The organism is Nonomuraea salmonea (assembly GCF_042428605.1).
In the GTDB taxonomy this organism is placed as follows: Bacteria; Actinomycetota; Actinomycetes; order Streptosporangiales; family Streptosporangiaceae; genus Nonomuraea; species Nonomuraea salmonea.
The window spans coordinates 342178-399848 of sequence record NZ_JBHMCF010000011.1 but is presented as its reverse complement, the minus strand read 5'-3'; the positions used below and the strand labels follow the sequence as shown (position 1 = coordinate 399848).

General features: G+C 72.9%; 45 protein-coding genes and 1 pseudogene (2 of these 46 only partly in view). 22 read left to right on the top strand and 24 right to left on the bottom strand.

What is annotated here, in order from left to right; all coding sequences use genetic code 11:
* From ACFFR3_RS50310 to ACFFR3_RS12220, 5 genes are all read left to right on the top strand, one after another.
* Positions 1–119: the final stretch of a DUF8832 domain-containing protein gene (locus ACFFR3_RS50310; protein ID WP_512699777.1), read on the top strand. The gene continues 181 nt to the left of window position 1, outside the view; only the last 119 of its 300 coding nucleotides appear in the window; its start codon lies off the left edge, out of view; the stop codon is at positions 117–119.
* A complete protein-coding gene (locus ACFFR3_RS12235) occupies positions 116–502 on the top strand; it encodes a hypothetical protein (RefSeq protein ID WP_379483124.1) in 387 nt (128 codons plus the stop codon). Before ACFFR3_RS50310 ends, ACFFR3_RS12235 begins: the two co-directional genes overlap by 4 nt.
* 106 nt (positions 503–608) lie before the next feature.
* Positions 609–1550: a sulfite exporter TauE/SafE family protein gene (locus ACFFR3_RS12230; protein WP_364376951.1), complete on the top strand. Its 942-nt coding sequence runs from the start codon at positions 609–611 to the stop codon at positions 1548–1550.
* Between the two features lie 18 nt (positions 1551–1568).
* Complete coding sequence (locus ACFFR3_RS12225) at positions 1569–1976, top strand: RrF2 family transcriptional regulator (protein WP_379483123.1); 408 nt, start codon at positions 1569–1571, stop codon at positions 1974–1976.
* A gap of 21 nt (positions 1977–1997) precedes the next feature.
* The gene (locus ACFFR3_RS12220) at positions 1998–2540 is read left to right on the top strand and encodes a hypothetical protein (RefSeq protein WP_345410026.1); all 543 of its coding nucleotides are present in this window, start codon (positions 1998–2000) and stop codon (positions 2538–2540) included.
* Between the two features lie 132 nt (positions 2541–2672).
* Here the strand turns inward: ACFFR3_RS12220 and ACFFR3_RS12215 are convergent, their stop codons facing one another.
* From ACFFR3_RS12215 to ACFFR3_RS12205, 3 genes are all read right to left on the bottom strand, one after another.
* Positions 2673–3734 carry an endo-1,4-beta-xylanase gene (locus tag ACFFR3_RS12215; protein WP_379483122.1) on the bottom strand — a complete coding sequence of 354 codons (1062 nt, stop codon included), beginning with the start codon at positions 3732–3734 and terminating at the stop codon, positions 2673–2675.
* A gap of 126 nt (positions 3735–3860) precedes the next feature.
* A complete protein-coding gene (locus ACFFR3_RS12210) occupies positions 3861–4967 on the bottom strand; it encodes a DUF418 domain-containing protein (RefSeq protein ID WP_379483121.1) in 1107 nt (368 codons plus the stop codon).
* 89 nt (positions 4968–5056) lie between these two features.
* Positions 5057–6031, bottom strand: coding sequence for an aldo/keto reductase (locus ACFFR3_RS12205; protein WP_345402639.1), 975 nt, complete (start codon positions 6029–6031; stop codon positions 5057–5059).
* A gap of 164 nt (positions 6032–6195) precedes the next feature.
* Between ACFFR3_RS12205 and ACFFR3_RS12200 the strand changes: the two genes are divergently transcribed.
* The 5 genes from ACFFR3_RS12200 to ACFFR3_RS12180 all read left to right on the top strand — a co-directional run bounded on the left by ACFFR3_RS12200 (position 6196) and on the right by ACFFR3_RS12180 (position 13342).
* A complete protein-coding gene (locus ACFFR3_RS12200; RefSeq protein ID WP_345402642.1) occupies positions 6196–7803 on the top strand; it encodes a S8 family peptidase in 1608 nt (535 codons plus the stop codon).
* Entirely contained in the window at positions 7803–8408 is a 606-nt protein-coding gene (locus tag ACFFR3_RS12195) for an RNA polymerase sigma factor (protein WP_364376963.1), read from the top strand. Before ACFFR3_RS12200 ends, ACFFR3_RS12195 begins: the two co-directional genes overlap by 1 nt.
* Positions 8408–8905: a hypothetical protein gene (locus ACFFR3_RS12190; protein WP_364376965.1), complete on the top strand. Its 498-nt coding sequence runs from the start codon at positions 8408–8410 to the stop codon at positions 8903–8905. Before ACFFR3_RS12195 ends, ACFFR3_RS12190 begins: the two co-directional genes overlap by 1 nt.
* Positions 8906–8949: 44 nt before the next feature.
* Entirely contained in the window at positions 8950–11547 is a 2598-nt protein-coding gene (locus tag ACFFR3_RS12185) for a CHAT domain-containing protein (protein ID WP_364376967.1), read from the top strand.
* 91 nt (positions 11548–11638) lie between these two features.
* Positions 11639–13342, top strand: a complete 1704-nt coding sequence (locus tag ACFFR3_RS12180; RefSeq protein ID WP_364376969.1) for a RyR domain-containing protein — start codon at positions 11639–11641, stop codon at positions 13340–13342.
* A 140-nt stretch (positions 13343–13482) separates the two neighbouring features.
* Here ACFFR3_RS12180 and ACFFR3_RS12175 read toward each other — a convergent pair whose 3' ends face one another.
* The 11 genes and pseudogenes from ACFFR3_RS12175 to ACFFR3_RS12125 form a co-directional block, all read right to left on the bottom strand.
* The gene (locus ACFFR3_RS12175; RefSeq protein ID WP_379483120.1) at positions 13483–15555 is read right to left on the bottom strand and encodes a GAF domain-containing SpoIIE family protein phosphatase; all 2073 of its coding nucleotides are present in this window, start codon (positions 15553–15555) and stop codon (positions 13483–13485) included.
* A gap of 110 nt (positions 15556–15665) precedes the next feature.
* Positions 15666–15881: pseudogene (locus ACFFR3_RS12170) on the bottom strand (ANTAR domain-containing protein); the annotation flags it as partial.
* A gap of 386 nt (positions 15882–16267) precedes the next feature.
* Positions 16268–19129, bottom strand: coding sequence for a response regulator (locus ACFFR3_RS12165; RefSeq protein WP_379483119.1), 2862 nt, complete (start codon positions 19127–19129; stop codon positions 16268–16270).
* Between the two features lie 124 nt (positions 19130–19253).
* Positions 19254–19616: an STAS domain-containing protein gene (locus tag ACFFR3_RS12160; protein ID WP_345402669.1), complete on the bottom strand. Its 363-nt coding sequence runs from the start codon at positions 19614–19616 to the stop codon at positions 19254–19256.
* Between the two features lie 138 nt (positions 19617–19754).
* Complete coding sequence (locus ACFFR3_RS12155; RefSeq protein ID WP_345402672.1) at positions 19755–20588, bottom strand: class I SAM-dependent methyltransferase; 834 nt, start codon at positions 20586–20588, stop codon at positions 19755–19757.
* Positions 20589–20629: 41 nt separating this feature from the next.
* On the bottom strand, positions 20630–21226 hold the full coding sequence (locus ACFFR3_RS12150) for a TetR/AcrR family transcriptional regulator (RefSeq protein ID WP_379483118.1): 597 nt from the start codon (positions 21224–21226) through the stop codon (positions 20630–20632).
* A gap of 59 nt (positions 21227–21285) precedes the next feature.
* Positions 21286–21729 carry a CBS domain-containing protein gene (locus ACFFR3_RS12145; protein WP_345402678.1) on the bottom strand — a complete coding sequence of 148 codons (444 nt, stop codon included), beginning with the start codon at positions 21727–21729 and terminating at the stop codon, positions 21286–21288.
* Positions 21730–21809: 80 nt separating this feature from the next.
* Positions 21810–22472: a potassium channel family protein gene (locus ACFFR3_RS12140; RefSeq protein WP_345402681.1), complete on the bottom strand. Its 663-nt coding sequence runs from the start codon at positions 22470–22472 to the stop codon at positions 21810–21812.
* The gene (locus ACFFR3_RS12135) at positions 22465–23817 is read right to left on the bottom strand and encodes a TrkH family potassium uptake protein (RefSeq protein ID WP_364376981.1); all 1353 of its coding nucleotides are present in this window, start codon (positions 23815–23817) and stop codon (positions 22465–22467) included. Before ACFFR3_RS12135 ends, ACFFR3_RS12140 begins: the two co-directional genes overlap by 8 nt.
* A gap of 162 nt (positions 23818–23979) precedes the next feature.
* Positions 23980–26112 (bottom strand): SF1B family DNA helicase RecD2, encoded by a 2133-nt coding sequence (gene recD2, locus ACFFR3_RS12130; protein WP_364376983.1) that lies wholly within the window; start codon positions 26110–26112, stop codon positions 23980–23982.
* A gap of 35 nt (positions 26113–26147) precedes the next feature.
* Entirely contained in the window at positions 26148–27530 is a 1383-nt protein-coding gene (locus ACFFR3_RS12125; RefSeq protein WP_345402694.1) for an acetate/propionate family kinase, read from the bottom strand.
* Between the two features lie 116 nt (positions 27531–27646).
* On the opposite strand from ACFFR3_RS12125, the gene ACFFR3_RS12120 reads away from it, so the two are divergent.
* The 4 genes from ACFFR3_RS12120 to ACFFR3_RS12105 are packed head-to-tail and all read left to right on the top strand — an operon-like array spanning position 27647 to position 31706.
* Positions 27647–28135: a (2Fe-2S)-binding protein gene (locus ACFFR3_RS12120; RefSeq protein ID WP_345402697.1), complete on the top strand. Its 489-nt coding sequence runs from the start codon at positions 27647–27649 to the stop codon at positions 28133–28135.
* Positions 28132–29100, top strand: coding sequence for an FAD binding domain-containing protein (locus ACFFR3_RS12115; RefSeq protein ID WP_345402700.1), 969 nt, complete (start codon positions 28132–28134; stop codon positions 29098–29100). The genes ACFFR3_RS12120 and ACFFR3_RS12115 overlap by 4 nt, the downstream gene beginning before the upstream one ends.
* Positions 29097–31130: a xanthine dehydrogenase family protein molybdopterin-binding subunit gene (locus tag ACFFR3_RS12110; RefSeq protein ID WP_379483117.1), complete on the top strand. Its 2034-nt coding sequence runs from the start codon at positions 29097–29099 to the stop codon at positions 31128–31130. The genes ACFFR3_RS12115 and ACFFR3_RS12110 overlap by 4 nt, the downstream gene beginning before the upstream one ends.
* A 51-nt stretch (positions 31131–31181) precedes the next feature.
* Positions 31182–31706, top strand: a complete 525-nt coding sequence (locus tag ACFFR3_RS12105; RefSeq protein ID WP_345402709.1) for a DUF6328 family protein — start codon at positions 31182–31184, stop codon at positions 31704–31706.
* On the opposite strand, the gene ACFFR3_RS12100 is transcribed toward ACFFR3_RS12105, so the two are convergent.
* The 8 genes from ACFFR3_RS12100 to ACFFR3_RS12065 form a co-directional block, all read right to left on the bottom strand.
* Positions 31664–31981, bottom strand: a complete 318-nt coding sequence (locus ACFFR3_RS12100) for a cation:proton antiporter (protein WP_345402712.1) — start codon at positions 31979–31981, stop codon at positions 31664–31666. The two genes, ACFFR3_RS12105 and ACFFR3_RS12100, sit on opposite strands and share 43 nt — an antisense overlap.
* On the bottom strand, positions 31978–32250 hold the full coding sequence (locus ACFFR3_RS12095; protein ID WP_345402715.1) for an MrpF/PhaF family protein: 273 nt from the start codon (positions 32248–32250) through the stop codon (positions 31978–31980). The genes ACFFR3_RS12100 and ACFFR3_RS12095 overlap by 4 nt, the downstream gene beginning before the upstream one ends.
* Positions 32247–32780 carry a Na+/H+ antiporter subunit E gene (locus tag ACFFR3_RS12090; protein WP_345402718.1) on the bottom strand — a complete coding sequence of 178 codons (534 nt, stop codon included), beginning with the start codon at positions 32778–32780 and terminating at the stop codon, positions 32247–32249. Before ACFFR3_RS12090 ends, ACFFR3_RS12095 begins: the two co-directional genes overlap by 4 nt.
* 22 nt (positions 32781–32802) lie before the next feature.
* The gene (locus ACFFR3_RS12085) at positions 32803–34371 is read right to left on the bottom strand and encodes a Na+/H+ antiporter subunit D (RefSeq protein ID WP_364376992.1); all 1569 of its coding nucleotides are present in this window, start codon (positions 34369–34371) and stop codon (positions 32803–32805) included.
* Positions 34372–34388: 17 nt separating this feature from the next.
* The gene (locus tag ACFFR3_RS12080; RefSeq protein WP_345402721.1) at positions 34389–35201 is read right to left on the bottom strand and encodes a Na(+)/H(+) antiporter subunit C; all 813 of its coding nucleotides are present in this window, start codon (positions 35199–35201) and stop codon (positions 34389–34391) included.
* Complete coding sequence (locus ACFFR3_RS12075; protein WP_364376994.1) at positions 35198–37966, bottom strand: Na+/H+ antiporter subunit A; 2769 nt, start codon at positions 37964–37966, stop codon at positions 35198–35200. The genes ACFFR3_RS12080 and ACFFR3_RS12075 overlap by 4 nt, the downstream gene beginning before the upstream one ends.
* A 170-nt stretch (positions 37967–38136) precedes the next feature.
* Entirely contained in the window at positions 38137–39417 is a 1281-nt protein-coding gene (locus tag ACFFR3_RS12070) for an alpha/beta hydrolase (protein WP_364376996.1), read from the bottom strand.
* A gap of 408 nt (positions 39418–39825) precedes the next feature.
* Positions 39826–40245, bottom strand: a complete 420-nt coding sequence (locus ACFFR3_RS12065) for an SRPBCC family protein (protein ID WP_364376998.1) — start codon at positions 40243–40245, stop codon at positions 39826–39828.
* Positions 40246–40377: 132 nt separating this feature from the next.
* On the opposite strand from ACFFR3_RS12065, the gene ACFFR3_RS12060 reads away from it, so the two are divergent.
* The 7 genes from ACFFR3_RS12060 (at position 40378) to rhaS (ending at position 52533) form a co-directional block, all read left to right on the top strand.
* Positions 40378–42057 carry a TIGR02677 family protein gene (locus ACFFR3_RS12060; protein WP_364377000.1) on the top strand — a complete coding sequence of 560 codons (1680 nt, stop codon included), beginning with the start codon at positions 40378–40380 and terminating at the stop codon, positions 42055–42057.
* Positions 42054–43346 carry a TIGR02678 family protein gene (locus ACFFR3_RS12055; RefSeq protein ID WP_379483116.1) on the top strand — a complete coding sequence of 431 codons (1293 nt, stop codon included), beginning with the start codon at positions 42054–42056 and terminating at the stop codon, positions 43344–43346. Before ACFFR3_RS12060 ends, ACFFR3_RS12055 begins: the two co-directional genes overlap by 4 nt.
* Complete coding sequence (locus ACFFR3_RS12050; protein WP_379483115.1) at positions 43340–47641, top strand: TIGR02680 family protein; 4302 nt, start codon at positions 43340–43342, stop codon at positions 47639–47641. Before ACFFR3_RS12055 ends, ACFFR3_RS12050 begins: the two co-directional genes overlap by 7 nt.
* A 216-nt stretch (positions 47642–47857) precedes the next feature.
* Positions 47858–49399 carry a sugar ABC transporter ATP-binding protein gene (locus ACFFR3_RS12045; RefSeq protein WP_345402758.1) on the top strand — a complete coding sequence of 514 codons (1542 nt, stop codon included), beginning with the start codon at positions 47858–47860 and terminating at the stop codon, positions 49397–49399.
* Positions 49396–50403: an ABC transporter permease gene (locus ACFFR3_RS12040; protein ID WP_364377008.1), complete on the top strand. Its 1008-nt coding sequence runs from the start codon at positions 49396–49398 to the stop codon at positions 50401–50403. Before ACFFR3_RS12045 ends, ACFFR3_RS12040 begins: the two co-directional genes overlap by 4 nt.
* Positions 50396–51430 (top strand): ABC transporter permease, encoded by a 1035-nt coding sequence (locus ACFFR3_RS12035; RefSeq protein ID WP_345402761.1) that lies wholly within the window; start codon positions 50396–50398, stop codon positions 51428–51430. The genes ACFFR3_RS12040 and ACFFR3_RS12035 overlap by 8 nt, the downstream gene beginning before the upstream one ends.
* A 32-nt stretch (positions 51431–51462) precedes the next feature.
* Positions 51463–52533 carry a rhamnose ABC transporter substrate-binding protein gene (gene rhaS / locus ACFFR3_RS12030; RefSeq protein WP_345402764.1) on the top strand — a complete coding sequence of 357 codons (1071 nt, stop codon included), beginning with the start codon at positions 51463–51465 and terminating at the stop codon, positions 52531–52533.
* Between the two features lie 6 nt (positions 52534–52539).
* On the opposite strand, the gene ACFFR3_RS12025 is transcribed toward rhaS, so the two are convergent.
* Positions 52540–53463 (bottom strand): carbohydrate kinase family protein, encoded by a 924-nt coding sequence (locus tag ACFFR3_RS12025; protein WP_345402767.1) that lies wholly within the window; start codon positions 53461–53463, stop codon positions 52540–52542.
* A 199-nt stretch (positions 53464–53662) separates the two neighbouring features.
* Complete coding sequence (locus tag ACFFR3_RS12020; protein ID WP_379483114.1) at positions 53663–57097, bottom strand: S8 family serine peptidase; 3435 nt, start codon at positions 57095–57097, stop codon at positions 53663–53665.
* 132 nt (positions 57098–57229) lie between these two features.
* Between ACFFR3_RS12020 and ACFFR3_RS12015 the strand changes: the two genes are divergently transcribed.
* Positions 57230–57671, top strand: partial view of a helix-turn-helix transcriptional regulator gene (locus ACFFR3_RS12015; protein WP_364377016.1) — the beginning only. 533 nt of this gene lie beyond the right edge of the window; only the first 442 of its 975 coding nucleotides appear in the window; the start codon lies at positions 57230–57232; its stop codon lies off the right edge, out of view.

The window sequence follows — 57671 nt, the reverse complement described above, 5'->3', positions numbered from 1 at the left end:
GCTTCCCGGAGCCCGGCCGCTACCTCGCCTGGGCCCAGTACGCCGTCTCCGACCGCATCGTCACCGCCCCCTTCACCGTCGACGTGACGGAAGCCGAGGCGAAGGGGAGCGGCCGATGAGGCGCATGCTGATCGCCGTCGTCCTGGTGGCCGTCGCGGTGGCGCTCTTCGTGGCGGGCAGGAGCGCGTCGGCCCAGCCGGTCCGCGTGACCACCACCGGCGCCCATTACGCCGCCACCGTCGTCATCGACGACCCGTCCCCGGGCCGCGGCACGGTGGAGGTCGTGGTGGAGCGCGGAGACGCCGACGCGGTGCACGTCTCGGCGGTGATGACCGACATGGGACACGCCACGCCCGAGCTGACCGCCACCGAGAGGAGCCCCGGCCACTTCACCGCCGAGGGCGACCTGTTCACGATGACCGGCGGCTGGGAGCTGACCGTCCGCCTGGACGGCCCGTCCGGCACGGAAGACCTCACGGTCAGAGCCCTGATCACCGAATAACCTGGTTCGCCCCTGGGCTTTGCCTGGATGGGGGGTTGACAGATGGGCGTCCGGTCTAAAGTATTATTCCTACTTCTATAGTAGGAATGGTAGGGAGAGGGAGATCGTGCGAGCGCTCATCCTGCTCGGGCTGGTCGGCCTCGCGGCCCAGCTCGTCGACGGCAGCCTCGGCATGGCGTACGGCGTCACGTCGACCACGCTGCTGCTGGCCGTCGGCACCAACGCGGCGGCCGCGTCCGCCACCGTCCACCTCGCCGAGATCGGCACCACACTGGCCTCCGGCATCTCCCACTGGCGCTTCGGGAACGTCGACTGGAAGGTCGTCGCCAAGATCGGCATCCCCGGCGCCGTCGGCGCGTTCGCCGGCGCGACGTTCCTGTCGAGCCTGTCCACCGAGATCGCCGCCCCGGTGATGTCCATCATCCTGCTGTCGCTCGGCGTCTACATCCTCATCCGCTTCACCGCGTTCGGCCTGCCGCGCGGCAACCTGGGCAAGCCGCTGCGCAGGCGGTTCCTCGCCCCGCTCGGCCTGGTGGCCGGGTTCGTCGACGCCACCGGCGGCGGTGGCTGGGGCCCCGTGGGCACGCCCGCCATCCTGGCCAGCGGCCGCCTGGCCCCCCGCAAGGTGATCGGCTCCATCGACGCCAGCGAGTTCCTCGTCGCCATCGCCGCCAGCGTCGGCTTCTTCGTCGGCATCGGCTCCGAGAACATCGACTTCTCCTGGGTGGCCGTCCTGCTGCTCGGCGGCGTCATCGCCGCGCCGATCGCGGCCTGGCTGGTCCGCCACATCCCGCCGCGCATCCTCGGCTCGGCCGTCGGCGGCGTCATCATCCTGACCAACGTCCGCACGCTGCTGCGCAGCGACTGGATCGACGCCTCCAGCGGGGTCCAGACGGTCGCCTACATCGTCATCGCGCTGCTGTGGGCGGGCGCGATCGCGTACTCGGTGCGCGAATACCGCCGCGACAAGGCCAACGAGTCCGTCGAGGCGGTGGAGAGCGGGCTGCGGGAGCGCGGCGCGGAAGAGGAGGAGACGGCCTCGGCCTGAGGCCCGCCCACACCTCGCATGAGAATCTCCGCCCGAACGCAGTACGCCCTCGGCGCCATGCTCGCCCTGGCCACGGCCGACCGTCCGGTGCACGCCGAACGCATCGCCGCCACCCAGGAGATCCCGCGCCGGTTCTGTGACAACATCCTGCTCCAGCTCCGCCGGGCCGGGCTGCTCCGTAGCCAGCGCGGCCCGGACGGGGGCTACTGGCTGGCCCGGCCACCGGGGGAGATCGCCCTCGCCGACGTCATCCGCGTCACCGAGGGCGCCGAGCCGGACGCCAGGCCCTTCCCCCGCGCCGCGGCCCCGCTGGCCGCCATCTGGGACCGCCTGCGCAGCCACGAGAACGCGCTGCTGAGCGAGATCACCCTGGCCGACGTGGTCGCCGCGGGCGACGACCACGACGCGCCCGCCGAACCTGGCTGAGCCCCGTGGCAGGGTGGGGGTGTGCGTTTCGGAGTGCGGGAGTTCGAGCTGGCCCTGATGCATCGCATGCGCGACCTCAACCCGGGACGGGTCGAGGAGGCGCTACGGGACATGGGCGCCTCGCGGGCCGAGGTACGCGCGGCGCACGCGCACTGGACCCGGCTGGCCCACGCGCCCAGGGCGCCCAAGGGGGCCGCGGCGCTGCGGATGGCGCTGGGGCCTGCGCCCCACCGGGGGAGCAGGCCCGCCGGCAGCCTCACCTGCGACGTCCTGCGCTGGCCGCTCCCGTCGTGGCCGGGCCTGATGTACGAGGCGCTGCTCGGGCCCGGCGGCGAGCTGTGGAACCAGTGGTTCGTCCGCCCCTCGGGCCCCGCCCCGTCCGACCTCGCGCCCTGGACGTGCGTGGTGGCCGACCTCGCCGCGATGCCCGGGGCCGTACAACTGGAGGGCCCGGCGCCGCACCACTGGACGGTCGACTTCCCGTCCGGCGGGCGAACACACCGGGCCCGTTTCGTCTACGGCCTCCTGCAGCGCCTCGACGAAGGCATCACTTCCGACCCTTGACCGACAGCAACGCCCCCTCTTTCGTCCTCAAGGACAGCAGTGGGTGCGGTCGTTGAGGCTACTTGCGGCCCTTCACTGACAGCAGGGCCTTCCCTCTCGTCCTCAAGGACAGCAGTGGTGCGGTCGTTGGGGCTACTTGCGGCCCTTCACTGACAGCAGGGCTTTGTATGCGGGTTTTGGCGCGTAGTTCTCGTCCATCAGCGTCGCGGCGCCCTCGCCGTCGAACCAGCCGGGCACCCACGAGTGCAGGTCGGTGAAGCCCCAGACGGTCAGTTCGCGGCAGGCGCGGACGCTGAGGCAGTCGGTGAGCGCGCGCCGGTAGTAGTCGGCCTGGGTGGCGAGCTTCTCCGGGGTGACCGGCAGCACCATGCGGACGTCCAGCTCGGTGACCGCGACCTCGAGCCCGAGGTCGGCGAAGCGTTGCATGACGTTCGCCCAGTCGCCGGGGTAGTCGTACTGGATGCCGAGGTGGCCCTGGAAGCCGATGCCGTGGATCGGCACCCGCTCGGCCTTGAGGTCCTTGACGATGTTCAGGGTGGTCTCGATCTTGGGGGCGTTCCACTCGAGGTTGTAGTCGTTGATGAACAGCTTGGCGTGCGGGTCGGCCTTGTGGGCCCAGCGGAAGGCGTCGGCGATGTAGCCGGGGCCGAGGTGGGTCAGCCAGATGCTCTGCCGCATCGAGCCGTCCTCCTCCACGACCTCGTTGACCACGTCCCAGGCGCGGATCTTGCCCTTGTAGCGGCGTACCTGGGTGGTGATGTGGTCGCGCAGGATCTCGCGCAGCTCGGTCGCGTCGATGGAGCCGTCCTCGACGCCGCTGGTCAGCCAGGCGGGCAGCTGGTTGTGCCAGAGCAGTGTGTGGCCGCGGATCTGCTGGTGGTTGCGGCGCGCGTTCTCGACGAGCGCGTCGGCGTCGTCCCAGGTGTAGACGCCCCGCTCCGGCTCGACGGACTCCCATTTCATCGCGTTCTCGGCGGTGACGTGGTTGAACTCGCGGTTCAGGGTCTTGCGGTACATGGGCTCGTCGCGCAGCGAGGCGATGTCGACCGCTGAGCCGATCTTGATGTGCAGCTGCTGGGAGAGCTGGCGCAGGTCCTTGGCAGGACGCGGATGGTGCCCGGGGCCGGGGTGCGCGCTCGCCGGACTCGCGGGTACGGCGAGCACGAGCGCCAAGGCGAGGATCAAGGGTTTCACCGAACGAACCTCCGAATGCCGGAGCAGGGGTGCCAGGGCTGTTTCCGAAAGTTTCGGAACTATGTCGATAATTTCACCGACTGCCGGAACGTTAAGCGCTGGGGAAGACCCCGTCAACACCCGGTTTCACGCGCGAACGCGCTCCCGCCCCCGCCACGGCGCCTGATACGCCCACTGCCAGGCCAGCTCCAGCGGCCCCCGGTCGAACCTGCGCAGCCACCACGACGCCAGCACCATGAACGACAGGCAGATCACCGCCCACGCCGCGGGCACCCACCAGGGCCGCAGCCCGTCCAACCGTCCGGCCAGCCCCAGGCCCCAGTCGTAGCAGAGCACGCTCGCGGCCAGGTTCTGGAACACGTAACAGGACAGCGCCGTGCGCCCCACCCCGGTCAGGCCCCGCCGTATGACGCCCGGCGCCCCCTTCATGCCCAGCGCGACGTGCGTGACCAGCGCCAGCAGGCCCAGGGCGACCAGCGGCGCGGCGACGTACCGATCCACCATGAACCAGCTCGGGCCCGCGTAGGACGTGGCCAGGTTCAGCGGCACGCCGAGGCCGAGCCCCACGGCCATCAGCCGCACCCGTAGCGCAGCCCCGCGCTCCTCGAACGCGCCCGCGCGCATCAGCCGGGCCCCGAGCAGGAACAGCACGATCCCCATCGGTACGATGATCACCAGCTCGGCGCGGAAGACCGCGACGTTGTCCAGCCGCATCCGCACCTGGCCGAGCCAGTCGCGCGGCGGCACCCCGCCCGACACCGGCGGAGCCAGGGCCAGCGCCGCGGTGACCAGCGCGACGATGGCCAGGTGCACGGCCCCAGCCGCGACCATCCACGCGGTCACCGCCCGCTCGCTCCGCCCGATCAGGTAAGCCACCACCATCGAGGTCAGCGCGTACCCCATGAGCACGTCGAACTCGAAGACCAGCACGTAGTGCAGGACGCCCTCGCAGAACAGCAGCGCCGCCCGCCACAGGTACCGCCCGGGCCAGGGCGTCCCTCTGCGGGCGGCGCTGCGGTACTGCAGCTCAAGACCCACCCCGAACAGCAGCGTGAGCAGCCCGAGGAACTTGCCGTTCGCCAGGAAGCGCAGGAAGGTCTCCACCGCGCCGGTCTCGGGCCGCAGGAACCCCAGCGGACCCTCCGGCGCGGTGAAGAGCCAGATGTTCGTGCCGAGCGTGCCCATGATGGCCACCCCGCGCAGCACGTCGAGTGCGTCGATGCGTCGCGTCACACACTCCACTGTGCTGGCCTCGCGGGGCCAGGCCGTCGTCCCGAGGGGCGAAATACCGGGTACATCGATCGATGTACCCGGTCGTCGCCTCAGGAGGAGACGCCGGCCTCCTTGGCGGCCTGGTCGATGGTGGCCAGCTCGTCGGCGGTGAAGTCGAGCCGGTCCACCGCCGCCACGTTCGCCTCGAGCTGCTCGGGGCTGGAGGCGCCGACGAGCACCGAGGTGATCCGCGGGTCGCGCAGCGCCCAGGCCAGCGCGAGCTGCGCCACCGTCTGCCCGCGCGCGTCGGCCAGCTTCGACAGCGCCCGTACGAACGCCAGCACCTCGGGCGTCACCCGGTCCGCCGTCAGGAACCGGCCCTCGGCCGCCCGCGAGTCGGCCGGGATGCCGTCGAGGTAGCGGTCGGTGAGCAGGCCCTGGGCCAGCGGCGAGTACACCACGCAGCCCACGCCCTCCTCCTCCAGCACGCCGAGCAGCGCGTCCTCGATGCCCCTGTTGAGCAGCGAGTACGACGGCTGGTGCACCAGCAGCGGGGTGCCGAGCCCGCGCAGCAGCCCGGCCGCCTCGGCGGTGCGCTCCGGCGAGAAGTTGGACACGCCGACATAGAGCACGCGGCCGGTGCGGACCATGTGGTCCAGCGTGGCCACCTGCTCCTCCAGCGGCGTCTCCTCGTCGTCGCGGTGCAGGTAGAAGATGTCCACGTGGTCGAGGCCGAGCCGGGCCAGCGAGCGGTCCAGCGTGGCCAGCAGGTGCTTGCGGGAGTTGCCCTTCCCGTACGGGCCGTCCCACATAGGGTTGCTGCCCTTGGTGGTGACCACGACCTCGTCGCGCAGCGACCGGGGGAAGATCCGGCCGAAGGCGGACTCGGCGGCGCCGATGGGCGGGCCGTAGCGGTCGGCGATGTCGAAGTGGGTGATGCCGAGGTCGAGCGCCTTGTGCAGGATGGCGCGCTGGCTGTCGAGTGGCTTGCCCTCGCCGAAGTTGTGCCACAGGCCCAGCGAGACGGCGGGGAGGAGCAGACCGCTGCGGCCGCACCTTCTGTACGGCTGGCGTTCGTAGTCCACGGGTGACCTTCCGCAATAAAGGGGGTGAAACGTTTTACGCGTCCCAGTTAAGCACCTCCGCTCGCGCCGCCGCGCGGCGGATCGTGACGCTTCCGTTACCGGCGGCGGGGTATCGCGGGGCGCGATCCGCTCTCGTACGCCACAGAGGCGAGAACGGAGGCGCCATGACCATCGACCACATCCCGGAACCGGCCAGACACGGCCAGGGTGAGCCGTTCGGGCCGGCCTGGCAGGGCATCACGCTGCCCCGCGAGCTGCTGGACCGGCACGGAGCCAAGGTCCTCGACCCGTGGGCCGTCGGCCTCGACCCGGGCGAGGCCCGCCCCGACTCCACGGTCTACCGCGCGGACGTGCTGCTCGTCCCCGGGCAGCTCCTCGCCGTCCGCGAGGCGACCGACCGGATCGACGAGGCCCTGTCCACCGTGGGGCTGAAGCTGTCGGCGGAGAGCGTCGACCGCGCCCGCGACAGGGACTTCGGCGACCGGACCGTCTGGCTGCCCGCTGTCCTGGAGATCGCCGACGGTGCCCGCGACGTCATGGCCGACGCCTGGCCCGCGCTGCGCGCCGTGCGCAGGGCCCTGGCCGACCCGTCCTACGCCGAGCCGGCGGCCGCCGCCCTCCGTTCGCAGCTGGACCAGATCTCCCTCGACCACCTGTTCGTCGGCTCGGCCACCAGCGGGATCGGCTCGCTCGACCTCGGAGGCGAGCCCGCCACCAGCGGCCACGCCGTCACCGAGCAGCCCGGCACGGGAGGCGGCCCCGGATACGGGCGCATCCCGCTGACCGTGGTCGCCGGGCCGCCCCGCCGCCGCACCCTCGAAGAGCTGGGCGGCCCCAGGATCACCGTCGTCATCCTCGACACCGGCGTCGCCACCCACCCGTGGTTCAGGCCCGTCACCGACCCCGACGCGTTCCTCACCGTCGATCCCGACGGGCAGCAGCAGATCGAGGACACCCACCCCGCCTACGCCGGCCGCGACATCGCCAGGCTGGAGGGCTACGAGGACCTCGGCCAGGTGCCCAACCCGCTCATCGGCACCCTCAACTCGCACACCGGGCACGGCCTCATGCTCGCCGGGATCATCGCGCAGACCGCGCCCGACGCCCGCGTCCTCAGCTACAAGGTCATGCACAGCGACGGCGTCGTCCCCGGCGAGGCCCTGCACGCCGCGCTCGACCGCCTCCTCGACCTCATGGACGACGGGCAGCCCGTGGACGTGCTCTGCTGCTCCTTCGGCGGCTTCTCCGAGTCCGGCGACGCCGCCATGCAGTCGCTGTTCACCAAGGTCAACCAGTTGCGGGCGCGCGGCGTCACCGTCGTCAACGCGGCCGGCAACTACGCCACCACCCGGCCCTTCTACCTCGCCGCGCTCTCCGAGACCGACGTGCCGGGGCCGCCGCTCGCGCCGATGCTCGGCGTGGCCGCCAAGAACCCCGACGGCACCGTCGCCATCTTCAGCAACGACCACCCCGCCGTACGCTGGCGGGCCCCCGGCGCGATGGTCGTCAGCACCTTCCCGCCGGCCCACAGGGGCGCCCAGAACGCGCCGCTCAGCGTCGGCGAGCGGGCCGCGCTCGACTGCGACGCCGTGGGGCCGTTCTGCGGCTGGAGCGGCACGTCGTTCGCCGCGCCCATCGTGGCCGGCGTCATCGCCGCCGAGCTGACCAAGACCCTCGGGCAGGTCGGCGTCGACCCCGTCGAGCGGGCGCGCACGGTCATCGACACGATGATCAACGACAAGGCGGCGCGGCCGGAGATCACCCCGATCTGATGGCCGGCGACCGCGCACTCGACCGCCCGGCGGGCGCCCGCTCCCAGCGGCGCGAACGGCTGGCCGCGCTGCTGCTCGAAGCCCGTACGGGCAACAGGGGCGCGCTCGACGCCATCGTCGCCGAGCTGACCCCCGTGCTCTGGCACACCGCCAGGAACCAGGGCCTCAGCCCCCAGGCCGCCGAGGACGTGATCCAGACGACCTGGCTCACCCTGCTGCGCCACCTCGACGCCATCTCCGTGCCGGGCGCGCTCATCGAATGGCTGGTCACCACCACCCGGCGCGAGGCGTGGCGGGTCAGCGCCGCCGCCCGCAAGGACGACCTGCCCGGCGACGACGCCTTCGAGGACCTGCCCGACAGCGTGCTCACCCCCGACGAGCTGCTCGTGGACGACGAACGGCGGCGCGCCCTCTGGCACGCCGTCGAGAGCCTGCCCAAGAGGTGCGCCGAGCTGCTCAGGATCATCGCCTTCGTGCCGCGCCCCCACTACGACGCGGTGGCCGCCGCGCTCAACATGCCGATGGGCAGCATCGGGCCCACGCGCGGCCGGTGCTTCGCGAAGCTGCGCCTCCTGCTCGCGAAGGATCCGGATTGGAGTCCTTGATGAACACCGCAGAGGGGAGCGGCGCTCCCTACCTGACCCCCGAGGACGAGCTGCTCGCCGGGCAGATCGCCGACGTCTACCGCATCGTCGATCCCGTGCCCGCCACCCTGGTCGAACGCCTGCAGTTCGCGCTCGCCCTGGAGTCGCCCGACTTCGCCGTGCTGCGGCCGCACGAGGAGCCCGCACTGCCCGCCGGCGTGCGGGGCGGCGAGGACAGCCGGACGATCACGTTCGACAGCGAGATCCTCACCATCATGATCAGCGTGAGCGCGCGCGACGAGCACGCCGTCCGCGTGGACGGCTGGCTCGCGCCGCCCGGCGAGCACCTGGTGGAGCTGCGCACCGGCTGCGGCGCCCACGTGGTCAGGGCCGACGACCAGGGCAGGTTCGTGCTCGACGTGGTGCCACGCGGTCTGTCGCAACTCGTGGTACGCCAGGGGCTTGATGATCCGGCGCGGGCGACGATACTGGCGGTGACACCCTCACTCATCCTCTGACCCATCCCCCTGACCCCTCACTCTGACCCCACCGCGAGGCGGCCTTGCGCGACAGCGGTTTCGCGGCGATCCGCGAGCAGGTCGAGCACCTGCACAAGCTCAGCGTCGAGGCGACCGACAACGGGCGTCCCGCCCAGGCCGGCCGCCGCCTGCGCCGCGCGCTCGCCCTGCTCGGGCACGCGGACGGCGACCGAGCCGACCGAGCCGAGCCCGCCGAGCCCGACGGGCTGCTGGCCAGGCTGCTGACCAGCCTCGCGCACGCCGAGGCCGAGCAGGGGCACACCGGGCTCGGCATGGAGCTGCTCGACGCCGCGCGGCGCCGGGCGCCGCCGCACGAGCTGGCCATCGTGCACGCCCAGCGCGGCCTGCTGCACCTGCGCCTCGGCGCCGGCGCCGAGGCGCTCGCCGAGCTGGACGTCGCCGCACCCCTGCTCGCCGCGGCCGGCGAGCGGGTCGAGCTGTCCAGGGTGCTGCTCAACCGGTCCGTCATCCACCTCATGGCCGGCCGGGTACGCCAGGCCAGGGACGACGCCCGCAGGAGTGCCCAGCTCGCGCACGCGGCCGGCCACCGGGTGCTCGCCGCCAAGGCCCTGCACAACGACGGCTACTGCGACCTGCTGCTCGGCGACGTACCTGCCGCGCTGCGCGTCTTCGCCCGCGTCGAGGGCCTCTACCAGGACGTCAACCCCGGCTTCCTGCCCGTGCTCGCCGTCGACAGAGCCCGCGCGCTGCTCGCCGTGGGCCTCACCGACGAGGCCGGACGCACCCTCGACGGCGCCATCGACGGCTTCCGCCGGCAGCGGCTCATGCAGGACTACGCCGAGGCCCAGCTGGCCCGCGCCCAGTGCGCGCTCGACGCGGGCCGCCACGCCGAGGCCAGGGACCGGGCCCGGCGGGCGGAGACCTACTTCCGCCGCCGCGGCAGCACCGCCTGGGCACTGCGCGCGGTCCTCATGCGCCTCCGCGCCGACCTGGCCCGTGGGGCGGCCCCCGGCACAGTAGCCCCCGGCACAGTAGCCCCGGGTGCGGTGGCTTCCCGTGTGGTGGCTCCTGGTGTGGTGGCGCGGCGGGCGGGGGATCTGGCGGAGCGGTTCGCCGCGCTCGGCATGCGGGACGACGCCGAGATGGCCAGGCTGGTCGCGGTTCGCGCTCTCATCGCCGGCGGGCGTCCCCCCAGCGCCTTTCCCGAGAGCGGGCGGAACGTGTCGCTGGAGGTGCGGCTGATGCGGCACCTCGCCGGCGCCGAGCTGGCCGGCGCGTCCGGGCAGCGGGGCCTGGCGCTGCGCCGCGTACGGGACGGGCTGGCGCTCATCCACTCCCACCGGGGCCGCCTGGGCAGCCTCGACCTGCTCACCGGCGTCGCCGCCCTGGGCGCCGACCTCGCCGGCCACGGCCTGCGCGCGGCCCTCGACGGCGGACCGCCGCGGCAGGTGTTCGCCTGGTCGGAGCGGTGCAGGGCGCAGGCGTTCCGGTTCCGCCCGCCGCAGGCGCCCGAGGACGGCAGGACCGCCGAGGCGCTGGCCGAGCTGCGCCAGCTCGCCCAGCAGATGCACGCCGACGAGGCCGCGGGCCGCCGCGACCCCGCGCTGCGCCGGCGCTGCCTGGAGCTGGAGCAGGTGATCAGGGAGCGCGGCTGGCAGTTGCCCGGCGTGGGCGAACGGCTGGCACCCGCGTCGGCCTCCGCGGTGGAGTCGGCGCTGGCCGAGGACGACCTGGCGCTGGTCAGCCTGCTCAACGTGGACGGCGGGCTGCTGGCCCTGGTCCTCGTACGCGGCCGGTGCCACCTGCACCGGCTGACCGCGTACGAACCGGTGGCCGAGGCCGCGCGACGGCTGGCCGGCGACCTGAACGCCCAGGCGGGACGCAACCTGCGGCCCGCGCTGAAAGCCGTGATCGAGGCGTCCGTGCAGCGGCAGCTCGCCGTCATCGGCGACGCGCTCGCGGCGCCGCTGCGCCAGGCCCTGGACGGCGCCCGCGGGATCGTGCTGATCCCCACCATGGGGCTGTCCGCGGTGCCCTGGGGGCTGCTGCCCCACCTGCGCGGCAGGCCGCTGGCGGTGGCGCCGTCCGCGCTGGTGTGGCTGGCGGCCAGGGGCTCCGCCGCGCCCGACGACGGCTCGCCCGTACTGGTCGCCGGGCCCGACCTCGAGCACGCCGAACGCGAGGTCGAGCGGCTGGGCGACGTCCACCCCAAGGCGCGCCGCCTGACGGGGGAGCAGGCCACGGTGACGGCCACGCTGGAGGCGCTCGACGGCGCGTCCATCGCCCACTTCGCCGCCCACGGCCACCACGAGCGCGAGAACGTGTTCTTCTCCCGGCTCGTGCTCGCCGACGGGCCACTCATGGCGTACGACCTGCAGCGGCTCGGCCGGGCGCCCGGCCACGTCGTGCTGTCGGCCTGCGACGTCGGCCAGGCCGTGGTCAGGGCGGGCGACGAGTTGCTCGGGTTCACCGCCGCCCTGCTCTACCTCGGCACTTCCACCGTCATCTCCAGCCTCACCCGCGTGCCCGACCAGGTGGCGGAACGCGTCATGACGGCCTACCACCAGGCCGTCGCGGAAGGGGCGCGCCCCGCCGACGCCCTGGCCACCGCCTCACTCGGCGAACCCGCCGCCACCTTCGTCTGCTTCGGCGCCGGCTGATCATCTTCGGGAAGGCGGTAACGCCGGGGACACCCGTTGCTATGAAGGAGCGGACGGTCCTTGTCGTCTCAGGCTGCGAAAGCGGGGCGGGATGCGAGAGACGGGCTCCATCAGGTCCTCGGTGATGGCCGGGTTCGGGTTGCTGGCGCTGGTGTCGCTGGTGCTGGGGTTCATGGGGCTGCGTACGCACCTCGCCGCCGCGACCCCCGCACCCACCCTCCTCGACCTCGTCTACTACGACCTCCAGCTGTTCGTCATCGACCCCCAGCCGCTCGGCACGCCGGGCCCCCTGCCGTGGCCGCTGGAGGTCGCCAGGTTCACCGCGCCCGCGGTCACGATCTACGCGCTCGCCGAGACCGTACGCCTGCTGCTCGGTGCCGAATACCGCAGGCTGCGGGCCCGCGAGGCGTCCGGGCACGCGGTCGTCTGCGGCACCGGCCCGCTGGGACAGGCGCTGACGCAGCGGCTGCGCGAGAGCGGCCGCACGGTCGTCGTCATCGGCGGCCCGCCCGGCGACCCGCAGCGGGCGCGCGGGGTGTTCCACGTCGCGGGCGACGCCAGGAATCCGCAGGTGCTGCGCGCGGCCGGCGCCCACCGGGCCCGCGTCGTGTACGCCTGCGAGGACGACGCCACCGCCAACGTCGCCGTCGCCGCCGCCGCGCACGGCCTCGGCAGCGGCTCACCCGTGTCGGCCTACGCGTACGTCCCCGACCCCGGCCTGTGCTCCGCGCTGCGCGCCCGCCGCCTCGGCTCGAAGGGGCCGCACGAGCGGCGGCTCGACTTCTTCAACCTGGAGGAGCTGGCCGCCCGCGTGCTGCTGCTGCGCGACCCCGTCACCCACGAGAGCCCCGTCCTGCTGCTCGGACTCAGGCACTTCGGCGCGGCCCTGCTGGTCGAGCTGGCCCGGCAGTGCCGGCTGCGCGCCGGGGCCCGCGTCCCGGTCCGCGTGATCGCCACCGGCGCGACGGCCCAGGTGGAGGCGGTGTGCAGGACGTACCCGTTCGTCGCCGACTACTGCGCCGTGACCGCGCACGACGCGGGCGCCGACGGGCTGCGCCCGCTCCTGGAGGACATGAAGGAACGTCCCCAGCGCGTCTACGTCTGCTACGGCGACGAGCGCGACGCCCTGACCGCCACCCTCACCGTCGCGCCGCTGTGGACCGGCGCACCCATGATCGTCCGGGTGGGCCAGCGTAGGGTGTTCGCGGAAGCGTTCGGAACCGCGGGGCTGCTCGACGACATCGCCGGCACACTGCGGTTCTTCGCCGTCACAGAAGAGGCGGGACGACCGGAATTGATCGACGAGGACGTGATCGAGCGCCTGGCGCGGGCGATCCACGAGCGATACCTGATGGGGTGCGCCGAGCGCGGCGAGACCCCTGAGCAAAACGAGTCCATGGTGCCGTACGAGGCGCTGACCGAGGCCAAGAAGGGCCAGAACCGCGACCAGGCCGCCCACATCGGCATCAAGCTCCGCATGATCGGCGCGGTGCCGGCGCCGAGCACCGACGCGCCGGCCACGTTCGCGTTCGAGCACGACGAGATCGAGCTGCTCGCCGAGATGGAGCACCGCCGCTGGGCGTCCTACCTCCTCGACCGCGGCTGGACCCACGGCCCCACGCGCGACGACGCCAGGAAGCAGCACCCGGACCTCCTCGACTGGGAATACCTGTCGGAGGAGGCGCGCGGCAAGGACCGCGCGGCCGTCACCGGCCTGCCAGCCCTCCTGGAGGACGCCGGGTTCCGCATCGTCCGCGTCCCGCCGGAGAACCGGCGTCAGCACACGGAGCGATAGGGACGCCCCGGGACGTACTCGGACCACTCTGGGCCCGCTCTCAGGGCCGTGCTGTCGCGGAACACGTGCAGGGCACGCCGTCGGTACCAGGGCTTGCGAAGCGTTGCGGGGCAAGCCGCAGGGCCGGGGCCAGGTCGCTGTCAGTGCAGCTGGACGCCGATCAGGCAGGTGTCGTCGTCGGTGTCGGAGTTGGAGTGGGTCAGCAGGTCGTCCAGGCGGTGATCCAGCGTGGCGGCGCCGCGCCTGGCGATGGCCAGCAGCCGGTCCTGGGCGTGGCGCAGGTTGTGGTCGCGCCGCTCGATCAGGCCGTCGGTGTACATCAGCAGCGTGTCGCCGGAGCGCAGCTGCAGCCGGCCCTCCTCGTACGCCGCGTCCTCGAACGCGCCCAGCAGCGGGCCCTTCAGCACCGGCAGCTCGGAGCCGTCGCCGTCGCGCAGCAGGATCGGCGGCAGGTGTCCCGCCCGCGCCCAGTGCAGGACGCGGGACGACGGGTCGTACAGCGCGCACACCGCCGTCGCCGTCATGCGGTCGGCCAGGTGGTGGGCGACCATGTTCAGCCAGGTCATGAGCTGGGCGGGGCCCGCCCCTGTGGTGGCGAGGCCGCGCAGCGCGTTGCGCAGCACCACCATGCCGGTGGCCGCCTGCACGCCGTGGCCCGCCACGTCGCCGACCGACAGCAGCACCTGGCGTGAGGGCAGCGCGACCGCGTCGTACCAGTCGCCGCCGACCAGGTGCTCCTTCTGCGCCGGGCGGTAGCGGACCGCGATGTGCAGGCCTGAGGAGTCCATGGCGCCGTGGGACGGCGGCATGATCGCCTGCTGCAGCTGCAGGGCCAGCCTGTTGCGGGCGGCCGACTGCTGCTCGGTGTGGGCGAGCTGGTCGCGGGTGACGGACAGCGCGACCTCCGTCCAGTGCTGCGAGGAGATGTCCTGGTACGCGCCGCGTACCGCCATCAGCCGGCCGTCCGGGCCGAAGACCGGCTCGGCCACCACCCGCATGTGCCTGGCCACACCGCCGGGGCGCCGCAGCCGGAACGCGACGGCCGCCATCCTGCGGTGGTGCAGCACCGTGCGCAGGAACCGGCCCACCGCCACCGCGTCGTCGGGGTGGGCGTGGTCGCGCAGCCGTTCGAGGGGGACGGGGCGGTCGCCCTGGGTGCGGCCGTACAGGGTGTACAGCTGGGCGTTCCAGGTGATCTCGCCGGTACGCGCGTTCTCCTCGAACCCGCCGATCCTGCCCAGCCGCTGCGCGTGCTCCAGCAGTCCGGCCAGCCGCGCGTCCTCGTCGTGGTCCCGCCACACCATGAGCACGCTCTCGCCGTGCCTGGTCAGGCTGACGTCCGCGACGCCCGTGGCGCTCAGCTGGAGCGGCATGCGCTCGGCCCGGAACGGCTCACCGGTGGCATGCACCTGCTCCAGCAACCCCAGCAACCCGCGCGCCGCCTGCGGACAGGCCTCCAGCAACGACCCGCCCACATGGATCGGGTACGCCTCCAGCAGCACCCCGTCACCACGCATGACCCGCTCACTGACATGCTGGATCTCGAAGTCCGCCGGTTTCCGGCGCTCGTCCAGCCGCGCCCGCAGCACAAGGGACGGATCCGGCAACGCATCCGCCAGCCCCACCAGCTCGGCATGCTGCGCCGCTCCTGTGGCCTCATCCTCCGGCCTGGCGACGTACGGCGAGTCGAGCGTCCGCGCACAGAGCTCGGCCAGCGCCTCGATCTGCCGCTCAACCCGCACCGACCGCGCCGGCACCGCGTAAGGCCAGCACACCTCCAACACTCCCACCACCCGCCCTTTGACCACCATAGGGACGGTCACCCGCGCCCCACCCTCGTGCTCATCCAGGGGCGGGCCACCGGCCGGACGGTCATCGGACGCGGGGGAGCTTCCGGGCGGGGGGTGTGAGGGTGGGGGGTGGCCGATGGCGGGGAGGGTGGTTGACGGGTGCCAGAGGAGGCGGCGTTCGCGCAGGGTGCGGCTCGCCGGGGTGGGGACGCCCGGCGGGATGTGACGCCAGCGCCTGGCCTCCTCGTCGCCGAAGCCGGCCTGCCCGGCCAGGGCGAGGGCGCCGCCCGGCTCGGCCTCCCAGACGGCCACGGCCGTCGCGCCCAGCGGGGCCAGCGCGTGCTCCAGCAGCGAGGCGGCCACGACCTGGGTGTCGCGGGCGCCCAGAGCCGAGCTCTCGGCGGCGCGCAGGCGGGCCGACACGCCGGGTCGTGCTCGCCCGCCGCTGCGATGCGGTCGCCCGCCACCTCGTTCACCACGTCGGCGGCGACCTCCAGCGGCGTCACGCCCGCCTTGACGGCGAGCAGGGCGAGCTGCTCGGCCGCCTGCGCCGGCGTGCACCGCAACCGCTCGACCAGCACCCCCTTGGCCAGCTCGATCACCGCACCACCGGCAGCGGCCCGCCGCACCCGCTCAGCCTCCTCCCGCAACCGCTCAACCGTCGCCACCAGGTGCTCCAGCCCACCGGCATCCGCGTCGGCGCCGGCGGGGGAGGGAGGTGTCTCGTCGTTCTCGGGTGGGGGTGTCATGGCGGGAGGGGGCGGGTCGCGGGCCAGGGGAACGGTGCGGGTGGCGTCATCGAATACCTCCGAGGAAACTCCCGCCTTCAGACGGGAGAGGAATCGGACCCCTGCGGAGCAGGACAGGGGCAGCCGGTTCGCCGCCAGGCGAACCGGCGTCAAAACGCCGCACGACATCGCACGGTTCGGTAGTGTGTTCGACGGTGGCGATGACCAAGCCACCGGGCGAACGATCGGAAACATCCTCGCCGCCGGGCCGGCGGAGAGGAGAAACGCCTGTGGAGCTGGTGTAAGACCTCAACGAGAGTTCCTTTCTCGGGCGGGCGACCCGGCGGTGAAGCAGGAAGCCTCACGGGCGACCGTGGGAATCCCCCTCGTTCACGAGGGGGAGGAGGTCAAGACAGGTCCAGCCAGTGGCGGATGCGGGCGATCAGGTGGTCGGCGTCCACGGGCTTCGTGACGTGGTCCGAGGCGCCGGCGGTGAGGCTCTTCTCCTGGTCGCCGGGCATCGCCTTGGCGGTGACGGCGATGATGGGCAGGTGCGCGTACCGCGGCATCGAGCGGATGGTCTCCGTCGCCGTGTAGCCGTCCATCTCGGGCATCATCACGTCCATCAGGATCAGGTCCGTCTCCGGGTGGGCGGTCAGCGTGTCGATGCCGGTGCGGCCGTTCTCGGCGTGCAGGACGGTGATGCCGTGCAGCTCCAGCATGCTGGTCAGCGCGTAGAGGTTGCGGGCGTCGTCGTCCACCACGAGCACGGTGCGCCCGGCGAGCGCGTTGTCGGTCCCCCTGCCCTCGGGCGCGTTCACCGCGCCTGACCTGACCAGCGGGAGCACGTCGCCGGGCTGGCCGGCGGTGAGGTGCAGGGCGATGCGCTCGCGCAGCTCGTCGAGGCTGGACAGCAGCTCCAGCGGCTGGTGCGCCAGGCGCACCTCCTGCTGCGGGGGCGAGCGCCAGTTGTTGTAGGCCAGCACCGGCACCCCGCGCAGCCGCGGGTCACCGTCCATGGCGGCCAGCACCTGATAAGACGACATGTCAGGCATGTCGAGGTCGAGGACGATGCAGTGGCACGGCTCCCCGCCCAGCAGCCGCGCCGCCTCCTCGGGCCCGGCCGCCGTGACCACCTCCATCGTCCCGCCCAGGTCGCGGGCGGTGGCGAGGTCGCCCATGACGCTCTCCGCGACCAGCGACAACAACCCGCTCCGCCGCTCCTCGATGACGAGCAGCCGCCGCGCGCTCACCGGCGCCCGCTCGGCCGGCTGCGCGGGCGCGCCCTCGGCCGGCGCGATCGCCTCACCGGGCTCGTACCCGGGCCGCGCCACCGGCAGATACAGCGAGAACACGCTGCCCTGCCCCGGCGTGCTCCGCACGGTGATGGCCCCGCCCAGCAGGTACGCGATCTCCCGGCAGATCGACAGCCCCAGCCCGGTGCCGCCGTACTTACGGCTGGTGGTGCCGTCGGCCTGCTGGAACGCCCCGAAGATCACTTCGAGCTGCTGCCCGGGGATGCCCACCCCGGTGTCGACGACCCGCAGCGCGATGGCGGGGCCGTGGGGACGTACGGACGCGGGCAGCTCACCCGGCGCGGCCGGCTCGATGCGCAGCTCCACGCTGCCCGTCTCGGTGAACTTGACCGCGTTCGACAGCAGGTTCCGCAGCACCTGCCGCAGCCGCGAGTCGTCGGTGAGCAGCTCGGCCGGCACGCCGGGCGCCAGGGTGACCCGGAAGTCAAGGCCCTTCTGGCCGGTCATGGGCCGGAACGTGGCCTCGACGTAGTCGAGCAGCCGCCGCAGCTGCACCCATTCGAGGTTGATGTTCATCTTCCCGGCCTCGACCTTCGACAGGTCGAGGATGTCGTTGATGAGCTGCAGCAGATCGGACCCTGCCGAGTGGATGATGCCCGCGTACTCGACCTGCTTGGGGGTGAGGTTGCGGGTGTGGTTCTGGGCGAGCAGCTGCGCCAGGATCAGCAGCGAGTTGAGCGGCGTGCGCAGCTCGTGGCTCATGTTGGCGAGGAACTCGCTCTTGTACGTGGACGCCAGCGACAGCTGGTGCGCCCGGTCCTCCAGCTCCTGCCTGGCCTGCTCGATCTCGAGGTTCTTGGTCTCGATGTCCTGGTTCTGGCGGGCCAGCAGCGTCGCCTTCTCCTCCAGCTCGGCGTTGGAGCGCTGGAGCTCCTCCTGCTGCTGCAGCAGCTCCTCCGAGCGGGCCTGCAGCTCGACCGCCAGCCGCTGCGACTCCTTCAGCAGCTCATCGGTACGCGCGTTCGCCACGATCGTGTTGAGGTTGACCCCGATCGTCTCCATGAGCTGGTCGAGGAAGGCCCGGTGCACCGGCGTGAACGCCTGCACCGAGGCCAGCTCGATCACGCCCAGCACCTGCTCCTCGACCACGATGGGCAGCACGATCACCGACGAGGGGTCGGTGCGGCCGAGCCCTGAGGCGATCGTGATGTAGCCGGGCGGCAGGTCGGTCATGGCGATCGTCCTGCGGCTGCGCGCGGCCTGCCCGACCAGCGCCTCGCCCAGCCTGAACCGGGTGGGCCGCTCGGGGTCGACCGGGTAGCCGTAGCCGCTGATCAGCTTCAGCTCGCTGTCCTCGGCCGAGAAGAACGCGCCGTACTGGGCGGAGACCAGCGGCGCCAGCTCGTTCATGACCAGCTCGGCCACGGTGGTCAGGTCGCGGTGACCCTGCATCAGGCCGGACATGCGGGCCAGGTTCGACGTCAGCCAGTCCTGCTGCTCGTTGGCGGTCGTGGTCTCGCGCAGCGACTTCACCATCGAGTTGATGTTGTCCTTGAGGTCGGCCAGCTCGCCCTCGGCGTCCACGGTGATCGAGCGGGTCAGGTCGCCCGAGGTGACGGCGCTGGTCACCTCGGCGATGGCGCGCACCTGCCTGGTGAGGTTGCCGGCCAGCTCGTTGACCGACTCGGTGAGGTCCTTCCAGGTGCCCGACACCGCGGGCACGTCCGCCTGGCCGCCGAGCCGCCCGTCCGTGCCGACCTCGCGGGCCACCCTGGTCACCTCGGAGGTGAACAGCGACAGCTGGTCCACCATGCCGTTGAACACCGACGCGATCTCCCCGAGCAGCCCGTCGGCGTCGTCGGGCAGCCGGGTGCGGAAGTCGCCGTCCCTGACGGCGGTCAGGCCGGCCAGCAGCCTGCGCAGCTCGGGCTCCTCACCCGCCTCTCCCTGGCCCCTGGCGCGCTGGCCGCGCGCGGCGGACGGACGGGACGTGCCGACGGTGGGGTCGTTCATGACCGCTCCTCCGTACTCGGCCAAGCAATCGAGGTAGCGCAGAGATTATCCGGAGCCGGCCGCCGCGGGGGCCGGCCGTGAGTTGTCATTGCGCTATCACAGCATGTATCCGGCGGGAAATCCGTCAGAGGGAATGGCCCGCCGAGGTGAGCGCGGCGACGGCCGTCTCCACCGTGTCGTGCACGGGGACGTACGCCGCCACACCGGTGATCTCGAAAAGGCGGGCGGGCAGCGGCTGCACGCCCGCCAGGTGCACGGTGCCGCCGTTCCTGAGACAGTCGGTGGCGCAGCGCAGCAGCACGTGCAGCCCCGAGCTGTCCATGAACGGGACGCCCGACAGGTCGAACACCATGCCCCGGGCGAGATCGACGGGCAGCTCACGGACGTAGGCTTCGAGCTGGGCTCGATTGGTGGCGTCCATCTCGCCGTTGACGGCGATCACGATCACCCCGCGCGGGCGCTGGTGCGCCAGCTTCAATGGCGGCATCTACGGCTTCTCCGCTTTCGCCGGCGGAATACGACCATCCAACGAAGAATAATCCGCAAAAGTGTCCTGGGATATCCCTGGTTTTCCGCCAAAAGCAGGGTCCTCCGCCGGGCCGCGAAAGGGGCTCGGGTGAGAGGCTCAGGCGGTCGTGGGAAGGGTCGTGAGCAGGGTCGTGGTGACGGTGACCGTCGCGTACGGCATCACGAACCGGCCGCCCAGCGCGTCCACCGCCGCACCCATGCCCGCCAGCAACTCCTCGCGCTGCTCGGCGGGCAACCTGCTGTGGCCGCCGAAGGTGGGCAGCGCGTCCAGCCACTCCTCCCGCGTGTACGTCCGCTCCCAGTCGTCCCGCCACCGCTCGGGCTCGTGGAACGCGTCGCACGCCTCGATGCCCTCGCTCGCCTTCCCGGCCATCACCGCGTACGCCTCCAGCGCCGGCCCCGCCGCGCCCACGGCCGCCATCTGCGGCAGCACCCGCCGATAGACCTCGGCGAAGGCGTCGGCCACGGCGGGCGGCGGCTGCATGACGTTCCAGAACAGCGCCAGCCGGCCGCCGGGCCGCAGCACCTCGGCCGCCCTGGCGGCGCCCGCCACCGGGTCCACCCAGTGCCAGGTCTGCCCGGCGACCACCGCGTCGAAGCGGCGCCCGCGCGCGTCCCAGGTCTCGAACGGCGCCACCTCGGCCTCCAGGCCGCGCTCCCGCGCGAGTCTGACCATGCGCTCGTCCACGTCCACGCCGAGCACGCGGCAGCCGGCCGCCTGGAGCTGCCGGGCGGCGATGCCGGTGCCGCAGCCGACGTCGAGGACGTCGGGGCCGGGCGCGGAGCCGGCGATGCGGGTGATCAGCGGCTCGGGGTAGCTCGGACGGGCGCGGTCGTAGCGGTCGGCCTCGGTGCCGAAGGACTCGGCGACCTCACGGATCTGATGGGTCTCCTGCCCGGAGGGGAGGCCGGGCTCTGGGATAGTGGGCATGTGCCCACAGTAGGTGGGCGCCCGCCCACTCGGCAACGCGCTCAGGCCCGTTTCGCCACCGGCGGACGCAGCAGCGACAGCATGGTGGTCACCAGCACCTTCTCCACCTCGTCCGGCGCCAGCCGGCCCGCATCGAGCTCCTGCGCGGCGCTGTGCAGGATCGCGAAGAACGCCGTCACCAGCCACTGCGACGGCAGGTCCGTACGGAAGTCGCCGGCCTCCCGCCCTCGCGCGATCAGCCGCTCGACCCGGCGCAGCGGGCGCTCGTGCCGCTCCCTGATGCGCTCGGTGGGCAGCGCGCGGTCGGCGGCGAGGAACAGCCGGCGATGGCGGTCGAGCACCTCCCACGACGAGCGCAGCAGGCCCTCCATGGCCTCGGGCGGCGGCGCGGTGTCGATGCGGTCGTCCTCCAGCACGCCGTCCGCCATGCGCACCGCATGGTCGAGCACCGCGTCCACCAGCGCCTCACGGGAGGGGAAGTGGCCGTAGAGCGTCACCCTGCCCACCCCGGCCTCCCGCGCGATGTCGGCCACGCTGGCACCCGGGTCGGCACTGAGCAACCGCGTGCCGGCCTCCAGGATCGCGGCGATGCTGCGCTCGGCGTTCGCACGCCGGGCCGGAACGGGCTGTCGAGCCACGGCCTTCACCATGACCCCACCCTACGTCGCCCGGTCCGTTATCCCTGGTAAGCCCGGTTTCACAGCTGAAGTGCGTGGTCGAGCAGGGATTGCAGGGTGACGGCGCCGATCAGCCGTTTGCCGGCCACCACCGCCACGAGCGGGCTGTGCGTCCGCGCCATCAGCGACGCCAGCTCCAGCACGGTCGCCTGCGGACCGGCCACCGGCAGCTCGCGCGGCTCCTCCGGCAGGCACTGGCGCACCGTCCTGCCGTCGAGGCGATGCAGGAACCGGTCGGCGTGCGCCTCGTCCACCACCCTGGCCAGCGCCGGGTCGTCCTGGCAGTAGGCCGGCACCGCCAGCCGCAGCACCTGCGTGCCCGGCAGGATGCTGTGCGGGAGACCGTCGTCGCCGATGAGGATGAGCCCCGGCAGGTCCCGGTCGGCGAGCAGCCTGGCCGCCTCGAGAGCCGGGGTGTCGAGGGTGACCGTCGGGAACTCGACGGCGAGATCGCGTGCGCGCATGCGATGACCTCCCTTACCCGGGTGAATGCCCTCAGCGTGGGGCGGTCCAGCGTCCGGTCACGAGCTTGTCACCCCACCGGTCAGGGCAGCTCGGCGAATCGCTCCACCTGCTCGGTGCGCCCGGAGACGAGCACGATGTCGCCGTACGTCAGCTCCGTCTCGGCCGTCGCGTACGTGAACTCCTCGCCAGGCGGCTTGACCGCCACGATCGTCACGCCGTACTTGCGGCGCAGGTTGGACTGGCCGAGCGGGATGCCGACGTATTCCTTCGGCGGGCTGGTCTTGGCCAGCGCGAAGTTCTCGTCGACCTGCATGTAGTCGAGCATGCGGCCGCTCACCAGGTGCGCCACCCGCTCGCCCATGTCGTGCTCGGGGAAGACCACGTGATGGGCGCCGATGCGGCTCAGGATGCGGCCGTGCTGGGTGCTGATGGCCTTGGCCCAGATGTCGTTGATCTCCAGCTCGACCAGCAGCGACGTGGTGAGGATGCTGGCCTCGATATCGCTGCCGACCGCCACCACCGCCTGGTAGAAGTCGGGCACGCCGAGCTGGCGCAGCGCCTCCATGTCGGTGGCGTCGGCGGTCGCGATCTGGGTGATGCGGCCCGCCAGGCTCTGCGTGATCTTGGGCCGGTTGTCGATGGCCAGGACCTCGGTGCCGCGCCGGGTGAGTTCCAGCGCCAGCGACGTGCCGAACCTGCCCAGGCCGATGACGACGACCGGGTCGCCCTTGTACTCAGCCAACGATGACACGCTCCTCTGGTAGCTCGTAGTGCCGGGCGCGCCTGTTGAGGGCCAGCGCGGAGCCCAGGGTGAGCGGGCCGATGCGGCCCACGAACATGAGCATGACGAGCAGCAGGTGCCCGGCCGTGCCGACGTCGGCGGTGATGCCGGTGGACAGGCCCGCCGTGCTGAACGCCGAGACCACCTCCAGCATGACCTGGTCGAGGCTGTGCGGGGTGAGCGCGAGCAGCACGTACGTCGCCACACCCACCAGCCCTACCCCCAGCGCCGTCACCGTGACGGCCTGCCGCTGGTTGGTGTCGGGCAGCCGCCGGTGACCGACGTTGACCCGGCTCTCGCCGCGCAGCTCGGCCCACACCACGAACGCCAGCAGGCCCGCCGTGGTCACCTTGATGCCGCCCGCGGTGCCGCCGCTGCCCCCGCCGATGAACATGAGCAGGTCGGTGAGCAGCCAGCTCGACGGGTACATGGCCGAGACGTCGAGGGTGTTGAATCCGGCCGAGCGCGGCATGACGGCGGTGAAGAACGCGGCCAGCAGCTTGTCGGGCTCGTCGAGCGCGCCCAGCGTGCCGGGGTTGCGCCACTCGGTCATCAGGAACACGAGGGTGCCGAGCACCAGCAGCGTCACGGTGACGCCGAGCGTGATCCTGGTCAGCACGCTCCACTTGTGCGGGTGACGCCAGGTGCGGGCCAGCTCGAACACGACGGGGAAGCCGAGCCCGCCGACGATGCAGGCGAACGCCACGGTCAGGCAGATCCACGGGTCGGTGACGAACCGCATGAGGCTGTCGGGCCACAGCGCGAACCCCGCGTTGTTGAACGAGGCCACTGCATGGAAACCGCCGAGGTAGAGCGCCCGGCCGAACGGCTCACCGTACGCGATCATGAACCGGCCGGTCAGCACGACGGCGGCGACGCTCTCGCACAGCAGCGTGAACAGCACCACCTTGCGGATCACATGGCGGATGTCGCTGGCGCTGAGCGCCTTGGTCTCGGCCTGCGCCACGATCTTGGCCCGCAACCCTAAGCGGCCCGAGACGAGCAGCGTGAACACGGTGGCCATCGTCATGATGCCGAGCCCGCCCACCTGGACCAGCCCCGCGATCACCAGCTCCCCGAACACCGACCAGTGCGAGGCGGTGTCGACCACCGCGAGACCCGTCACGCACACCGCCGAGGTGGCCGTGAACAGCGCGTCGACCAGCCCGGCCGGCTCGCCTGACGTGGTGGCGGCGGGCAGCGCGAGCAGGGCCGTGCCGGCCGTGATGGCCAGGCCGAAGCCGAGCACCACGACCTGCGCGGGCTGCTGGAAACGGGACGTCAGCCAGGCGAGAACGCGGTTCATGCACGTGCCCCGATGTGACGAGCACGGCTACGGCCACGCATTCGTGAACGCCTCCCCCGACCGTCCGGCCGGCAGTCCATGCCGACCAGACCTCCGGCGTACCGACGCACTACCGTAACACCGCCGCCGGGCGGCGGCGCACCGGCCGCCCGGTGGCCTCGCTCACCCGTCGAGTGCCAGCGTGAGCCGCCTGGCCAGGCCCGTGTCGCGGCGCCTGCCGAGGCGGTGGACGGCCAGCTCCAGCGCCTCGCGCTGACCCACCAGCACCACCCACGCCTTGGCCCGCGTCACCAGCGTGTAGAGCAGCTTGCGGCGCAGCATGACGCCGCCCGACTCGGCCACGATCGGCGCCACCACGAACGGGTATTCGCTGCCCTGCGAGCGGTGCACGCTGATGGCGTAGGCGTGGGTGAGGTCGTCGAGCTCGTCGAAGCCGTACGTCACCTGCTCGCCGTCGTCGGTGCGGATCTCGACCGCGCGCTCCTCGCGCACCACGGCCGTCACCGTGCCGGTCTCGCCGTTGAAGACACCCTTGTCGTAGTTGTTGCGGATCGGCATGACCCGGTCGCCCACCCGGAACACCGTGGACCCCGACCAGTGCTCGGGCTTGTCATCGGTGGCCGGGTTGAGCTGGTCCTGGATGAGCCTGCCGAGCGCGGTGGCGCCCGTCTCGCCCTTGCGCATCGGGCACAGCACCTGCACCTGACCGGGATCGACGCCCTGCTTGCGGGGGATCGCCACCATCGCCAGGTGGGCCACCCGCCGCGCGGCCTGCGCGGGGTCGTCGAGCTCCTCGAACCAGAACCCGCCGCCGCCCGGCGTCGCGGGCAGCCGCCCCGCGCGGATGCGGTGGGCGGCCTGGACGATGCCGCTGCCGCCGGCCTGACGGAAGACGTGGGTCAGCTCGACGCGCGGGATCGCGGTGACCCGCAGCAGGTCGGCGAGGACGTCGCCGGCGCCGATGCTGGGCAGCTGGTCGCTGTCGCCGATGAGCAGCAGGTGGCTGCCCGGCCGCACGGCGGCGGTGAGCCGGGTGGCGAGATGCAGGTCGAGCATGGACGCCTCGTCGACCACGATCAGGTCGGCCTGCGAGGGCCGCTCGTCGAACAGCGTCTCGGGGTCGGGGTCGGGCTGCTGGGCGAGCATGCGGTGGATGGTCATCGCGGGCATCCCGGTCAGCTCCGACAGCCGCTTGGCGGCCTTGCCGGTGGGCGCCGTGAGCGTGACCGTGCCGCCCGCGGCCCGCACGACGGTCGCGATCGCCTTGACCGTGTGGCTCTTGCCGCACCCCGGCCCGCCGGTGATGATCGAGACGGTGCTGGTCAGCGCCATGGTGACGGCCGCGCGCTGGTCGTCGTGGAGCCCCGCGTCCTCCTCGAAGGAGCGCAGCGGCAGCGTGGAGCGGGCCCGCAGGAGCGCGGTGAGCTGCGCGGTCAGCGCCACCTCGCGGCTGTGCACGTGTTTGAGGTAGGCGACCGGCTCGTCGGGCCTTTCCGGATGGGTCTCGACGACCAGCCGCCGCTCGCCCGCCAGCGCGTCGACCATCGGCCGCACCAGCTCCTGGTCCTGCTCGATCAGCTGCGCCGCCTCCCTGACCAGGACCTGCACCGGGACGAAGCAGTGGCCGTCGCGGCTGCCCGCCGCCTCCAGCCGGTCGAGCAGCGCCGCCTTGACCCGCTGCGGGCTGCGCTCAGGCACCCCCGCGCGCAGCGCGATGCGGTCGGCGATGCGGAACGCGATGCCCCTGACCCGGCCGATGAGCTGGTAGGGGTCGGTGGCGAGGACCTCTTCCGCGTCTTTGCCGAACACCTGGTGGATCTTGGCGGCGAGCAGCGGGCTGACTCCGAGGCCCTGCAGGGTGACCATGAGCGCGGCGATCGCCTTCTGCTCCTGCCACGCCTGGACGATCTGCCCCTGCCGCTGCGGCCCGATGTTGACGACCTCGGTGAGCCGCTCGGGCTCGCCGTCGATGACCTTGAGCGTGGCCTCGCCGAAGTGGTCGACGATCGCGTACGCCAGCTTCGGCCCGATGCCCCTGATCAGCCCCGACCCCAGATAGGCGCGGATGGCGCGGACCGACGACGGCGTGACCCGCTCGCAGCCGCTGACCGCGAAGCGCCGGCCGTGGCGGGCGTGCCTGCCCCACTCGCCGAACAGCCGCAGCGTCTCGCCCGGCTGCACGCCGGCCAGCGCCCGGCCGGTGGCCACGAAGTCGGGCTCGCCGTCGGCGCTCATGCGCGCCACGGTGTATTCGTCGTCACGGACGTAGACGAGCTGCTCGACGCTGGCCTCCACACAGGAGATCCAACCACCAGGCACCGACAACCCGGCTAACCGGCCGCCGCGTCCGTCGGGGGGTCGTCGAGCGTACTCAGGCACTCGCGGGCGAGCTGGAGCTCCTCGCGTACCTGGACCACGAGGATCGGGACCTTGGCCCCGTACGCGCTGACAGGCCCGTCGTCGCTCCGCTCGCGCAGCGGCGGCGGCTCGACGCCCAGGACGCCCAGGCGGCGGCAGACCGCCTCGCGCACCTCCGGCTGGTTCCAGCCGATCTCCCCGGTGAACACCAGCGCGTCCATCCGCGGCAGCGCGGTCGCCGCCGCGGCGATCTCCCCGGCCACCCGGTGGGCGAACACGCGCAGCGCCAGTCCGGCCGCCGCGTCGCCGTCACGCTCGGCCGCCACCAGCTCCCGCGTGTCGCCGGACCGGCCGCCCGACAGGCCCAGCAGGCCCGAGCGGCGCTGCAGGCCGTCACCCAGCTCCGCGACCGACAGGTGGCCCTGCGACAGCAGCCACACCAGCATCCCAGGGTCCACGCTGCCCGACCGCTTGCTCATGGGCAGGCCGTCCAGCGGCGTGAACCCCATGGACGTGTGCCGGCTGCGCCCGCCGGAGACCGCGCACACCGAGGCGCCGCCGCCCAGGTGGGCGAGCACCAGCTCCAGCTCGGCCACCGGGCGTCCCAGCAGGTCGGCCACCCGGTCGGCGGCCCAGGCGTAGGACAGGCCGTGGAAGCCGTAGCGGCGCAGGCCGTGCTTCTCGCGCCACTCGGGCGGCAGGGCGTAGACGGCGGCCTCGTCCGGCAGGCCGGCGTGGAAGGCCGTGTCGGGGCAGAGCACGTGCGGCACGGCCGGGAGCTGCTCGCGGGCCGCGTCCAGGAGGTCGAGCGCGGGCGGCAGATGCAGCGGGGCGAGGGCGGTCAGGCCGCGCAGCGCGGCCACGGTCTCGTCGTCGGCGACGGCGGGCGCGCGGACGAGGTCGCCGCCGTGCACCAGCCGATGCGCCACGGCCCTGATGTCCCGGTCGAAGTGGCCACCCAGAAAACCTTCCAGCGCCGACGCCCCCGACCAGCCGCCCTCGCCCTCCCCGCCGGACGGGCTGGGGCGATTCAGGGAGGAGGGGGAGCCCGCGCCAGGGCCGGCGCCGGGCCGAAAGCCCGAGCCGGAGCCCGCGCCGGAGCCCGCGCCGGAGCCCGAGCCGGAGCCGGAGCCGGAGCCGGAGCCCGTGCCCGAGCTCGAGCCGGAGCCCGAGCCGGAGCCCGTGCCCGAGCTCGAGCCGGAGCCCGAGCCGGAGTTCGAGCCTTGCGGGGCTGTGGCGAGGTCGGTGTGGTTGCTGTCGATGACGCAGCCGCCCTGGACGAGGTCCAGGCGGAGGCTTGATGAGCCGGCGTTCACCGTGAGGATCGCCGCCTCCTCTTCCATGGCCCGCCTCATGCCGCCACGGCTACCCACCACCACCCCGGCAAAACCGGACGTCCAAGGACGAAAGGGTGACGCCGCTTTACCACCGGCAGGGGTTGTCGCTCACAACGCTCGGGTAGTCGTGCGAAATGGACATCACCCTGCAGGTGAACGGAGTGCCGCGCACGGTGCACGTGGACCCGCGCCTGTCGCTGCTCGACCTGCTCCGCGAACGCCTCGGCCTCATCGGCGCCAAGAAGGGCTGCGACCACGGCCAGTGCGGCGCGTGCACGGTGCTGATCGACGGCCGGCGCGCCAACGCCTGCCTGGCGCTCGCCGTCGCGGTGGAGGGCAGGGAGATCACCACCGTCGAGGGCCTGGCGAACGGCGACGAGCTGCACCCGCTGCAGGCGGCCTTCATCGAGCACGACGCCTTCCAGTGCGGCTACTGCACCCCGGGCCAGCTCTGCTCGGCGGCCGGGATGCTGGGCGAGCCGGGCCCGAGCGCCGTGACCGAGGACCTCGCCACCGACCCCGGCCTGACCCCTGAGGAGATCAGGGAACGGATGAGCGGCAACCTGTGCCGGTGCGGCGCGTACGTCAACATCGTCAGCGCCATCCGCGAGGTGACGTCGTGAAACCCTTCGAGTACGCCCGCGCCGCCACCCCGGCGGAGGCCGTGCGCGGCTTCGCCCCCGGCACCATGTACCTCGGCGGCGGCACCAATCTGGTCGACCTCATGCGCCTGGGCGTGGCCGAGCCGGACCGCCTGGTGGACGTCAGCCGGCTGCCGCTGGACGAGATAGAGCAGATACGCGACCGCGTCCGCATCGGCGCCACCGTCCGCAACACCGACCTCGCCGTGCACCCGCTGATCCGCACCCGCTATCCCATGCTGGCCAGGGCGCTGCTGGCGGGCGCGTCGGGGCAGGTGCGCAACATCGCCACCGTGGCGGGCAACCTGCTGCAGCGCACCCGCTGCCCGTACTTCCAGGACGTCACCAGGCCCTGCAACAAGCGCAGGCCGGGCTCGGGTTGCCCGGCCATCGCGGGTGACCACTCGGGTCTCGCCGTGCTGGGCGCGTCCGACGCGTGCGTGGCCACCCACCCCTCGGACATGGCGGTCGCGCTGGCCGCGCTGGAGGCCGAGGTGCACGTCACGGGGCCGGGAGGCGACCGCATCGTGCCCATGCCCGGCCTGCACCGGCTGCCGGGCGACGAGCCGGAGCGGGACACCATGCTGGAGCCCGGCGACCTGATCACGGCCGTCGAGCTGCCGCCGCCGCCCACGGGCGTCCAGATGTATCGCAAGGTGCGCGAGCGGTCGTCGTTCGCGTTCGCGCTGGTGTCCATCGCCGCCGCGCTCGACGTGCGCGACGGCAGGGTGGCCGGGTGCCGCATCGCGCTCGGCTCGGTGGCCCACGTGCCATGGCGGGCGGAGCGGGCCGAGGCGGCGCTGATCGGCGGGCCCGCGACGGGGGAGGCGTTCCTCCAGGCCGCCGAGGCGGAGCTGGAGCAGGCCAGGCCGCTGCCGCGCAACGCGTACAAGGTGCCGCTGGCCCGCAACCTGATCGTCGCCACGCTGGAGGAGCTCGCGCCGTGAACCGCATCGAGGGCCGCGTCAAGGTCACGGGACTGGCCACGTACGCGGCGGAGTACCCGGCCGAGGGCGTCGCCTACGCCTACCCCGTGCAGTCCCGCATCGCCAAGGGCCGCGTCAAGCACGTGGACGCCGCGCCCGCGCTGGAGCTGCCCGGCGTGCTCGCCGTGCTGTCCTGTGAGGACCCGCCGAGCCTCGCCGAGGACGCCGACCCCGAGCTGGCCCTGTTCAGGAGCAGGGACATCGCCTACCGCGGCCAGATCATCGCCGCCGTCGTCGCCGACACCTACGACAACGCCCGTGCCGCCGCCGACGCCGTCCGGGTGGACTACGACCCCGACGACCACGACGTCATCCTGCGCATGGACCACCCAGGGCTCTACAAGCCCGACGTGGTCAACCCGGACTACCCGACCGACACCGAGCTGGGCGACGTCGAGGCCGGGCTGGCCGAGGCCGCGACCACCGTGGACGTCGTCTACGAGACGCCCGTCATGCACAACAACCCGATGGAGCCGCACGCGGCGCTGGCCTACTGGGACGAGGACGGCCGGCTCATGCTGTACGACACCGCGCAGGGCAGCTCCACCAGCCGCGACATGATCGCGCACACGCTGGGCCTGCCGAAGGACCAGGTCAGGGTGGTGGCCAGGCACGTCGGCGGCGGGTTCGGCTCGAAGGGCACGACCAGGCCGCAGGCGGTGCTGGCCGCGCTGGCCGCCAAGGCGGTGGGCCGCCCGGTCAAGATCGCGCTGACCAGGCAGCAGATGTTCGACGTCACCGGCTACCGCACGCCCACCATCCAGCGGCTGCGCCTCGGCGCGGACGGGGAGGGCCGGCTGACGGCGCTGGAGCACGTGGCGTACGAGCAGACCTCGACGATCGGCGAGTTCGCCGAGCAGACCGCCACCGTGGCCAGGGTCATGTACGCCACCCCCGCCCTGCGCACCAGGCACCGCCTGGTCCGGCTCGACGTCGGCACGCCCTCGTGGATGCGCGCGCCGGGTGAGTGCCCCGGCATGTACGCGCTGGAGTCCGCCATGGACGAGCTGGCCTACGCCGCCGGCATCGACCCCGTCGAGCTGCGGCTGCGCAACGAGCCCGAGACCGAGCCGTACAGCGGGCTGCCGTTCAGCTCCCGCGACCTCGTGGGCTGCCTGCGCGAGGGCGCCCGCCGCTTCGGCTGGGAGCAGCGCGATCCGGCGCCCGGCGTCAGGCGCGAGGGGGAGTGGCTGATCGGCACCGGCGTGGCGTCCTCCACCTACCCGGCCAGGCGGCGGCCGTCGAAGGCGCTGGCCAAGGTGCTGGACGGCGGCGACGTGCTCGTCCAGGTGGGCGCCGCCGACATCGGCACGGGCGCGCGTACCGCGCTGACCAGGATCGCCGCCGCGACGCTGAACGTCGCGCCCGAGCGGGTGCACGTGGAGCTGGGCGACAGCGACCTGCCGGACGGGCCGGTCGCGGGCGGCTCCATGGGCACCGCGTCCTGGGGCTCCGCCGTCGTCCGCGCCTGCGAGGAGCTGGTGAAGGACGGCAAGGAGGGCCGCGCCGACACCACGGACGAGGTCGCGAAGGAGGCCGAGCTCGCCAGGCACGCCTTCGGCGCCCAGTTCGCCGAGGTGCGGGTGAGCACGGTGACCGGCGAGGTGCGGGTCTCCCGGCTGCTCGGCGTCTTCGCCGCCGGGCACATCCTGGACGCCAAGCTCGCCAGGTCGCAGTTCATCGGCGGCATGACGATGGGGCTCGGGATGGCGCTGATGGAGGAGACGCTGACCGACGAGGAGTTCGGCGGGTTCCTGCACCGCGACCTCGCGCAGTACCACGTGCCGGTCTGCGCCGACATCCGCGACGTCGAGGCCGTCTGGCTGGACGAGCAGGACGACGCGCTCAACCCGATGGGCAGCAAGGGCATCGGCGAGATCGGCATCGTGGGCACCGCGGCCGCCGTCGGCAACGCCGTCTTCCACGCGACCGGCCACCGCGTGCGCGAGCTGCCGATCACTCCGGCGAAGGTGCTGGGGCACACGTTTTAACGGCGCTTCGCGGAGCAGAGTAAGGCTCTCGTCCAGTGGCGGGAGGCCCCCTTGAAGAACGAGTCGCACCAGGAACGTGCGGACCGCAATTTCGTCGAACTGCTCCAGGGCGCGCGCGTGGCGGTGACCGGCGTGCAGGTGCTGTTCGCGTTCCTGCTCACCGTGCCCTTCTCCACGGGTTTCTCCCGGCTGGACCAGGCCGACCGCTGGCTCTACTTCGCGGCGCTGCTCAGCGCCGCCTTCGCGTCGATCTGCTACATCGCGCCGCCCGCGCAGCACCGCGTGCTGTTCCGCCAGGGCCGCAAGGAGACGCTGGTACGCCGCTCCAACGTCTACGGCATCCTGGGCGCGCTCGCGCTGGCGGTGTCGATGACCACGTCCACGATGTTCGTCATCGACTACCTGTTCGACGCGACGCTGGCGTGGCTCGCGGCCGGCCTGCTGGCGCTGCTCGCGCTGTGGACCTGGTTCGGGCAGCCGGCGCTCGACCGCTCGGACACGGGTTCGGACGGGGACGAGGGCTCTTCGCACGCTCAGTCGTCCGAGGGCAGCCCGGTGTCGTCGTCGGAGGAATGACGGGCGTTGGCCGCCCGCGCCACCATGTAGGCGGCGACCGACACCGTGATCACCTGGGAGAGCGCCACCAGCAGCAGCGGCCCCGCGTACGTCAGCGACGGCCGGTGCAGCCACATCGCCAGCAGCACCAGCAGCACGCCGAGCACCTGCGGCTTGGTGCCGGCATGCATGCGCTGCAGCGTGGTGCGGAAGCGCACCAGCCCGATCCCGGCCGACAGCGCCAGCACCGCGCCCAGCAGCAGGCAGGCGGACGCGATCATGTCGAGCACGCTCATCGGCTCCTCCTCTCCTCCTTGCCGGAGAAGAACCGGGCCAGCGACACCGACCCGACGAACCCCAGCAGCGACAGCACCAGCAGGATCGGCAGGTCGGAGTAGTCGTCCCTGACGACCGCGTAGGCTCCGGCCCCGCACATCGACAGCGAGGTGAACACGTCGAGCGCCACCGCGCGGTCCAGCATCGACGGGCCCCTGCCCACCCGGTAGAGCGTCGCCGCCGCCCCGCAGCCGAGCAGGGCCAGCGTCACCAGGTACACCGCGTTCACGTCAGCTCCTCCTGGTCCATGGGCGTGCCGAAGGCCGCCACGATGCGCGACTCCAGTTCCGCCACGTCCCGGCGTACGGGCTCGGTGACGTCGCCGGGCCGGCCCAGCACGTGCAGCAGCAGCTCGCCGGGGTAGCGCTCGACGACCAGGCTGCCCGGCACGGTGGAGATCGCCACCATGACCAGCACGGTGATCGGCTCGGACGTCGTGCGCAGCGGCACCCGGATGAACTGTGTCGGCGGGTCGCCGGGCCGCAGCACGTAATAGACCACCCGCACGGTCGAGATCACCAGGTCGAACGAGAAGTACAGCAGGAAGCTGGCCAGCGGCACGGGATGCGGCCTGATGGCCCGGTTGATGGGCGGCATCGGCAGCAGCCACGTCACCACCAGCCCGGTCGCCAGCCCGCCCAGCACGGTGCCCACGCTGAGGTCGCCCCACAACGCCACCCACACCAGCGTCAGCCAGGCCACCACCGGCAGCGGCACCCGCCGGCCCAGCAGCCGGGGCGCCAGCGACTCCCGCCTCATCGCCACCTCCCATGGGCGCGTCTCACCGGGGACGCTCCAGCACCGCCGACACGTACGGCTCGCGCGCCAGCAGCTCGCCCGCCGCCCGCTCGGCCAGCGCCGTCAGCGGCCCCGCCAGCACCGTGAACGACAGCCCCAGCACGATCAGCGCCGCCACCGACAGTGGCAGCGGCGCGGGCAGGCTGGTGGTGGTCACGGTCGGGTCCTCGCCGGTGGCCTCCTCGCTCTCCAGCACCCGGCCCACCTGCTCGGAGCGCGGCGTCCGCCAGAACGCCTTGGCCCACGTCTTGGCCACCGCGTACAGGGTGAGCAGGCTCGTCGCCAGCCCGGCCACGACCAGCGTCACCGGCAGCCAGCCGCCGGCCGCGAGCCCGGCCTGCACCAGCATCAGCTTGCCCAGGAACCCCGACATGGGCGGAATGCCCGACAGGTTCATGGCGGGCACGAAGAACAGCACCGCGATCAGCGGCGTGGCCCGCATGAGCCCGCCCAGCCGGGTCACCGACGTCGTGCCGGTGCGCCGCTCCACCATGCCCGCCACCAGGAACAGGCTGGTCTGCACGGTGATGTGGTGCACCACGTAGAACACCGCGCCGGCCAGGCCCGCCACCGTCGACAGCGCCACCCCGAACACCATGTAGCCGATGTGGCTGACCAGCGTGAAGGACAGCATCCGCTTCATGTCGGTCTGCGCCACCGCGCCCAGCACCCCGGCCAGCATCGTGGCCAGCGCCACCCACATCAGCAGCGTCGAGACCGGCCCGACGGGGAACAGCAGCGCCTCCAGCCGGATGATCGAGTACACGCCGACCTTGGTCAGCAGGCCCGCGAAGACCGCCGTGGCCGGGGCGGGCGCCGTCGGGTAGGAGTCGGGCAGCCACGCCGACATCGGGAAGATCGCCGCCTTGATCGCGAAGGCCAGCAGCAGGGTCAGCTCCACCAGCAGCTGCACCTGCTCGGGCAGCGTGGCGAAGCGCTCGGCGAGCTGGGCCAGCGACAGGGTGCCGGTGGCGCCGTACGTGACGGCCAGCGCGATCAGGAACAGCATCGACGAGGCCAGCGCCATCAGCGTGTACGTCGCCCCCGCCCTGATCCTGAACTCGGTGCCGCCGAAGGTCAGCAGCACGTACGAGCCGCTCAGCAGCAGCTCGAACGCCACGAACAGGTTGAACAGGTCGCCGCTCAGGAACGCGTCGGCCACCCCCGCCACCATCACCAGGAACGCCGGATGGAAGATCGCCATCGGCGCGTCGTGCTCCTGGTCGTCGTAGGCATTGGCGACCGAGTACACCATCACGCACAGCGTCACCGCCGACGACACCACCAGCACCAGCGTGGACAGCCGGTCGGCGACCAGGGTGATGCCGATCGGCGCCGGCCAGCCGCCCAGCTCTGTCACCAGCGGCCCCTGCGTGTCGGCCGCGACCATCAGCACCACCGACACGGCCAGCGACACGCCCAGCGTGACGACGCTGATCAGCGACTGCAGCCCGCGCAGCCGCCCGCCGATCGCCAGCTTCACCCCGGCGGCGAGCAGCGGCAGCAGCACGGGCACGCAGACCAGGCTCTCCAGCCCGCTCGCGCCGATCACCGCTCACCGTCCATGGCTCAGTCGTCGCCCTCGAGCTCGGGGTCCTCCGCCAGGGCCTGCCTGGCGCGTTCCCTCCTGATGGCCGCCCGCATCTGCTTGCGCGCCTCCCGCTGGCGGGCCTTGAGCTTCTTGCGCAGCTCCCGTTCCCTCGCCTCCTGCATCCGCCTGCGGCGCTCGTGCTCCTCGCGCAGCTGCTCGATGCGCTCGGCGTTGCTGATCGCGCCGGTGTCCTCGCGCAGGCCGACGTCCTCGAAGCGGCGCTGCAGCTCCTCCTCCGACAGGCCCTGCGCGCGCAGCAGCCGCATCCACTGCTCCAGCTCGGTGTGCACCCGGGAGATGCGCCGCTCCAGGTCGGCCTCCTCCAGCCGCTCCCGCTCGGCCCGCTCGGCCTCCATGTTCGCGAGCTCCGCCCGCTGCTCGACGATCAGCCTCCGGTACGCGTCCCGCCTGGTCCGCACGGCGTCGCCCAGCTCGCCACGCCGCGCGCGCAGCCGCACCCGCCGGTCCTCGGTGTCGTCCTGCACCTCGTCGGTACCGGTGAGCTGCCACGAGCGGTGCACCAGGGCCAGCAGGAACCCGGTCACGCCCAGGGTGATGACGATCGCGGTGAGCACCATGGCCTGCGGCAGCGGGTCCGCCATGCCGGCCGTGCCGGTGAACGGCGGGCCGCCCGCGTCCCCGCCCGAGGTCACGATCAGCAGGTTCACGCCGTTGCCGAGCACGATGACGCCCGCCAGCACCCGCACCAGGCTCCGCTCCAGCAGCAGCGTCACGCCGGTGGTGATCAGCAGGCAGCAGGCTGCGAACGGCACCAGCGAGACGCTGTTCACGCGTTCTCCCCGGCGTCGATCTGGCGGTCCAGCTCGGCGCCGAGCGCGCGCAGCACGTCCTGCACCATGCCGACGACGGAGACGTACACGCCGAGGTCGAACAGCAGGCCCGTGGACAGGTGCAGGTGACCCACCAGCGGCACGCTCACGTCCGTGGCCAGCATCGCCAGCGCGGCCTGGCCGAACAGCAGCCCGATCAGCGCGGTCCCGGCCGACAGCGTGAGCCCGAGCCCCATCAGCACGCCCGCGTGCACCGGCACGGCGGCGGCCAGTTCGTTCCTGCCGCCCGCCAGATAGCGCACGGTGATCGCGAGCCCCGCCACGATGCCGCCCGCGAACCCGCCGCCGACCCCGCTGTGCCCGACGAACAGCAGGAAGACCGAGAGCACCAGCACCGTGTGGAAGGTCAGCCTGGCCGCCACCTCGAACGCCAGCGCCCGCTGACCGCGCGGCAGCGTCGAGGCCAGCCAGTGCGTCGGCTCCCCGGGCCGGTGCCCGTGCTCCACCCGCTCGATCGCGTACGACCTGCGCCGCAGGAACACCAGGCTGGTCACGCCCAGCGTCAGCACGATGAGCACCGCGCTCTCGCCCAGCGTGTCCCAGGCGCGCACGTCGAGGATGATGGCGCTGACCACGTTGCGCGCCCCCGCCTCCACCGCCGCCTCCGGCATCGACGCGCCCACCGGCTCGGTGCCGCGCGCCGCCATCGCCAGCATGCCCGCGCCCGTCGCCACCACGCCCACCGCGAGTCCCATCCCCAGCCGGAACGGCATCGGCAGCCGCCCCCCTGCCGGCTCCACCGGCAGCCGCCGCAGCACCAGCGCGAACACCACCAGGCTCAGCGTCTCGGCGAGGAACTGGGTCAGCGCCAGGTCGGGGGAGCCGTGCACCAGGAACAGCAGCGCCGTCCCGTAACCCGTCAGGCCGATCACCAGGGCCAGCAGGATGTACGCGCGGGAGAACAGGGCCAGCACGCCCGCCGCCGCCAGCAGCACCACGATCACTGGCTGCTCGGGCCGCTGCCAGCCGACGACCGGGACGTCCAGGTGCGGCGGGCCGCCGTACACGATCGAGAACAGGCCCACGCCGACCGTCGCCAGCAGCGTCAGCAGCAGGTAGTCGGGGACCGAGCCGCGCTGGATGAAGCCGGTGAACTGGATCGCGAACCGGTCGAGGCGGCGGATCGCCGTCCAGAAGACCTGGCTGGAGTCCATCACGTGCAGCGCCGTGCCCGCCCTGGCCATCGGGCCGCGCGCCAGGAACAGCACCAGCCCGGCCGCCAGCGCCGACGCCGACAGCAGCAGCGGCAGCGAAGGGCCGCTCCAAGGGGCCAGGTGGGCGTGCCTGCCCGGGTCGGCGTACGTGCCGGTGTAGCCGGACATCGCGCCCTCGTACCAGGGGGCGAGCGGCCCGAACACCAGCCCCAGCACGGCCAGCAGCCCCGCGGGGGCGGCCATCGCCGCCGGCGTCGCGTGCGCGGGGGTCGGCTCGACGCCCGGCTTGCCGGCGAACGCCCCCCACAGGAAGCGCAGCGTGTACGCCGCCGTCAGCGCCGAGCCCGCCACCACCCCCGCCAGCACGGGCGGCGTGTCCAGCAGCGACTCCAGCGCCGCCTCCTTGCCCGCGAATCCCGCCAGCGGCGGCAGCCCCGCCATCGACGCGCCCGCCAGCACCGCCGCCCCGCACGTCCACGGCATCGCCCGGCCGAGCCCGCTCAGCGCGCGCAGGTCCCGCGTGCCCGTCGCGTGGTCCACGATGCCCACCACGAGGAACAGGGCGGCCTTGAACAGCGCGTGCGCCAGCACCATCCCGGCGCCCGCCACCGCCGTGCCCTCCGTGCCCGCGCCGAACAGCAGCACCATCAGGCCGAGCTGGCTGACCGTCCCGTACGCCAGCAGCCGCTTCAGGTCCGTCTCCCGCAGCGCCCGCCAGCCGCCCAGCAGCATCGTCACCACGCCCAGCGGCACCGCCACCGACCGCCACAACGCCACGTCGCCGAACGCCGGGCCCAGCCGGGCCAGCAGGTACACCCCCGCCTTCACCATCGCCGCGGCGTGCAGGTACGCCGAGACCGGAGTCGGCGCCGCCATCGCGGCCGGCAGCCACGTGCTGAACGGGAAGATCGCCGACTTCGACAGCGCCCCCACCAGCACCAGCACCAGCGCCACCGGCGCGACGTCAGGAGGGCGGGCGACGATCTCCGAGATCTGGTACGTGCCCGCCGCCTGCCCCACCAGCACGAACCCGGCCAGCATCGCCAGGCCGCCGAACGTCGTCACCGACAGCGCCTTCATCGCCGCCTGCCTGCTCGGGCGGCTGGCCGGGTCGTGGCCGATGAGCAGGTAGGAGAAGACCGTCGTCAGCTCCCAGAACACGTACAGCAGGAGCAGGTCGTCGGTCGCGACCAGGCCCAGCATCGAGCCGGCGAAGGCCACCATCACCCCGCCGTAGCGGCCGAGCCCCTCGTCGGCCGCCGAGAAGTAGCGGGCGCTGTACCCCAGCACCAGCACGCCGACCCCGGTGACCAGCGCCATCATCAGCACCGCCAGCGGGTCGGCGCGGAACGACAGCTCCAGCCCCAGGACCTGCACCCACGGCCTGCTCTCCCGCGCGGGCAGCCCGCGCAGCGCCAGCCATCCCGTGTACGCCAGCCCGGCCGCCGGCGGCACCGCCAGCACGGCGAAGTAGGAGGCCCGGCCCAGGCGGGTCACCAGCCAGGGAGCGCAGGCCGCCGCGACCGCGTGCAGGATCAGCAGCGACTCCATGGGCTCCTCGGGCGGGAATTTCCGGCTACGTCCGCCAATCTCTCCCACGGTGGCCGCGCCAGCGCGCAGGCACGGCCAGGGTTGACCCGAACGTCACCACTCCCACACCGAGGTGTGGTGTCACCTCATGCACCGGCCGCGGCACCCGCCTCGCGCGCCGTCCGTCCGCCTCAGGTGCTGGCCTTGGCCTGGGCCTTCGCGTGGGTCGTCGCGTCGGGGCGGCAGGTGCTCGGGCGCGGAGCCTTCGCCGTCAGCAGGTAGTCGTCCACCTTGCGGTCGAGGCAGGAGGAGCCCCTGCGGTAGCCGGTGTGGCCGTCGGCGTCGTTGGTCAGCAGCACGCCCTGCTCCAGCTGTTTGGCCAGCGCCTGCGCCTCCTTGTACGGCGTCGCCGGGTCACGCGTCGTGCCCACCACGACGATCGGCGGCGCCCCCTTGGCCTGCACCTTCGCCGGCGACCGCGAGCCCTTGACCGGCCAGAACGGGCACGGGCTCTCCGGATGGTCGACGCAGTTGATGGCCATCAGGGCCTCGAAGCTGTTGTCGTAGCGGCCGTTGGGCCGCCGCCCGTTGCTCTCGTCGGCGAGCTGCAGCAACTTCGTGCCGTCACCCTTGTACGCCTGTGCCAGCGCCTGCCGCAGCCGCGGCCAGGTCGCCGTCTGGTACATCGAGTACTCCACCGCGCTGCGCACGACGGCCTCGCTGACCTGGCGGGCGTCGTACTCGTTGCGCAGCGGCGACTGGTCGGCGCGGTCGTAGAGCCGGTCGAGCTTCTTCACCGCCGCCTTCACCGAGTGCCCCTTGAACGGGCAGTCCTTGGCCTTGAAGCAGTCGCGCAGGAACGACTCCGTGGCCACCTCGAACCCGCGGTCCTGGTCCTCGATGAAGTCCTCGGTGTCCTGCGACGGGTCCTCGGCGCCGTCGAGCACCATCGCCCGCACCCGCGTCGGGTACATGTCGGCGTACAGCGAGCCGAGGTAGGTGCCGTACGAGAAACCGAGGTACGTCAGCCGCTCGTCACCGAGAGCGGCGCGCATGACGTCCATGTCGCGGGCGACCTCGACCGTGCCCACATGGGCGAGCAGTTTCTTTCCCGACCGCTTGGCGCACGATTTTGCAAATGCTTTGTCCCACTTTTCCTGACGCTTTACCTCGGAGGCGGTGTCAGGAGTGGGATCGAGGGTGAAGTAAGAATCGAGGTCGAGGGATTTCATGCAGTGGATGGGTGCCGAACCGCCGACGCCGCGGGGGTCGAAGCTGACGACGTCGAAATGCTCCCTGATCGCGGGGGAGACGATGTCCTTGCTCTGCAGCAGCGTGTCGACGCCGGACGCGCCGGGGCCGCCGAAGTTGAGCACGATCGACCCGATCTTGCGTCCCGTCGCAGGCAGGCGGGCCATGCTGAGGCCGATCCTGTCGCCTTCCGGGTGCTTGTAGTCGAGCGGGACCGACAACTTCCCGCATTCATAGCCGTCGCCGCAGCGAGACCAGGCAAGGCGCTGTCCGTAGAATTCGCCAAGCCGTTCAGGCGCGGCGGCTCGGGCGTGGCCGGCGACACCGGTGAGGGTCAGCAGGCCGGCCAGGGCGGGCGTAATGAAACGGAATAGTCGTCGCATGTCTCAGGGGATGTAGGCAACGGATTTCCCGTTATTTATAGACGTTGCCCCAGATCGAGAGCAAGTGGGCAAAACACTCGAATTCCCGATCCGGAAAAAGATCTACTAACCGCCCGGGACCTCAAAAGCCCATTCCCCACGCCGGAATCCGCCCGCACACGGGCTTTCCCGCCCGCGCGATCGCGCCGCCGCGTGGACGCCGCGGGGACGTCCGTTCGGACGGCACGGAGATGGCTCGGTGACGGCTCAGCCGCCCCCGGAGACGCGGCGCTGCACCTCGTCGGCGAGGCTGTCGAGCGACCGGTCGAGCAGCCCGCGCACCTCGTCCGCCCGCGACCCGGACTCAGGCTCGTCGAGCAGGCTGATGTGCACCGTCACCTCACTGGTGCCGGCCGCGGAGTCGGACACCTGCAGCCAGCCCGAATAGCCGGGGTGGTCGCGCCCGCCCCACTCCACCCTCAGCTGCTCCTGGGAGACGCGGAACAACCCCTCGTGCTTGCCGGAACCGGGCACCAGGGAGCCGTCGGCCTCGAGCGTGCCGGGCCCCGCGTCGTGGACCGACAGCCCCTGCGGCAGCCACCGGTCCATGAGCCGCACATCGGACGCCACCCCGAACACCACCATGCTCTCCGCCGGCATCCCCCGCGTCGCCTCGAACTCCGCCATACCGTTACCCCCGGACCCCTGGCTTCCAATGCCAGCGCCGTACCCCCGTGATGTACGGGCAAACAGCGACCCCCGCGACGGTGTGTCCCGCTACGGTTGCGTCGGGTAATCGAGCGGCGAGGGGAGCGGGTGATGGCGGGCGCGCCACAGGTGCCGCCGGAGTTGTTCCGGTTCACCACGACGGAGCGGGCTGACCTGCACACGGCGGTCCTCTTCGCGTTCGGCGAGGCCGACGAGCGGCTGGAGACGGCGCTCACCGCCGACGAGGTGCGGGAGCGGCTGCGCTCGACCGGCTGCTACGCGCCGGTCGGCGAGCAGGACCTCGCCGGCACGCTCAAGCAGCTCGCCGGGTGGGGGCTGCTGGACGTGGTCTTCGACCACGCGGGCGGCTTCGCCACGGCGGAGGAGTACGAGCGCAGGAACCTCCAATACTCGCTCACCGGCCGCGGCGCGGCGGCCCTCGCCGGGATCCGGCACGCCATGGCCGCGCTCGACTCGGCGGGCGCACTGCAGACGGCGGTGCTGGACGCCATCGCCGCCCGCCTGGCCGAGCTGGACGAACTGCTGCGCGACCCCGACCCCGGCCGCAACCGCCGCGTCTTCGCCTGTTTGATGGAGCTGGAAGCTCACTTCGACGCCCTCCGCACCAACACCCGCCGCTTCAACGCCGGCCTGCAGCGCCTGCTACGCGCCGAGGGCACAGACCTGGCCACGTTCCACGAGGTGAAGACCGCCACGGTCGCCTACCTCCAGCAGTTCGTCACAGACCTGGAACAACGCACCGACACCATCACCACCCTCCTCCACCCCCTCACCGGAGGGGCCGACCACTCCGACCAGGGCGGCCGGCCCGGGGAGGTGGGTCCTGTTGGGGGCCGTGGGCGGGGTGATCTGGCTGCGTATGGCGGGCAGGGTGGGCGAGGTGGCCTGGCTGGGCACACCGGGCGGAGTGCCGCGGTGCTGCACGCGCGGGCCCTCGATGGGGCGGATCTGCCGAGGGTGCCGGGGGCTGATCACGCGACGCCGTGGCTGGCGGCGCGGGCGGCGCAGTGGGAGGGGCTGCTGGCGTGGTTCGCGCCTGAGGACGGGAGCGTGCCGCGGGTGCGGCGGCTGCACGACGTGGCGCGGCGGGCCATCGTCGTGCTGCTGCAGGTGCTCGACCGCATCACCGACGCCCGCCGCCGCTCGTCCAGCGCCGCCGCCGATTTCCGTACGCTGGCCCGCTGGTTCGCCGCCGCGCCCGGCGAGGACGACGCGCACCGGCTGTGGGACGCCGCGTTCGGGCTCGGCTCGGCCCGCCACGCCCACCTCGGCCACGCCGACGCCGAGCTGATCCCGGCCGGGGTGCCGTGGGCGGAGGCCGAGCCGGTCGAGGTGTCGGCGCTGCTGCGCTCGCGCGGACGTACCGAACGGATGGGCCGCACCGGCAGGGTCCGCGACGTCGCCGAGCTGCGCGCCGGACGGCGGGCCATGGCCGAGCGCGAGCGCGCCGAGCTGGAGGCCGCCTGGGCGGCGCTGGCCACGACGGGCCCGATCCGGCTGTCGCAGCTCGGCGAGCTCGACCACGACACCTTCGGCCGCCTGCTGGACCTGGTCGGCAGGGCGCTGGCCGAGCGCCCCGACCCGACCGGGTTCCGCCGGGCCGTCACCTCCGACGGCCGCGTGGAGATCGTCCTGCGAGCCCCCGACGACGCACCCACCGAACGGGAGGTGGCGGTGCTACGGACGTCCGAGGGCTGGTTCCGCAGCCCCGACTACCTCATCGACGTCCGCGCACCCGGCACCCTGCGCGAACGGGTGGTGGGCGCGTGAGCACCCTTGCCAACCAGCTCGTACGCGCCGAGAAGGAGGAGCTGGCCCGGGCCATCAGGACCCTGCTCGGACGTCCCCTGGTCTCCGCCCACGACGACCCGGCCGCCTTCGACCTGGTCAGGAAGCGGCGCGGGCCGTTGATCCAGTGGTTCGACTACTTCTGCGGCTGGCGGCTGGTCGTGGAGCCGCGTCAGGGGTACGCCCGGCTGGTCAAGGTCAGGTCGGAGGCCGGCGCCACCCGTCCGGCCAGGCGCCGCCGCACCACCAGGGCCCCGTTCGACCGCCGCCGCTACACGCTGCTCTGCCTGTGCGCGGCCGAGCTGCTCACCTCGCCCGTCACCACGATCGGCATGCTGGCCGGGCGGGTGGCGCAGGCGGCGGCGGTGGAGCCGGGCGTGCCCGCGTTCGAGCCGGTGCGGGGTGAGGAGCGCGCGGCGTTCGTGGACGCGGTCAAGCTGCTGGAGCACTACGGCGCGCTCGCCGCGATGGACGGCGTCACCGACGCCTACCTCGACGACGAGGACGCCAAGGTGCTCTACCGGGTGGACACGACCCGCGTCATCCGCCTCCTCGCCGCCCCGGTCCCCCCGTCCCGGGTGGCGGACACCTGGCGGGGCGGGACGGAAGAAGAGGCGCCCGAGGTGGGCTCGGGGCTGCGCGGGGTGGCTGGGGGCGGCTGGGAGTGGGGTGGCGCGGTGGTGGGGGAGCGGGGTGGGCCGCCGGATGCGCTGGTCGTCGAGGCGCGGTACGGCGCCGGCGAGCCCAGCGAGACCCAGCGCGCCCTGCACGCCCGCCACACCCTCATCCGCCGCCTGCTCGACGACCCCGTCGTCTACCGCGACGAGCTGACCCCGGCCCAGGCCGCCTACGCCGCCTCGCTGACCGGCCGCAGGCTGCTGCGCCGCGCGGCGGAGGAGGCCGGGTTCGTGCTGGAGGAGCGGGCCGAGGGGTTCCTGCTGGTCGATCCCGACGGGATCGCCACCGACAGCAGGTTCCCCGACGACGGCGGGCACGCCAAGGTGGCCGCCCTGCTCATGCTCGACCTGCTCGTCACGTCGGGCCCCGTCAGCGCGGCCCGGCTCGACGAGGAGGCCGCCGAGCTGCTGCGCCGCTTCCCGCAGTGGGCCAAGGCGTACCAGTCGGACGGCGGCGGGCCACGGCTGGCCGCCGACGCGCTTGAGGTGCTCGTCCGGTTCGGGCTCGCCCGCCGTACGGGTGACCGGGTCGCGGCCCTGCCCGCCGCGGCCCGCTACCGGGTCGATCGCGCGGCCGTACAGGAGGAATGTTGACCGTTACCGAGCTCGCCCCGCAGCGCGCCGCGCAGGGGATGGACGCCCGCTGGGTTCCGGTACGCGCCGGGATACTCAACGTCTGGCGCTACTACGACGAGGTGTTCGAGTTCCATCGGGGGCGGCTGCTGCTGCGCGGGCCCAACGGCAGCGGCAAGTCGAAGGTGCTGGAGCTGCTGCTGCCGTACCTGCTGGACGCCAGCCTGAAGCCGAGCAGGCTGTCCACGTTCGGCGGCGGCGAGCGCACCATGCACTGGAACCTCATGGGCGACGGCGCCGGCGGGGCCACCCGGGTGGGGTACGTGTGGCTGGAGTTCCGGCACGCCGACGGCCGCTGGTTCACCTGCGGGGCGCGGCTGCAGGCCACCGTCCACACCAAGAACGTCACCGCCGCGTACTTCACCACCGACGCCCGCGTGGACGCCCCCGACGGCATCAGGCTCGTCGGCGAGGGCGGCCAGCCGCTGACCAAGGCGCAGCTCATCGACGAGCTGGGCCCGTCGGGCACCGTGCACGAGAGCGCCGAGTCGTACCGCGACGTCGTGCGCAGGACCCTTTATCGCGAGCTGAACGAGCAGCGCTACGACTCGCTGCTCACCGCACTGCGCCAGCTCCGCACCCCCAAGCTGTCCGAACGCCTCGACCCGGGGCTGCTGTCCGACCTGCTGTCCAGCGCCCTGCCGCCGCTCGGCGAGGGCGAGATCCATGAGATCGCCGAGGGGTTCGAGCGGCTCGACCGGCAGCGCGAGGAGCTGCGGCGGCTCGACCGCGACGTGGAGGAGGCCGACCGGCTGGCCGAGCGGCAGCGCGGCTACGCCCAGCGTGTGCTGCGGGCCGCCGCCGCTGCCGTCACGTCGGCGTGGGAGCGGGTGGAGTCACTGGCCGCCGAGGTCATGGACCGGCGCGAGGCGCTCAAGGAGGCCGAACGCGAGCTCGCGGCCACGACCGTGCGGCTGGGGGAGGAGGAGGCCCAGGAGCTGGCCCTGGCCGCCCGGATCGACGGCCTCAAGGAGAGCGAGGCGTACCGGGAGGCCGGCGACCTCCACCGCCTCCGCAGCGAGGCCCAGGCAGCCCACGAGACGGCGGCCCGCCTCCGCGACCAGGCCGGCCAGGCGGCCGGGGAAGTCTCGGCCAGACAGGCCCACGCCGACCGCGCCGCCGCCGCGGCCCGCACAGCCGCCGCTTTGGCCGACCGCGCCCGCACGGAGGCCCACCACGCCGCCACCCGCGCCGGCCTCCTGTCCGTCCACGAGGAAGCAGCCGGCCGCGTCGGCGTCGGGTCCGTTCACGAGGAAGCAGCCGGCCGCGTCGGTGTCGGGTCCGTTCACGAGGAGGCGGCCGGCACCGGCGGGGGTCGCACGGGACTGCCGTCCGGCCACGCCGGCGGTCGCGCCGGGTTCCCCTCCGCCGCGGAAGCGGCGGACGGCGCCGCCGGTCGTGCGGGACTCCCTTCCGGCAATGCCGACCATCCCTCCGGCCTCGCCACCGACGGTGGCGGACGACTGTCCGCTTCTGAAGGGGCGGGACGCGTCGTCCCCGTCTCCGTCCATGAGCTGGGGGAGGCGGAGGCGCTTGTGCGGCGGGGGAGGGAGCTGCTGCGGGCGGCCGTCAGTAGCAGGGCCGGGCAGATCAGGGAGGTCAGGGCGGGGGCGATCGCCCACGAGGAGGCTGTGGGGCGGCGGAGCACGGCCGAGCGGGATCGTGACGAGGCGCGTGACGATCTGGCCGCTGCTCAGGAGAGTCGTGAACGGGCTGAGCGGGTGCGGGACGAGCGGGCTCGTGACCTGGCCGCCGCGCTGGGCGACTGGGCCGGCGGGTGTGCGCAGCTTCAGCTTGATCCTGCCACGCTGGCCGGCCTGGCCGAGGCCTGCGAGCGGGCCGACGACCTCGTGAGCACGGCGCGGACGATGGCCGCCGTCGAGCTGGCGGCTCGGGAGCAGCAGCTGACCGGCCTGCGTGACCGGCTGGCCGGCGAGCGGGCCGAGCTGGCTCAGGAGCGGGAGCGGCTCAGCGATCAGACGGCGATCGAGCCGCCCGCCTCGCCCACCCGCACCGCCGCCGGGCGGCTGGCCCGGCCTGGGCTGCCGTTGTGGCGAGCGGTGGCGTTCAGGTCAGGGCTCGACCCGGTCGCGCAGGCGGGGGTGGAGGCGGCGCTGGAGGCGTCCGGGTTGCTCGGCCTGTGGCTGCGTCCGGACGGCGGGTTCGACGCGGGCGAGCACGACGCGTTCGCGGTCGCCGCCCTGGCCCGCCCGGCCCCCGGCTACAGCCTGGCCCACGTGCTGCTCACCGAGGCGGACTCGCCGGTCCCGGCGGACGCCGTGCTGGGCGGCATCGCGTTCGCGCCCACCGCGATCGGCGTCGACCACCCGGCCGTGATCGGCGCCGACGGCACCTGGCGGCTCGGCCCCGCGGCGGGCCGCTGGGTCAAGCCGGAGCCCGCCTACATCGGCGCGACCGCCAGGGAGCGGGCCAGGCGGCGCCGTGTCGCCGAGCTGGACGACCGGCTGGGCGAGCTGGCCGGGCGGATCGCCGAGTGCGACCACCTGCTCGCCGTGGTGGACGCCGACCGCGACACGCTGGCCGCCGAGCTGCGGCGCAGGCCCGACAGGCGGCCGTACGCGGAGTCCGTCCAGGCGCTCGACGACGCGGAACGCAAGGTGGCGCTGCTGGAGGACCGGCTGCGCGCGTACGAGGAGCGGCTGCACGAGCGCGAGCAGGACGTGGCGCGGTCGCTGCGCCGCCTGACCGAGCTGGCCGACCGGCACGCGCTGCCCGCGGCGCCGTCCGCGCTGGACAACCTGGAGCAGGCGCTGCGCACCGCCGAGACGACCGGCGCCGTCTGGCACGACCGCCGCGCCGACGCCCGCGCCGCCGCCGAGCACGCCAGGCTGGCCGCCGAGACCGCCGCCCAGTACGAGCGGCTCGCCCTCGACGCCGTCGAACGCGCCGAGCGGGCCGCGTCCGCCGCGGTCGTGCTGGCCGAGCGGCTGGCCGCGATCGAGGGTACGGCCGGCGCCGAGCAGCACGAGGTGCTCGCCATGCTCCAGGAGTCCCAGGCCGCCTACCAGGACTGCCGCCGCGCCATCAAGCAGATCAACGACGGCCTGGCCAGGCTCAACGCCCGTCTGGGCCGCCTCAGGGGCGAGCTGTCCACCGCCGAGGACCGGCACGCCGAGGCCGCGCAGGCGCGCGACGGGGCCTCGGACCGCTTCCGCCGCCTGGCCTCCGGCCACCTGCCGGCCGACGCGGGCGTGACACTGGAGCCGACCTCGGAAGCCGGGCCGGTGCTGGAGGCGGCGACGGTGGTGGCGGAGCGGCTGGGGGCTGTGCCGCATGAGGGCAAGCAGGTCAGGGAGGCTGAGGCGCGGTTGCGGGATGCCGTGCATCGTGCCAGGGAGGCGCTGGGCGGGCGGGCGGAGCTGGAGCTGACGCCCGACGACGACGTGCAGGTGCTGACCGCGACCGTCAACGGGGTGCGGGCCGGGGCGGCGGCGCTGGGCAGAGTCCTGCACCAGGAGCGGGACGCGCGGCGGCGGGACATCACCGAGGCCGAGCGTGACCTGTTCGACCGCACGCTGGCCGGCGACACGCGCCGGCATCTCGCCGACCGCATCAGGCAGGCGACGGCGCTGGTGGAGGCGATGAACCAGCGGCTCGAACGGGTCCGCACCGCCTCCAAGGTGGCGGTGCGGCTGGTGTGGCAGGTCGATCCCACGCAGTCGCCCGGCACCCGCGCCGCCCGCGACCTGCTGCTGCGTGACCCGGCCGGGCTGAGCGAGGCCGACAAGGAGGCCCTGTACGTCTTCTTCAGGGACCGCGTCGAGGAGGCCAGGGCCGACGACTCGTCGGCGAGCTGGGAGGACCAGCTCATGAAGGTCCTCGACTACACCGCCTGGCACCGCTTCGTGGTCAAGCTGGACAGGGGCGACGGCCAGGGCTGGCAGGACCTGACGCGCAAGCTGCACGGCGCCCTGTCGGGCGGGGAGAAGGCGATCGCGCTGCACCTGCCGCTGTTCGCCGCCGTGGCCGCGCACTACCTGACCGATCCGGGCTGCCCGCGCTTCATCCTGCTGGACGAGGTGTTCGTGGGGGTGGACAGGGCGAACCGCGGCCAGGTGTTCGACCTGCTGGTGAACCTGGGCCTGGATCTGGTGCTGACGTCCGACCACGAGTGGTGTGAGTACCGCGAGCTGGACGGCATCGCCATCCACCAGCTCATCACGGGGGACGGCGACGACGCGGTGACGACGGCCAGGTTCGTGTGGAACGGCTACCGGACGATCCCATCCGAGTGAGCGAGCCGAGTGAGCGAGCCGAGTAAGCGCGTACGTCCCGGATGAGCGCTGGATGTCCGGAAGCGCGGCCTCCGCGCGACCGGTTGGTGTCTAAATCGTTTTAGAAATTTTATGCCCGGATCCAAGTCGCGTACCGGCAGTATTGACACGTAACTCCCCGCCGTTTTACGTTCTGGACACATTAAAACGTTTCGCCTGAACGGCGCCGGAGGGCGTATGAGTGAATCTCCTCCCATCCTGTCGCTCCGCGATGTCAGCAAGTCCTTCGGCGCGGTCCGTGCCCTGTCGGGCGTGCGGCTCGACCTGTACGCCGGCGAGGCGCACGGCCTGGTGGGAGAGAACGGGGCGGGAAAGTCGACGCTGGTGAAGGTCCTCGCCGGCGCCCACCCGGCCGACGCCGGCACGCTGACCGTGGACGGGAAGGAGCTGGCGCTCTCGGGCCCCGCCGACGCCCAGGCCGCCGGAATAGCCGTGATTTATCAGGAACCGACCCTCTTTCCGGATTTGTCGGTTTCCGAGAACATCTTCATGAGCCGCCAGCCATTACGCGGCCTGCGCCGCATCGACGCCAAGGCCATGCGCGCGGCCACGTCCGAGCTGTTCGCCAGGCTCGGCGTCGGGCTCGACCCCGACCGGCCCGCCCGCGGCCTGTCCATCGCCGACCAGCAGCTCGTCGAGATCGCCAAGGCGCTCGCGTTCGACGCCCGCGTCCTCGTCATGGACGAGCCCACCGCGGCGCTCTCCGGCGTCGAGGTCGAGCGGCTGTTCTCGGTCGTCGGGTCGCTGCGCGAGGCGGGCGCGGCGGTGCTGTTCATCTCCCACCGCTTCGACGAGATCTTCACCCTCTGCAAGCGGATCACGGTGCTGCGCGACGGCCGCTGGGTCTCCACCGACCCGGCCACCGGCCTCACCGTCGAGGAGCTGGTCCGCAGGATGGTCGGCCGCGAGGTGTCCGCGCTCTATCCGAAGACGGCGGCGGACGTGGGCCACCCCCGCCTCGAGGTACGCGGCCTGACCAGGCACGGCGTCTTCGAGGACGTCTCGTTCACCGTGCGCGGCGGCGAGATCGTGGCGCTGGCCGGGCTCGTCGGGGCCGGGCGCAGCGAGGTCGCGCGAGCCGTGTTCGGCGTGGACAGGCCCGACGCCGGCGAGGTGACCGTCGAGGGCAGGACGCTGCCGCCCGGCGACACCGCCGCCGCCATCGCCGCGGGGCTGGCCCTCGTCCCCGAGGACCGCCGCCAGCAGGGCCTGGTCATGGAGCTGTCGGTGGCACGCAACGCCACCCTCACCAGGCGCTGGTCGCTGAGCAGGCTCGGGCTGCTGTTCGGCGGCGCCGAGCGGGCCGCGGCCCGCACCTGGAGCGAGCGCCTCCAGGTCAAGACCGCCCGCCTCACCGACCCCGTCTCCACCCTGTCGGGCGGCAACCAGCAGAAGGTGGTGCTGGCCAAGTGGCTGTCCACCGAGCCGCGCGTGCTCATCGTGGACGAGCCCACCCGCGGCATCGACGTCGGCACCAAGGCCGAGGTGCACCGGCTGCTGTCGGAGCTGGCCGGGCAGGGCGTCGCGGTGCTGATGATCTCCAGTGAGCTGCCCGAGGTGCTGGGCATGGCCGACCGCGTGCTCGTCATGCACGAGGGCAGGCTGGTGGCCGACATCCCCCGTACGCGGGCCGACGAGGAGTCGGTGATGCTGGCCGCGACAGGACAGGCGACAGGACAGGCGGCAGGACGGGCGACAGGACAGGGCGGCACCGCATGACCGCCGTCACAGGGGGAACCCGGCTCGTGCACCGGGTGTTCGTGATCAGAGAGCTGGGCATCGCCGCCGCGCTGGTGCTGCTCGTGGCCGTGACCGTGCTGGTCAACCCGCGCTTCCTGACCGCGCAGGGCATCAAGGACCTGCTGCTCGGCTCGACCATCCTCGCCGTGCTCGCCGTCGGGCAGAGCATCGTCGTCATCACCCGCAACGTGGACCTGTCGGTCGGGTCGGTGCTGGGGCTGTCGGCGTTCGCGACGGGCAGCCTGTTCGTGGCGAACCCCGGCCTGCCGATCCCGGTGGCGCTGGCGGCCGGTGTGCTGCTCGGCGCCGTCTGCGGGGCCGTGAACGGCGCGCTCATCGCCGCCGCCCGCGTCCCCGCGCTCGTGGTGACGCTCGGCACCCTGTACGTCTTCCGCGGCGTCGACTACACCTGGGCCACCGGCCGCCAGATCAACGCCGCCGACATGCCGCCCGGCTTCCTCCGGATGGGCAGCGCGACCCTGCTGGGGGTGCCGGTGCTGGCGCTGTTCGCGGTGGTGGTGCTGGTGGCCGCCGGCTACTACCTGCGGACGTACCGCAGCGGCAGGGAGCTGTACGCCATCGGCTCCAGCCCGCCCGCCGCCCGCCTCGCGGGCATCCCGGTGGGCCGGCGGGTGTTCACCGCGTTCGTCGTCTCCGGCGCGCTCGCGGGCCTGGCCGGCGTCCTGTACGCGGCCCGCTTCGGCACCCTCGACGCCAACGCGGGCAACGGCTTCGAGCTGAACGTGGTGGCCGCCGTCGTGGTCGGCGGCGTGGCCATCTTCGGCGGCAGCGGCTCGGTCTACGGCGCCGCGCTCGGCGCGGTGCTGCTCACCACGATCAGCAGCGCGCTGCCGGTGCTCGGGGTGAGCCCGTTCTGGCAGCGGGCCGCCGTCGGCGCGCTCATCCTGGCCGCGATCGGCCTGGACCGCGCGCTGGCCGTCCGGATGGCCAGGACGTTGCGAGGAAGGAGCGGCCGTGGCTGAGGCGGTACGAGACGGCGCGGGCAGCAAGGCGGGGAGCGGCGCGATGAGGCGGGTGCGGGCGGTGGCCGGGTCCTGGGACGCCGTGCTCGTCGTGGCCCTGATCCTGGTCGTCGCGATCGGCGCGCTCGGCATCGAAGGCGTGGCCAGCCCGCGCTTCTGGCGGTTCGTCACGCTGGAGGTCATCCCGATCGCGCTCATCGCGCTCCCCATGACCCTGGTGATCATCACCGGCGAGATCGACCTGTCGGTGGCCAGCATCCTCGGCCTGACCTGCACCGTCATGGGCCAGCTCTGGCTGTGGGGCGTCACCTCGCTGCCCGTGGTGATCGTGCTCTGCCTGCTGCTCGGGGCGCTGCTCGGCGCGGTCAACGGGCTGTTCGTGACCGGTTTCGGGCTGCCGTCGCTGGCGGTGACGATCGGCACGCTCGCGTTGTACCGGGGCCTGGGGTACGTCGTGCTCGGCGACCAGGCGGTGGCCGACTACCCGCCCGAGTGGACGACGGGCGCGATCGCCGCCATCCCCGGGCTGACCATCCCGTGGATGATCATCATGGTCGCCGCCCTGGCGATCGTCTTCGCGCTCGTGCTGCACGCCACCCCGATCGGCCGCGGCCTGTACGCCATCGGCAACAACGCCGAGGCCGCCCGCTTCACCGGCATCGGCGTGGCCCGCACGAAGTTCTGGCTGTTCGTCGCCACCGGCGCCATGTCGTCGCTGGCCGGCGTCTTCTGGACGCTGCGCTTCGCCAGCGCCCGCGCCGACAACGGCATGGGCCTCGAACTCGCCGTGGTGGCCGCGGTGCTGCTCGGCGGCGTGTCCATCTTCGGCGGGCGCGGCGGGCTGCTCGGCGTCATCGCCGCCGTCATCCTGCTCGGCACGCTGCGCAACGCGCTGCAGCTCGCGTACGTGCCGGCCAACACCCTGACCATCATCACCGGATCCCTGCTCATCGTCTCCGTAGTGGGACCCAACGTCGCCGGCATGGTGCGCGAGCGGTTGCGCCGGCGACGATCCGTCACCCCCTGACCGCGATCGCGGGCCGCGAAAGGAACTCCATCATGGCAGCGAGAACTCGAGGAGGCAGGGCCGTCGCCCTGGCGGTGCTCACCGCGTTCAGCCTCGCCGTCACCGGCTGTGCGAGCCAGGAAGAGCCGGCGGGCCGGCCGGCTCCCGGCGCGTCCTCCGCCGGCGCGGGGACGATCAAGGAGGGACTGAAGGTCGCCTTCCTCCCGAAGCAGGTGAACAACCCGTACTTCGACGCCTCCGACAACAAGGGCGGCAAGGTCGCGGTCGAGGAGTTCAAGGGCGTCTACAGCCAGACGGGCCCCTCGGAGGCCAGCCCGTCGGCGCAGGTCAGCTACATCAACACGCTGTCGCAGCAGGGAACCGACGTGATCGTGGTGTCCGCCAACGACAAGGACGCCATCTGCGGCGCCCTCCAGGAGGCCCGCACCGCCGGGGCGAAGGTGGTGACGTACGACTCCGACACCAACCCGTCCTGCCGGGACGTCTTCATCAACCAGGCGAGCGCGGAGGGCATCGCCGCCTCGCAGATCAAACTCATCGGCGAGGCGGTCGGCGAGGAGGGCGGCGAGATCGCGATCCTGTCGGCGACCGCGAACGCCACCAACCAGAACGCCTGGATCGAGATGATGAAGACCGAGCTGGCCAAGCCCGAGTACGCCAAGCTCAAGCTGGTCGACACCGTCTACGGCGACGACGACGACCAGAAGTCGTTCCAGGAGACGCAGGGCCTGCTGGCCAAGCACCCGAACCTGAAGGGCATCATCTCGCCGACCACGGTCGGCGTCGCGGCGGCGGCCCGCTACCTGTCCGGCTCGGAGTACAAGGGCAAGGTGCAGCTGACCGGGCTGGGCACGCCCAACCAGATGCGCGCGTACGTCAAGGACGGCACCGTCACCTCGTTCGCCCTGTGGAACCCGTCCGACCTCGGCTACCTGGCCGCCTACACCGGCGGCGCGCTGGCCTCCGGGCTGATCACCGGCAAGGAGGGCGAGACGTTCAAGGCGGGCAAGCTCGGTGACTACACCGTCGCCAAGGACGGCACGGTGCTGCTGGGCGACCCGTTCGTCTTCACCAAGGACAACATCGACGACTTCGACTTCTGAGCCGGGTCAGAGCTGGTCGGACCAGGGTGGGTCGGCGCCGGGAACCGTGCAGGTCAGCGCCGCCACCCGGGTCCCGAACGCGGCCGCCGCGACGGCGGTGCCGAGGTCGAGCGCGTCCAGCCGCCCGCCGAGCAGCCCCTGCGCCTCCAGGTGGTGCAGCAGCCCGGCGGTGAACGCGTCGCCGGCCCCGACCGTGTCGGCCACCTCGACGCGGGTCGCGGGAACGGTGGCGCGCTCGCCGTCCAGCGACACCAGCGCGCCCTCGGCGCCGAGCGTGACCACGATCAGCCGGGCGCCCGCCTCGTGCCACCGGTCGCAGGCCGCCTCCGCCGGGGTGCCCGGCAGCAGCACCGCGAGGTCGTCGTCGCTGAGCCGCAGCACGTCGGCGTACGCGCACCACCGCTCCACCCGGTAGTCCTCAGGCGCGGCCAGGCTGCGGCGCACGTTGGGGTCGATGGAGACCGTGACCTGCTCATGGGCGGCCCGCGCGAACTCCTCGACGGCCGCCGCGCCGGGCTGCTTGACCAGCGCGAGGGAGCCGGTGTGCAGGCAGGACGCTGCTCCGAGCCGCTCCAGGCCCAGCTCGTGGGGCGTCCACTGCCAGTCGGCGGTGCCCTGGGCGTAGAAGGTGTACGCGGCCCGCCCGCCCGCGTCCAGCGCGGCCACCGCCAGCGTGCTCGGCTCACCGGCCGCGATCGCCGCCGACAGGTCCACGCCCGAGGCGGCCAGCCGGGTACGGAACACCTGCCCGAAGACGTCGCCCGACAGCCGCCCCAGGAACCTGGCCCGCGTGCCGAGCCGCGCGAGCGCCACCGCCGTGTTCGCCGGCCCGCCTCCAGGGAACACCCGCAACCCCATGCCCGTCCCGCCCGCGGACGGCGCGGAGTCGGTGAAGGCGTCGGCGACGCACTCGCCGAGCACAGCGATCATCAGGCCCGCCTCTCTCCCCCCGGGGGACGCTGCCGTTTCCGCACGGCCGGGAGAGTGGACGCGCCCCGGGACGGAGTTCATCATCGCAGCCCGGCCGTCATGATGAGCGCCGGGTGGCCACGCCGCCGCGATCGCGTCCCCTGAGCACGCGAACGGGGGGCCGCCCCTTCCGGGACGGCCCCCCTCATGCGGTCGATCGTCAGCGCTTGACCGTGAAGTGGCCGGTCAGGGGACCGAGCGTGACGGTGTAGGTGCCCGCCTCGGAGGGGCGCAGGTCGAAGGTGACCCGGGCGTCCTCGCCGGGCTTCAGCGAAACCTCCCGCCGCTGCTCCTCGGCCCCGTTCACCCGGACCACCGCCTGGTACGAGCCGGCCTGCTCGCCCACGTTCTTCACCAGCGCCCGCACCTTCACGCGCCCTGACCTGGACGACTCGGGCGTCACCGACAGGTCGCTCAGCGCGAACAGCGCCTCGGGCCCGGCCACCAGGTCGTGCACGAAGACGTCCGAGCGCTTGTTGGTGTCGCCCTCGACCAGGTTGGCCGAGGTGCTCTCGAAGGCCACGTACCGGCCGTCCGCGCTGATCGACGGCAGCGCGGCCCGGCCGTCGCCACCCGTCCCGCCGGGCGCGCCGGACAGCAGCGTGGTGGTGCCGGCCGTCACGTCCCGCAGGAAGACGTCGCTGAGGTTGTTGTCGTCGCCCTCGGCGAGCCGGCCCGAGTCGCTGTAGAAGGCGACCTTGGTGCCGTCGGCCGACAGCGAGGGGGCGAAGGTCAGGCCGCCGGCGCCGGCGCCGTCCAGGGTGACCGACACCAGCCGGGCCTTGCCGGTGGCCAGGTCGTGCACGTAGATCTCGCCGAGGCCGACGCCGTTGGAGTACGCCACGGCGGTGCCGTTCTGGCTGATCACCGGCCCGGCGGTCTCGGTGGCCGGGTCGGGCCCGGTCACGCGGGTGAGCGTCTTGGCCTGCCGGTCCAGCACGAAGGTGTCGATCACGCCGTTGTCGTCGCCGGGCACCAGGTCGGCCGCGTCGCTCTGGAAGCCCACGTACCGGCCGTCGGCGCTGATCGTGGCCTCGCGGGCGTTGCCGTTGACCTCGGTCCCGTCCTGCGTCACCGAGATCCGCTCGGTGGTGCCGCTCTGCCGGTCGCGCAGGAACACGTCGTTGCGCCCGTTGGTGTCGCCGGGGACGAGGTTCGAGGCCATGCTGTCGAAGATCGCGTACCGGCCGTCCGCGCTGAACCTCGGCGCGCCCGACAGGTCGTTGCCCGGCTCGCCCTTCGAGGACACCGAGATCATCTCGGTCGTCCCGGTCTGCCGGTCGTGCAGGAACGCGTCGGTCTGGCCGTTGGCGTCGCCGGGGACGAGGTTGCTGGAGAAGCTGCTGAACCCGACGTACCGGCCGTCGTGGCTGACCGTCGGCGACAGCGAGAACGAGTCGCCGAGCCCGCCGCCGGTCGGCACCGAGACCCGCTCGGTCACCCGGGTACGCCGGTCGGTGGCGAAGATGTCCAGCTCGCCGTTCGTGTCGGCGTCGTCGGTGAGGTTGGAGGCGAAGGTGGCGTACACCACCACGTTCCCGTCACCGCTCAGCTCCGGCCACCAGGCCTCGTGGTTGCCCTGGCGGCCGTCCGTGCCGAGCGACAGCCGTTCGGTGGGGGAGCGGCGGGGCAGCGTGAGGTCCGACTCCGCCCGATGCTTTCCGACGGTGACCTCCAGGTCGGGCGACCTGGACACGCCGGGGGCGTGCGCGGCGATCCGGTACGCGCCGACCGGCACGTCCTTGATCGTGTAGCGGCCCTTCGCGTCGGTCACGGCGGTCAGCTCGTCGGGCACGCCGAGCACCTCGACCGTGGCGCCGGGCACGGTCGTGCCGGTCGGTTCGTACGACACCCGGCCCGAGATCGTGCTCCACTTCGTCCGCTCCAGCTGCACCCGCTCGTCGGAGAGCCGGTCGGCGCGGACCGTGACGGTCTTCTTCGCGTCCTCGTAGCCGAACCTGGACAGCGTCAGCTCGTGCCGCCCGGCGGGCAGCCGCAGCTCGAAGCGGCCGTCCGCGTCCGTCTCCGTGCTGCGCCCGCCGACGCTCATCCGCACGCCGGCCAGCGGCTTGCGGGAGCGCCGGTCGGTGACGGTGCCGCGCACGCCGCTGGTGAGGGCCGCCTCGGCGACCGCCGCGTAGGCGTCGATGCGGCCCTGGCCGTAGCGGGGGTTCGGCAGCGGGCCGTAGCGGTCGTCGGAGACCGACGTGCCGGCCAGGATCTCCTCGGCCGCGTCCACGGTCAGGTCGGGACGGGCCTCCAGCATGAGGGCGACCGTGCCCGACACGTGCGGGGTGGCCATCGAGGTGCCGTTCAGCGCGGCGTACCCGCCGCCCGGCATCGCCGACACCACGTCCACGCCGGGCGCGGAGATGTCCGGCACCACGTACGAGTCGGGCCACTCGGGCGGGGCGTGGAACCAGTCGGTCGACCTGACCACGCCGCCGCAGGAGAAGTCGGGCACGTCGTCGTTGACGTCGGTCGCGCCCACGGCCACCGACTCGTACACGTTGCCCGGGCTGCCGGACTGGCCCTCCGCGCAGTCGTTGCCGATCGCGAAGGACGGGAACGCGCCCGCGCGGTAGATGTTCCTGGCCGGCTCGACCAGCTCGTCGGCGTAGCCCTCGGCGCCCAGCGACATGCTGACCACGTCGGCAGGCTCGCCCGCCGGGGTGCCGTCCGCCGCGTACGGCGCCAGCGCCCACTGCATGCCCGCGACCACCTGCGCGAGCGTGCCCTGGCCGCCCGGGATGACCAGCCCGGCCATCAGCTCGGCCCCTGGCGCGACGCCGATCTTCGTGCCGGACGCGTCGCCGCCCGCGATCGTGCCCGCCACGTGGGTGCCGTGGAAGGAGCTGTCGTGCGGCTCGCTCGGCACGGGCTTGCCGTCCGGGCCGAACTCGATCCAGCCGCCCGCGTGGTCCTCGCCCGTCCCGGCCAGCTTGCCCTGCAGGTCGGGGTGGGTGATGTCGACGCCGGTGTCGAGCACGGCCACCCGGACGCCCTTGCCGGTCAGCCCGCGCTCCTGCTGGACGCGGTCGGCGCCGATCTTGGTGAGGCCCCACGTGGCGGGCTCGGCCGCTCTCTGGGGGCTGGTCTTGGACGCGGGCGCGCGGTCGGGCTCGGGGGCGGTGAGGGTGAAGTTCGGGATGATCCGGTCGACCAGCTCCAGCTCGGCCAGAGCGGCCAGGGTGGCGGGCGTGACGCGTACCAGGATCATGTTCTTCAGCCAGAACGTGTTGACCACCTGGTCGCCGCGCGAGCGCACGAACGCGGCCACCGGGTCCTGCACCGGCTCCGCGCTCGCCTTCAGCGCGGCGCGGGCCTGCACGGGGGTGTCGGTCGCGGGCGGCTGCCGCAGGGTGCGCAGCACGACGAGCGCCTCGATGCGCTCACCGGCGGTCCGCATCCGCTCGGTCAGCTTGGGGTCGATCTTCTGGTCCGGCTGCTGGTCCGGGGTGCCGGACGGGGCGGTCTGCGCCTCGGCCGGGCTCGCGGGGACGAGCGTCCCGTACGTCGCGGTCGTCAGCAGAACCGCTGGTAAGACGGCGGCGAGCAGACGACGACCGGGCGAGCGGCGAGGGGACAGCGGCATGATGCTCCTTCTTTCCTGTGGCCACTGGGGCCGATGGTGCTCAAGAACGCTGACATCTTCCGCCTTTTCCTGACAAGCTTGGTTAGTGACGAGTTTCCGCCATGTGTCGTCATTCAGACAGGAGGAGCGGGGTTGCTGGAGGCGATCGGGCTCAGCCCTCAGGACGAAGAGGTGTACGACGCGCTCGTCCGCCGCACGCAGGCCACGGTCGCCGAGATCGTCGCCGACTGCCACCTGCCGGCCACCGCCGCCCGCCGCATCCTGCAGTCGCTGCTCGACCTCGGCCTCGCCACCCGCTCCACCGGCCGGCCCACCCGCTACGTCGCCGTCTCGCCGGACAGCAGCCTCGAGGCCATCCTGCGCGAGCGGGAACGGGAGCTGGACGGCGTACGCGCCCACATCCGCGCCCTCATGGACGTCTACCGCGCCGGCACCCGCTTCGCCCACCCCGGCGAGCTGATCGAGGTCGTCTCAGGGCGGGACGAGGTCAACCACCGGTGGGTGCAGATGCAGCAGGACACGCGGGCCCAGATGCGCGGCTTCGACCGCCCGCCGTACGCGGCCCCCGCCCAGC

Coding starts and splice junctions, on each gene's coding strand:
- ACFFR3_RS12235 (WP_379483124.1), top strand. CDS start 116: ATGAGGCGCATGCTGATCGCCGTCGTCCTGGTGGCCGTCGCGGTGGCG.
- ACFFR3_RS12225 (WP_379483123.1), top strand. CDS start 1,569: ATGAGAATCTCCGCCCGAACGCAGTACGCCCTCGGCGCCATGCTCGCC.
- ACFFR3_RS12200 (WP_345402642.1), top strand. CDS start 6,196: ATGACCATCGACCACATCCCGGAACCGGCCAGACACGGCCAGGGTGAG.
- ACFFR3_RS12195 (WP_364376963.1), top strand. CDS start 7,803: ATGGCCGGCGACCGCGCACTCGACCGCCCGGCGGGCGCCCGCTCCCAG.
- ACFFR3_RS12190 (WP_364376965.1), top strand. CDS start 8,408: ATGAACACCGCAGAGGGGAGCGGCGCTCCCTACCTGACCCCCGAGGAC.
- ACFFR3_RS12180 (WP_364376969.1), top strand. CDS start 11,639: ATGCGAGAGACGGGCTCCATCAGGTCCTCGGTGATGGCCGGGTTCGGG.
- ACFFR3_RS12165 (WP_379483119.1), bottom strand. CDS start 19,129: ATGAACGACCCCACCGTCGGCACGTCCCGTCCGTCCGCCGCGCGCGGC.
- ACFFR3_RS12160 (WP_345402669.1), bottom strand. CDS start 19,616: ATGCCGCCATTGAAGCTGGCGCACCAGCGCCCGCGCGGGGTGATCGTG.
- ACFFR3_RS12155 (WP_345402672.1), bottom strand. CDS start 20,588: ATGCCCACTATCCCAGAGCCCGGCCTCCCCTCCGGGCAGGAGACCCAT.
- ACFFR3_RS12145 (WP_345402678.1), bottom strand. CDS start 21,729: ATGCGCGCACGCGATCTCGCCGTCGAGTTCCCGACGGTCACCCTCGAC.
- ACFFR3_RS12135 (WP_364376981.1), bottom strand. CDS start 23,817: ATGAACCGCGTTCTCGCCTGGCTGACGTCCCGTTTCCAGCAGCCCGCG.
- ACFFR3_RS12125 (WP_345402694.1), bottom strand. CDS start 27,530: ATGAGGCGGGCCATGGAAGAGGAGGCGGCGATCCTCACGGTGAACGCC.
- ACFFR3_RS12120 (WP_345402697.1), top strand. CDS start 27,647: ATGGACATCACCCTGCAGGTGAACGGAGTGCCGCGCACGGTGCACGTG.
- ACFFR3_RS12100 (WP_345402712.1), bottom strand. CDS start 31,981: ATGAGCGTGCTCGACATGATCGCGTCCGCCTGCCTGCTGCTGGGCGCG.
- ACFFR3_RS12090 (WP_345402718.1), bottom strand. CDS start 32,780: ATGAGGCGGGAGTCGCTGGCGCCCCGGCTGCTGGGCCGGCGGGTGCCG.
- ACFFR3_RS12075 (WP_364376994.1), bottom strand. CDS start 37,966: ATGGAGTCGCTGCTGATCCTGCACGCGGTCGCGGCGGCCTGCGCTCCC.
- ACFFR3_RS12065 (WP_364376998.1), bottom strand. CDS start 40,245: ATGGCGGAGTTCGAGGCGACGCGGGGGATGCCGGCGGAGAGCATGGTG.
- ACFFR3_RS12060 (WP_364377000.1), top strand. CDS start 40,378: ATGGCGGGCGCGCCACAGGTGCCGCCGGAGTTGTTCCGGTTCACCACG.
- ACFFR3_RS12050 (WP_379483115.1), top strand. CDS start 43,340: ATGTTGACCGTTACCGAGCTCGCCCCGCAGCGCGCCGCGCAGGGGATG.
- ACFFR3_RS12045 (WP_345402758.1), top strand. CDS start 47,858: ATGAGTGAATCTCCTCCCATCCTGTCGCTCCGCGATGTCAGCAAGTCC.
- ACFFR3_RS12040 (WP_364377008.1), top strand. CDS start 49,396: ATGACCGCCGTCACAGGGGGAACCCGGCTCGTGCACCGGGTGTTCGTG.
- rhaS (WP_345402764.1), top strand. CDS start 51,463: ATGGCAGCGAGAACTCGAGGAGGCAGGGCCGTCGCCCTGGCGGTGCTC.
- ACFFR3_RS12025 (WP_345402767.1), bottom strand. CDS start 53,463: ATGATCGCTGTGCTCGGCGAGTGCGTCGCCGACGCCTTCACCGACTCC.
- ACFFR3_RS12020 (WP_379483114.1), bottom strand. CDS start 57,097: ATGCCGCTGTCCCCTCGCCGCTCGCCCGGTCGTCGTCTGCTCGCCGCC.